At 71.8% G+C, this 57,671-nt stretch carries 50 protein-coding genes (2 of these 50 cut by a window edge); 34 read left to right on the plus strand and 16 right to left on the minus strand.

From position 1 onward, the window contains the following. From AB0B20_RS21810 to AB0B20_RS21845, 8 genes are all read left to right on the plus strand, one after another. Window positions 1-361, plus strand: partial view of a helix-turn-helix domain-containing protein gene (locus AB0B20_RS21810; protein ID WP_357472921.1) — the 3' portion only. Its footprint begins 629 nt before the window's first position; 361 of the gene's 990 nt are visible here — the last part of the coding sequence; its start codon lies beyond the left edge, outside the window; the stop codon is at window positions 359-361. Between the two features lie 144 nt (window positions 362-505). Continuing rightward, complete coding sequence (locus AB0B20_RS21815; protein WP_357384721.1) at window positions 506-970, plus strand: hypothetical protein; 465 nt, start codon at window positions 506-508, stop codon at window positions 968-970. Between the two features lie 253 nt (window positions 971-1,223). Beyond that, window positions 1,224-1,496, plus strand: a complete 273-nt coding sequence (locus AB0B20_RS21820; RefSeq protein ID WP_357472924.1) for a hypothetical protein — start codon at window positions 1,224-1,226, stop codon at window positions 1,494-1,496. A gap of 411 nt (window positions 1,497-1,907) precedes the next feature. Then, window positions 1,908-3,167: an ABC transporter substrate-binding protein gene (locus tag AB0B20_RS21825; RefSeq protein ID WP_357472927.1), complete on the plus strand. Its 1,260-nt coding sequence runs from the start codon at window positions 1,908-1,910 to the stop codon at window positions 3,165-3,167. 71 nt (window positions 3,168-3,238) lie between these two features. Further along, complete coding sequence (locus AB0B20_RS21830; protein WP_357473014.1) at window positions 3,239-4,192, plus strand: sugar ABC transporter permease; 954 nt, start codon at window positions 3,239-3,241, stop codon at window positions 4,190-4,192. Further along, window positions 4,189-5,058 (plus strand): carbohydrate ABC transporter permease, encoded by an 870-nt coding sequence (locus tag AB0B20_RS21835; protein ID WP_357472930.1) that lies wholly within the window; start codon window positions 4,189-4,191, stop codon window positions 5,056-5,058. The genes AB0B20_RS21830 and AB0B20_RS21835 overlap by 4 nt, the downstream gene beginning before the upstream one ends. 3 nt (window positions 5,059-5,061) lie before the next feature. Next, window positions 5,062-6,735, plus strand: a complete 1,674-nt coding sequence (locus AB0B20_RS21840) for a CocE/NonD family hydrolase (protein WP_357472933.1) — start codon at window positions 5,062-5,064, stop codon at window positions 6,733-6,735. Window positions 6,736-6,801: 66 nt separating this feature from the next. Next, window positions 6,802-8,766 (plus strand): right-handed parallel beta-helix repeat-containing protein, encoded by a 1,965-nt coding sequence (locus tag AB0B20_RS21845; RefSeq protein WP_357384731.1) that lies wholly within the window; start codon window positions 6,802-6,804, stop codon window positions 8,764-8,766. A gap of 75 nt (window positions 8,767-8,841) precedes the next feature. Here AB0B20_RS21845 and AB0B20_RS21850 read toward each other — a convergent pair whose 3' ends face one another. From AB0B20_RS21850 to AB0B20_RS21880, 7 genes are all read right to left on the minus strand, one after another. Then, on the minus strand, window positions 8,842-11,244 hold the full coding sequence (locus tag AB0B20_RS21850) for a phosphoketolase family protein (protein ID WP_357384733.1): 2,403 nt from the start codon (window positions 11,242-11,244) through the stop codon (window positions 8,842-8,844). 136 nt (window positions 11,245-11,380) lie between these two features. Beyond that, on the minus strand, window positions 11,381-11,950 hold the full coding sequence (locus AB0B20_RS21855) for an SRPBCC family protein (RefSeq protein WP_357472936.1): 570 nt from the start codon (window positions 11,948-11,950) through the stop codon (window positions 11,381-11,383). A 39-nt stretch (window positions 11,951-11,989) separates the two neighbouring features. Beyond that, the gene (gene adhE, locus AB0B20_RS21860) at window positions 11,990-14,554 is read right to left on the minus strand and encodes a bifunctional acetaldehyde-CoA/alcohol dehydrogenase (protein WP_357384737.1); all 2,565 of its coding nucleotides are present in this window, start codon (window positions 14,552-14,554) and stop codon (window positions 11,990-11,992) included. Between the two features lie 134 nt (window positions 14,555-14,688). Further along, window positions 14,689-15,501 (minus strand): ABC transporter ATP-binding protein, encoded by an 813-nt coding sequence (locus tag AB0B20_RS21865; RefSeq protein ID WP_357384740.1) that lies wholly within the window; start codon window positions 15,499-15,501, stop codon window positions 14,689-14,691. After that, window positions 15,494-16,309, minus strand: coding sequence for an ABC transporter permease (locus AB0B20_RS21870; RefSeq protein ID WP_357384742.1), 816 nt, complete (start codon window positions 16,307-16,309; stop codon window positions 15,494-15,496). The genes AB0B20_RS21865 and AB0B20_RS21870 overlap by 8 nt, the downstream gene beginning before the upstream one ends. Beyond that, on the minus strand, window positions 16,306-17,076 hold the full coding sequence (locus AB0B20_RS21875) for an ABC transporter permease (RefSeq protein WP_357384744.1): 771 nt from the start codon (window positions 17,074-17,076) through the stop codon (window positions 16,306-16,308). Before AB0B20_RS21875 ends, AB0B20_RS21870 begins: the two co-directional genes overlap by 4 nt. A gap of 7 nt (window positions 17,077-17,083) precedes the next feature. Beyond that, window positions 17,084-18,058: an ABC transporter substrate-binding protein gene (locus tag AB0B20_RS21880; protein ID WP_357472939.1), complete on the minus strand. Its 975-nt coding sequence runs from the start codon at window positions 18,056-18,058 to the stop codon at window positions 17,084-17,086. Between the two features lie 60 nt (window positions 18,059-18,118). Between AB0B20_RS21880 and AB0B20_RS21885 the strand changes: the two genes are divergently transcribed. From AB0B20_RS21885 to AB0B20_RS21915, 7 genes are all read left to right on the plus strand, one after another. Next, complete coding sequence (locus AB0B20_RS21885) at window positions 18,119-19,537, plus strand: flavin-dependent oxidoreductase (RefSeq protein ID WP_357472944.1); 1,419 nt, start codon at window positions 18,119-18,121, stop codon at window positions 19,535-19,537. Further along, window positions 19,534-20,001 carry a MarR family transcriptional regulator gene (locus AB0B20_RS21890; RefSeq protein ID WP_357472947.1) on the plus strand — a complete coding sequence of 156 codons (468 nt, stop codon included), beginning with the start codon at window positions 19,534-19,536 and terminating at the stop codon, window positions 19,999-20,001. The genes AB0B20_RS21885 and AB0B20_RS21890 overlap by 4 nt, the downstream gene beginning before the upstream one ends. Beyond that, entirely contained in the window at window positions 19,998-20,495 is a 498-nt protein-coding gene (locus AB0B20_RS21895; RefSeq protein WP_357472952.1) for a DUF3237 domain-containing protein, read from the plus strand. The genes AB0B20_RS21890 and AB0B20_RS21895 overlap by 4 nt, the downstream gene beginning before the upstream one ends. 121 nt (window positions 20,496-20,616) lie before the next feature. Further along, window positions 20,617-21,009: a DUF6153 family protein gene (locus AB0B20_RS21900; protein WP_357384754.1), complete on the plus strand. Its 393-nt coding sequence runs from the start codon at window positions 20,617-20,619 to the stop codon at window positions 21,007-21,009. 77 nt (window positions 21,010-21,086) lie between these two features. Beyond that, a complete protein-coding gene (locus tag AB0B20_RS21905; RefSeq protein WP_357384756.1) occupies window positions 21,087-21,734 on the plus strand; it encodes a DUF305 domain-containing protein in 648 nt (215 codons plus the stop codon). Window positions 21,735-21,827: 93 nt separating this feature from the next. Next, window positions 21,828-22,190, plus strand: coding sequence for a BlaI/MecI/CopY family transcriptional regulator (locus tag AB0B20_RS21910; protein ID WP_357384758.1), 363 nt, complete (start codon window positions 21,828-21,830; stop codon window positions 22,188-22,190). After that, on the plus strand, window positions 22,187-23,107 hold the full coding sequence (locus tag AB0B20_RS21915; protein WP_357384760.1) for a M56 family metallopeptidase: 921 nt from the start codon (window positions 22,187-22,189) through the stop codon (window positions 23,105-23,107). The genes AB0B20_RS21910 and AB0B20_RS21915 overlap by 4 nt, the downstream gene beginning before the upstream one ends. Before the next feature lie 24 nt (window positions 23,108-23,131). On the opposite strand, the gene AB0B20_RS21920 is transcribed toward AB0B20_RS21915, so the two are convergent. From AB0B20_RS21920 to AB0B20_RS21935, 4 genes are all read right to left on the minus strand, one after another. Continuing rightward, on the minus strand, window positions 23,132-24,691 hold the full coding sequence (locus AB0B20_RS21920; RefSeq protein ID WP_357472955.1) for a CopD family protein: 1,560 nt from the start codon (window positions 24,689-24,691) through the stop codon (window positions 23,132-23,134). A 206-nt stretch (window positions 24,692-24,897) separates the two neighbouring features. Next, complete coding sequence (locus AB0B20_RS21925) at window positions 24,898-25,314, minus strand: hypothetical protein (protein WP_357472958.1); 417 nt, start codon at window positions 25,312-25,314, stop codon at window positions 24,898-24,900. Between the two features lie 25 nt (window positions 25,315-25,339). Next, window positions 25,340-26,773 carry a fatty acid--CoA ligase family protein gene (locus tag AB0B20_RS21930; RefSeq protein ID WP_357472961.1) on the minus strand — a complete coding sequence of 478 codons (1,434 nt, stop codon included), beginning with the start codon at window positions 26,771-26,773 and terminating at the stop codon, window positions 25,340-25,342. Then, entirely contained in the window at window positions 26,763-28,307 is a 1,545-nt protein-coding gene (locus AB0B20_RS21935) for an NAD(P)-binding domain-containing protein (protein ID WP_357384768.1), read from the minus strand. The genes AB0B20_RS21930 and AB0B20_RS21935 overlap by 11 nt, the downstream gene beginning before the upstream one ends. 63 nt (window positions 28,308-28,370) lie before the next feature. On the opposite strand from AB0B20_RS21935, the gene AB0B20_RS21940 reads away from it, so the two are divergent. Genes AB0B20_RS21940 through AB0B20_RS21970 form a run of 7 tightly spaced genes read left to right on the plus strand, consistent with a single transcriptional unit; the run spans window position 28,371 to window position 37,129 of the window. Beyond that, window positions 28,371-29,858, plus strand: a complete 1,488-nt coding sequence (locus AB0B20_RS21940; RefSeq protein WP_357384770.1) for an aromatic amino acid ammonia-lyase — start codon at window positions 28,371-28,373, stop codon at window positions 29,856-29,858. A gap of 12 nt (window positions 29,859-29,870) precedes the next feature. After that, complete coding sequence (locus AB0B20_RS21945; RefSeq protein WP_357472965.1) at window positions 29,871-31,436, plus strand: NAD(P)-binding domain-containing protein; 1,566 nt, start codon at window positions 29,871-29,873, stop codon at window positions 31,434-31,436. Window position 31,437: 1 nt separating this feature from the next. Next, window positions 31,438-32,529, plus strand: coding sequence for an alpha-hydroxy acid oxidase (locus AB0B20_RS21950; RefSeq protein WP_357384774.1), 1,092 nt, complete (start codon window positions 31,438-31,440; stop codon window positions 32,527-32,529). Further along, on the plus strand, window positions 32,526-33,860 hold the full coding sequence (locus AB0B20_RS21955; protein WP_357384776.1) for a cytochrome P450: 1,335 nt from the start codon (window positions 32,526-32,528) through the stop codon (window positions 33,858-33,860). Before AB0B20_RS21950 ends, AB0B20_RS21955 begins: the two co-directional genes overlap by 4 nt. Further along, a complete protein-coding gene (locus AB0B20_RS21960) occupies window positions 33,857-35,125 on the plus strand; it encodes a cation:proton antiporter (protein WP_357384778.1) in 1,269 nt (422 codons plus the stop codon). Before AB0B20_RS21955 ends, AB0B20_RS21960 begins: the two co-directional genes overlap by 4 nt. A 52-nt stretch (window positions 35,126-35,177) precedes the next feature. Continuing rightward, the gene (locus tag AB0B20_RS21965; protein WP_357384780.1) at window positions 35,178-35,849 is read left to right on the plus strand and encodes a response regulator transcription factor; all 672 of its coding nucleotides are present in this window, start codon (window positions 35,178-35,180) and stop codon (window positions 35,847-35,849) included. After that, window positions 35,849-37,129, plus strand: a complete 1,281-nt coding sequence (locus AB0B20_RS21970) for a HAMP domain-containing sensor histidine kinase (protein ID WP_357472968.1) — start codon at window positions 35,849-35,851, stop codon at window positions 37,127-37,129. The genes AB0B20_RS21965 and AB0B20_RS21970 overlap by 1 nt, the downstream gene beginning before the upstream one ends. Here AB0B20_RS21970 and AB0B20_RS21975 read toward each other — a convergent pair. Beyond that, complete coding sequence (locus tag AB0B20_RS21975) at window positions 37,089-38,204, minus strand: carboxypeptidase-like regulatory domain-containing protein (protein WP_357384784.1); 1,116 nt, start codon at window positions 38,202-38,204, stop codon at window positions 37,089-37,091. The genes AB0B20_RS21970 and AB0B20_RS21975 overlap by 41 nt on opposite strands. Before the next feature lie 243 nt (window positions 38,205-38,447). On the opposite strand from AB0B20_RS21975, the gene AB0B20_RS21980 reads away from it, so the two are divergent. The 5 genes from AB0B20_RS21980 (at window position 38,448) to AB0B20_RS22000 (ending at window position 44,659) form a co-directional block, all read left to right on the plus strand. After that, a complete protein-coding gene (locus AB0B20_RS21980) occupies window positions 38,448-38,900 on the plus strand; it encodes an OsmC family protein (protein WP_357384786.1) in 453 nt (150 codons plus the stop codon). Window positions 38,901-39,075: 175 nt separating this feature from the next. Then, the gene (locus AB0B20_RS21985; protein ID WP_357384787.1) at window positions 39,076-40,530 is read left to right on the plus strand and encodes a family 43 glycosylhydrolase; all 1,455 of its coding nucleotides are present in this window, start codon (window positions 39,076-39,078) and stop codon (window positions 40,528-40,530) included. A gap of 25 nt (window positions 40,531-40,555) precedes the next feature. Beyond that, window positions 40,556-42,004, plus strand: coding sequence for a family 43 glycosylhydrolase (locus tag AB0B20_RS21990; protein ID WP_357472971.1), 1,449 nt, complete (start codon window positions 40,556-40,558; stop codon window positions 42,002-42,004). A 56-nt stretch (window positions 42,005-42,060) separates the two neighbouring features. Next, a complete protein-coding gene (locus AB0B20_RS21995; RefSeq protein WP_357472974.1) occupies window positions 42,061-43,713 on the plus strand; it encodes an RICIN domain-containing protein in 1,653 nt (550 codons plus the stop codon). 49 nt (window positions 43,714-43,762) lie between these two features. After that, window positions 43,763-44,659: a VTT domain-containing protein gene (locus AB0B20_RS22000; RefSeq protein WP_357472977.1), complete on the plus strand. Its 897-nt coding sequence runs from the start codon at window positions 43,763-43,765 to the stop codon at window positions 44,657-44,659. A 9-nt stretch (window positions 44,660-44,668) separates the two neighbouring features. On the opposite strand, the gene AB0B20_RS22005 is transcribed toward AB0B20_RS22000, so the two are convergent. Further along, complete coding sequence (locus AB0B20_RS22005; RefSeq protein ID WP_357384796.1) at window positions 44,669-45,250, minus strand: TetR/AcrR family transcriptional regulator; 582 nt, start codon at window positions 45,248-45,250, stop codon at window positions 44,669-44,671. A gap of 66 nt (window positions 45,251-45,316) precedes the next feature. Between AB0B20_RS22005 and AB0B20_RS22010 the strand changes: the two genes are divergently transcribed. The 5 genes from AB0B20_RS22010 to AB0B20_RS22030 all read left to right on the plus strand — a co-directional run bounded on the left by AB0B20_RS22010 (window position 45,317) and on the right by AB0B20_RS22030 (window position 51,185). Then, on the plus strand, window positions 45,317-46,360 hold the full coding sequence (locus AB0B20_RS22010; RefSeq protein ID WP_357472980.1) for a hypothetical protein: 1,044 nt from the start codon (window positions 45,317-45,319) through the stop codon (window positions 46,358-46,360). Between the two features lie 107 nt (window positions 46,361-46,467). Beyond that, a complete protein-coding gene (locus tag AB0B20_RS22015) occupies window positions 46,468-48,423 on the plus strand; it encodes a translation factor GTPase family protein (RefSeq protein WP_357472983.1) in 1,956 nt (651 codons plus the stop codon). A 123-nt stretch (window positions 48,424-48,546) separates the two neighbouring features. Further along, window positions 48,547-49,362, plus strand: coding sequence for an endonuclease/exonuclease/phosphatase family protein (locus AB0B20_RS22020; protein ID WP_357384803.1), 816 nt, complete (start codon window positions 48,547-48,549; stop codon window positions 49,360-49,362). Between the two features lie 97 nt (window positions 49,363-49,459). Further along, on the plus strand, window positions 49,460-49,993 hold the full coding sequence (locus AB0B20_RS22025) for a SigE family RNA polymerase sigma factor (RefSeq protein ID WP_357384805.1): 534 nt from the start codon (window positions 49,460-49,462) through the stop codon (window positions 49,991-49,993). Next, the gene (locus AB0B20_RS22030) at window positions 49,980-51,185 is read left to right on the plus strand and encodes a hypothetical protein (RefSeq protein ID WP_357384807.1); all 1,206 of its coding nucleotides are present in this window, start codon (window positions 49,980-49,982) and stop codon (window positions 51,183-51,185) included. The genes AB0B20_RS22025 and AB0B20_RS22030 overlap by 14 nt, the downstream gene beginning before the upstream one ends. A 68-nt stretch (window positions 51,186-51,253) precedes the next feature. Here AB0B20_RS22030 and AB0B20_RS22035 read toward each other — a convergent pair whose 3' ends face one another. The 3 genes from AB0B20_RS22035 to AB0B20_RS22045 all read right to left on the minus strand — a co-directional run bounded on the left by AB0B20_RS22035 (window position 51,254) and on the right by AB0B20_RS22045 (window position 55,837). Next, the gene (locus tag AB0B20_RS22035; protein ID WP_357472986.1) at window positions 51,254-54,007 is read right to left on the minus strand and encodes a beta-L-arabinofuranosidase domain-containing protein; all 2,754 of its coding nucleotides are present in this window, start codon (window positions 54,005-54,007) and stop codon (window positions 51,254-51,256) included. Between the two features lie 38 nt (window positions 54,008-54,045). After that, the gene (locus AB0B20_RS22040; RefSeq protein WP_357472988.1) at window positions 54,046-55,428 is read right to left on the minus strand and encodes a glycoside hydrolase family 43 protein; all 1,383 of its coding nucleotides are present in this window, start codon (window positions 55,426-55,428) and stop codon (window positions 54,046-54,048) included. Between the two features lie 196 nt (window positions 55,429-55,624). Further along, window positions 55,625-55,837 (minus strand): hypothetical protein, encoded by a 213-nt coding sequence (locus AB0B20_RS22045; protein WP_357472992.1) that lies wholly within the window; start codon window positions 55,835-55,837, stop codon window positions 55,625-55,627. Window positions 55,838-56,004: 167 nt separating this feature from the next. On the opposite strand from AB0B20_RS22045, the gene AB0B20_RS22050 reads away from it, so the two are divergent. Then, window positions 56,005-57,231 carry a sensor domain-containing protein gene (locus AB0B20_RS22050; protein ID WP_357472995.1) on the plus strand — a complete coding sequence of 409 codons (1,227 nt, stop codon included), beginning with the start codon at window positions 56,005-56,007 and terminating at the stop codon, window positions 57,229-57,231. Further along, window positions 57,219-57,671: the 5' portion of a response regulator transcription factor gene (locus AB0B20_RS22055; RefSeq protein WP_357472998.1), read on the plus strand. It continues 201 nt past the right edge of the window; 453 of the gene's 654 nt are visible here — the first part of the coding sequence; the start codon lies at window positions 57,219-57,221; the stop codon falls past the right edge of the window. The genes AB0B20_RS22050 and AB0B20_RS22055 overlap by 13 nt, the downstream gene beginning before the upstream one ends.

Here is a 57,671-nt window from a genome sequence, read left to right on the forward strand (position 1 = left end):
GAGCCCTCAGAACGCTCTCATGCTGCGCATTCACGCCTTCATCCAACAGCACCTCGGTGATCCGGAGCTGTCCCCGGTGACCATCGCCGCCGCGCACCAGATCTCGGTCCGCCACCTCCACCAACTCTTCCGGCAGCAGGACTTGACCGTCTCTGCCTGGATCCGTCGTGAACGACTGGCCCGTTGCCGCCGCGATCTCGCCGATCCCCGGCTGCGAGACCGTCCGATCCACGCGATCGCGCTGCGCTGGGGCTTTCCGCGACCGGCCGATTTCACCCGGACATTTCGGCTCTCCTACGACATGACGCCCAGCGAGTATCGGGGGATGGTTTCGCGCAGCCTGGTCGGCATCGAGAGCTAAGCGGCGTGCGCTCTGCGCTAACGCCATCCTGACTCGTGGCGTCCAGAATGGCTTGCAGGTCGACTCGCGCACCCACGTAGCGCGATACGGGGACTCAACCCCCGTCTTTCCGCGATCGCTGGAGCATGGAGGTTTCACGCGCTCATGAGATTCATCAAGAGGACGGCCCTGATGGCTTGCGCAACGGCGACGGCAGTCATGGCATTCGCCACTCCGGCCAGCGCCGCCACCACGTTGAACTTCTACGCCAACGGGCCAGCTGATTCGGGCCGCGGCTGTGATATGACGACCAAGGCGGGGGGCACCTACACCTACTACGCGAATGGCGGCGTCAAAGGTGGCTACCAGGCATTCGCAGGTGGCTTCGACGCATGGGAGCGTGATCTCTGCCCGGATGGTTACGGTGCGGCGCTGCACCTGACCTACTACAAGTGGAACGGCAGTTCATGGGTTTACTCGACTGCCAACCCGATCAAGGTGACCACCGGGGCTTACGACACTGTGTATCACAGCTGGACCTTCAAGGACGTTCGCGACGTGCAGATCTACAGCTGCAGGATCAACAGTGCGGGTGCGGTCTCGTCGTGCGCCAAGGCAACCCTCTTCTAGGGGGCCGGAACGGGCATCGGCCCGCTGGTCACCCACGACATCACGCGGCTGTGGATCGTCTCCGGCCCGCCTCCGTCGCCCTCTCGCCGAGCTTCCCGAGGGCTGCGGCATCCCGTCGGTGAGATTCGCCGCGGCAGTCGCTCAGCACGACCATCCACCTGCCGGGCTCCGGGCCATGAGGTCCGGAGCCCGGCCGGGTGGGGGAGCGGTCGGTAGCCGTCGCGTTCGGGTGCGGCGACGTGCCCTTCGTGGCATGTCGGCGTACACCGGGCGATCGATTATCCGGCCGGGAGGCGCAGACACCGGGGCCGGCCCAGAGCGAGTATCGACGGCGCGAGCAAGCAGTGCCGCGCAGCTGAGTACCGTCCCGTGGGCGCCCACACAGTTCTTCGAGTTCCTGCAGGGCATTGTCGACGCCGCCACGGACGGCGACACCGTGCACCTCGCGCCGGTGCTGATCCAGCCGATGGCGGCGGACGACGCCCGCCTCGACGACCGGCGAACGCGGGCGACCCGCAGTCGGTAGACCATCGCGCTGCGGCGGCTTTCCGGGGCAGTCCGGTGGCGCCGTTCGTCAGGATCCCGCCACGGGTGGGAGGACCGGCTCCGCGCGTCTTCCGCGGCGTCCGCACTTCCGTGCTCCCGTTCGCGGCGCCGCCGTCGGCGTGACGCCGCTGTCCGGGAGCGGAGGCGAGGGCCGCCGGTGTCCTTCGCGCGGAGTCACGCCCCTTGCTCCGAAACTTTCGGCGCTGTGCCGATCAGGATTCCACCCTGCCGTCCGGCGCTCTCGCTGGCAGCGCGCCTGTTGACGGACGGCGGGGCACTTAGTAGCCTCAGCGCACAAAATCATGGCATGTAAATATCTCGATAAGTTTCGGAGGCGGCGAGATCCCGCCACCCCACCATCGCCGCTCACGATCACCCCGTTGGAGGGCCGTTGAAACGCGTCCGGACCACCACCGTCGCCGTCGTCGCCGCCATCGCGCTCCTCCTCGCCGGCTGTGGGGGATCAGACGGCAAGTCCGACTCGAAGACCTTCGAGTTCTGGTCGTTTGCCAACATCAACCAGAAGGCCGACGTCGACGTCTACACCAAGGCGCACCCCGACGTGCGCGTCAAGCTCACCGAGGTGGGCACCACGACCGAGACCGCACAGGCGCTCACCGCCGCGCTGGCCGGTGGCAAGGTGCCCGACCTGGTGCTGATCCAGGCCGACGACCTGCCGAAGTTCATGCAGTCCCCGGACAACTTCGTCGACCTCACCACGCTGGGCGCGAACGACATCAAGGGCAACTACCTCGACTGGGTGATGGCGCAGTCGACGACCGAGGACAACAAGATCATCGGTGTGCCGACTGATGTCGGCGGCCTGGCGGTGGCCTACCGTACGGATCTGTTCAAGGCGGCCGGCCTGCCCACCGACCGGGAGGCGGTCGCCAAGCTCTGGCCGACGTGGGACGAGTTCATCAACGTCGGTAGGCAGTACGTGCAGAAGACCGGGAAGCCGTTCGTGGACAACACGCCGACCAGCGTCTTCTTCCAGGCGGTCAACCAGGGCAGCCAGCGCTACTACAGCGCCGACCGCAAGCTCGACTACGACAACGAGCAGGTCAAGGCGGCGTTCGACGTGACGCTGAAGGCCTTCAGCGCGGGCATCTCCGCCAAGCAGGGGTCGTTCTCCTCCGGCTGGACCGCGGCGATGAAGAAGGGCGACTACGCGGTGGTGTGCTCACCGTCCTGGATGCTCAGCCAGATGAAGACGAACGCCCCCGAGACGAACGGGAAGTGGGACATCGCCACCATTCCCGGTGGCTCGGGGAACTGGGGCGGCAGCTTCCTCGCCATCCCCAAGCGCGCCAAGAACGCGAAGGCGGCGTGGAACTACATCTCCGAGATGCAGTCGCCGAAGGGCCAGCTGGACCACTTCCTGATGCAGGGGTCGCTGCCCACCACGCCGTCGGTCTACACGGATCCGCAGCTGGTCGGGAAGACCGACCCGTTCTTCAGCAACGCGCCGATCGGCAAGATCTACACCCAGTCGGTGGTGGGGATCAAGCCCTTCTACTTCGGCCCGCAGGACGGCCCCGTCGGCACCGAGTTCCTCAACACGCTCACCAGCGTCGAGCAGGGCAAGGTGAATCCGGCGAACGCCTGGGACACCGCGCTGAAGAACGTCAAGAACGCCGTACGCGAATGACGGAGGGCTGATGCGCGGCGGCCGGGCACCGTCCGGCCGCCGCCCATCGGAAGGGTGACGCTTTGACCACCATGCTCGGCCCGGCCACCGCCCCACCGGACATCCGGGGCCCCGTTCGCAACCGGCGGATCCGGCAGGGCGTACGGGAGTTCCTGGCGCCGTATGCGTACATCTCGCCGTTCTTCGTGCTGTTCCTAATCTTCGGTCTCTTCCCGTTGCTGTTCACCTTCTACATCTCGCTGTTCGACTGGGATCCCATCGGCGAGCACCGTTTCGTGGGGCTGGACAACTTCTCCGAACTCGTGCACGACCCGCGTTTCTGGGGTGCGCTGCGGAACACGTTCAGCATCTGGGTGCTGTCGACGGTGCCGCAGTTGCTCCTGGCGCTCGGCCTGGCGCACCTGCTCAACCACGCGCGGCTGCGGCTGGCCGCCCTGTTCCGGATGTCGGTGCTCGTTCCCTACGTCACCTCGGTGGCGGCCACGACCATCGTGTTCGCCCAGATGTTCGACAGGGACTACGGCATGATCAACTGGTTCCTCGGGCTGCTGGGCTTCGACCACATCGACTTCACCGCCTCGCTGTGGGGCAGCCACGTCATGATCGCCACGATGATCGCCTGGCGCTGGACCGGATACAACACGCTGCTGTACCTCGCCGCGCTTCAGGCGGTTCCCCGGGAACTGTACGAGGCCGCCGCCGCCGACGGTGCGAACGGCTGGAAGCAGTTCCTGCACATCAGCATTCCCTCGCTGCGGCCGATCATCGCGTTCACCGTCGTGACGTCGACCATCGGCGGGTTGCAGGTCTTCACCGAGCCGTTGCTGGTCAACCCGGTGGGCGGCCTCACGTGCGGGGCGGCACGGCAGTGCCAGACCGTCACCCTCTACCTCTACGAGCAGTCCTTCGGACAGTTCCACTTCGGCTACGGCGCGGCGGTCGGCGTCGCCCTCTTCGTCATCGTGGTGGTGTTCTCCGGACTCAACTATCTGCTGACCACCCGCATCCGTTCGGAGCGCCCATGAAGCCCGCACCCCCGACCGCCGCGCCCACGCGGGCCCGGCGGCGCCAGGCCAACCGCGTCCCGATCCCGGTGTACGTGCTGCTCACGCTCATGGCGCTCGTCAGCGTCTTCCCGCTCTACTGGATGTTCGTGGTGGCGACGACGGACTCCGCCACCGCGACGACCCTCCCACCGACGCTCACTCCCGGCGGCAACTTCCTGCGCCTGGCGGAGCTCGTCTTCACCATCGTGCCGTTCGTGCAGTCCCTGCTCAACAGCGTCATCGTCGCCACCACGATCGCCGTCGGCCAGGCGGTGCTCTGCGCGCTGGCCGGCTTCGCCTTCGCCAAGCTGTCCTTCCCGGGCCGCAACACGCTGTTCCTCATCGTCGTGCTGACCATGACGGTGCCGGCGCAGCTCGCGGTGGTGCCGCAGTACCTGATCATGTCGGAGCTGAACTGGGTGGACAGCCTCCAGGCGGTGATCGTTCCCGGGCTGGTCAGCGCGTTCGGCATCTTCTGGATGCGCCAGCACATCGGCAGCACCATCGACGACGAGCTGATGCAGGCGGCGCGGGTGGACGGCGCGACCACCTGGCAGATCTTCTGGCGGATAGCCTTCCCACTGGTCCGCCCAGCGGCGTACGTGCTGGGTCTGTTCGCGTTCGTCTACGCCTGGAACGACTTCCTGTGGCCGTTCATCGTCCTGAAGTCGCCGGAGAACTACACCGTCCAGATCGCCATCAAGGCGCTGCAGCAGAACCGGGACATCGATCTGGGCCTGGCCATGTCCGGCTCCTTCCTGGCCACCATTCCGCTGCTGGTGTTGTTCGTCTTCGTCGGACGCCGGCTGGTGCAGGGAATCATGGAAGGCGCGTTCAAGGGGTGAGTGATGACGAGCCTGCGCCGCCGACTGGCCGGGTGGCGCCGGAAGGCCCGTCGCGACACGGCCACGCAGCCCTCGTACGCCTTCACGGTGCGGCGCGGGCTGCGCGTGCCGATGGACGACGGCGTCGAGCTGATCGCCGACCTCTACCTGCCGGCCGGCCCGGTGGAACGGCCGTTGCCCACGATCGTCGTCCGCTCGCCGTACGGCCGGCACGCCTCGCTCACACACGCGCCGGCGCTCGCCGGCGAGGGGTTCACGGTGCTGGTGCAGAGCTGCCGCGGTACCGGCGGCTCCGGTGGCACCTTCCGGCCCCAGCTCGACGAACAGCGCGACGGCATGACCACCCACCGGTGGGTACGCCGCCAGCGGTGGTTCACCGGCACGGTCGCGACGTTCGGCGAGAGCTACCTCGGTTACACCCAGTGGGCCGTGGCGGGCCGGATGTGCCGGGAGGATCCCGTCAACGCCCCTGATGCCCTGTGCCTGAACGTCACGATGGCCGACTTCGGCGCCGTCACCTGGAACAACGGCGCGTTCTCGCTGGGCGGCTCGCTCGGCTGGTCGCGCCGGATGGCCCTGCGGGGCGTGCACGGCACCCTGGTCCGGGCGTGGCTCGCGCGGCGGCCGGACCGGAGGCTGGCCGAAGCCTTCGACGTCCTGCCCCTGTCCGGCGGCGACACCGCGGTGGCGGGCCACCCGATCGGCTGGTACCAGGACTGGCTGGCCCACGAGAAGCTCACCGACGACTACTGGACCCGGCAGTCGCACACCGCGTCGGTGCCCGACGTCACCGCGCCCGTGTACATGGCCACCGGCTGGTACGACATCTTCCTTCCCTGGCAGCTGCGCAACTACGCCCGGCTCGCCGCAGCCGGTCGCCCGCCCCGGCTGACCATCGGCCCGTGGGGCCACACCAGCGAGCAGAGCCCGTTTCTCGCCGAGTCGATCGCGTTCCTCAAGGAACACTTCGCCGGTGCGCCCGCGGCCCGGCCGGCGCCGGTGCGTGCCTTCCTCACCGGCGCGCAGCAGTGGCGCGATCTGTCCGCGTGGCCACCGCCGGGCACCTCCGTGCGGCGGTGGCACCTGCACCGGTCCGGGCTGCTCGACCCGGCCATACCGGCCGGGGGCAGCACCCGCTACACCTACGACCCCGACCGGCCCACACCCGCACTCGGCGGCCCCGGGCTGGGGTCGGCCCCCGGGCCGGTCGACAACAGCGCCCACGAACGCCGTACGGACGTGGCGGTCTTCCGCAGCCGACCGCTGGAGCAGGCTGTCGTCCTCGCCGGGGAGCCGATCGCCCGCGTCCGGTTCCGCTCGACGGCAGCCAGCGCGGACGTCTTCGTCCGGATCTGCGACGTGCACCCCGACGGCCGCTCGATGAGCGTGTGCGACGGCATCCGCCGCGTCGGCGGCGTCGGCACCGCGGCCACCGACCCGCGGCCCGACGCAGACGGTTTCGTCGAGCTGGACGTGTCGCTGTGGCCGGCGTTCCACAGCTTCGCCCCCGGCCACCGCGTCGCCGTCCAGGTCAGCTCCGGAGCGCATCCGCGCTACGCCCGCAATCCCGGCAGCGGCGAACCCGCCGCCACCGCGACCACCACGGTACGGGCGCAGCAGGAGATCTCCCACGACGGCGCTCGCCCGTCCGCCATCGACCTGCCGGTGTGGACGTGAACGGGCGCGGATGTGCCGGCCGCCGCGCCGAAGGCATCTCCATCAATCGACGAGGAGGGCTCCCCGATGACATCCGTGTTCCATGTGGCGATCAGCGGCTCGGATTCCGCCGACGGCTGCGCCGAGCGGCCGTTCCGGACGATAAACCGGGCGGCGGGCGTCGCGCAGCCCGGTGACACGGTGGTGGTGCACGCGGGGGAGTACCGGGAGTGGGTGAAGCCACGCCACGGCGGTCTCAGCGACTCCCGCCGTATCACCTACGAGGCGGCGCCCGGCGAGCACGTGGTGATCAAGGGATCGGAACGCGTCACCGGCTGGGAGCCGCTCGGCGGGACGGTGTGGCAGGCGGTCGTCGACAACGTGTTGTTCGGCTCGTTCAACCCGTTCGCCGAGGAGGTGACCGGCGACTGGATCGTCTACCGCGATGGTGCGCCACGCCGGCATCTCGGCGACGTCTACCTGAACGGCGTGAGCTTCTTCGAGGTGGGGAGCCGGGCGGAGGTCGACGATCCGCCCCGGCGTACCGAGATCGTCGACGACTGGACCCGGGTGACGCATGCGATAGGCGATCCCGACCGGACCCGGCTCGTCTGGTTCGCCGAAGTCGGCGAGCGGACGACGATCTGGGCCAACTTCCAGGGCGCCGACCCGAACACGGAGCTGGTCGAGATCAACGTACGCCGCAGCGTCTTCTACCCGGAACAGCCGCACCTGGACTACATCACGGTCCGCGGCTTCGAGCTGGCGCACGCGGCCAGCCCGTGGGCGCCGCCGACCGCCGACCAGCCGGGCCTGATCGGACCCGGCTGGGCGAAGGGCTGGGTCATCGAGGACAACGTGATCCACGACGCCAAGTGCGCGGCGATCTCGATCGGGAAGGAGGGATCGACCGGGCAGAACTTCTCGGCCCTGCGCGGTGACAAGCCGGGCTACCAGTACCAGGTGGAGTCGGTCTTCGCAGCCCGCCGGATCGGGTGGGACCGGGAGCACGTCGGCTCGCACCTGATCCGCCGCAACACGATCTACGACTGCGGCCAGAACGCGATTGTGGGCCACCTCGGATGTGCGTTCTCCACGATCGAGGACAACCACATCCACCGCATCGGAGTGAAGCGCGAGTTCTACGGGTACGAGATCGCCGGCATCAAGCTGCACGCCGCCATCGACGTGGTGATCCGGCACAACCGCATCCACGGCTGCTCGCTCGGCACCTGGCTGGACTGGCAGGCGCAGGGCACCCGGCTGTCGCGCAACGTCTACCACGACAACTGCCGGGACCTCTTCGTCGAGGTCAGCCACGGCCCCTACCTGGTCGAGCACAACATCTTCGGCTCGCCCGCCTCGCTGGAGCTGTTCAGCCAGGGCGGCGCCTTCGTCTGCAACCTGATCTGCGGCACCGTGCGGCTGGAGCCGGTGCTGGACCGCGCCACGCCGTACCACCTGCCGCACAGCACGCAGGTCGCCGGGTACGCGGTGATCTACGGCGGCGACGACAGGTACGTGGGCAACCTCTTCCTGGGCGGCGACCCGGGCGCTGCCTACGGCGCGGGTGCGGAGGGTGAGGGGCCACCGACGGCCGGCACCGCCGGATACGACGGCCATCCCGCGTCGTTCGAGGAGTACCTGGCCCGCCTCGCCGACCAGCCGCCGAGCGACCAGCAGAAGTACGTCGAGGTGAGACAACCGGTGTACGCCCGCGCGAACGCCTACGCCGCGGGAGCCCGCCCGTTCGAGGGTGAGCCCGAGCCACGGGTGCTGGGCGTTGCGACGGCGACGGTCGTCGACGACGGTGACGGGGTCTGGCTCGTCACCGATCTCCCCGACGCGTTCGACGCGGCACGTGTCGGTGTGGTCACCGGCCGGGACCTGGAACGGGTCCGCTGCGCCGACGCGGAGTTCGAGGAGGCGGACGGCAGCCCCGCCGTCATGGACGTCGACCTGACGGGCGAGCCCCGGCAGCCGGGACGGGACGGCGCCGTCGGCCCGATCGCGGTTCTTGCGTCCGGCGCGCGCCGTACGCGCGTCTTCTGACGGCGGTCACTGTGCCGCCGCCGGCACCGTGAGGACGGTGGCGCCAGCCGTCCGGCGCCACCGTCCGCGCCGGACTCAGCCGCGTGCGGCCCAGTCGCCGAGGGACCAGTCGCGGACCTCGGGCATGTCCTCCAGGTGCTCCACCACGTACGCCTCGTGGCGGTCGAGCTGACTGCGGCACCACGCCTTGAGGTCCGCCGCGCCGCGCGGGAGACGCTTGGCGTTGTTGATGGCGTCCATCACGAGGTGGTAGCGCGACGCCTTGTTGCGCACCGTCATGTCGAACGGGGTGGTGGTCGTGCCCTGCTCGATGAAGCCGCGCACGCGGAACCGGTCCGCGTCCGGGCGGCCGTGGACGAGCTGGTGGATCGCGCCCGGGTAGCCGTGGAAGGAGAAGACTACGTCCACGTCATCGGTGAACAGCTCGGTGAACAGGGTCTCGCTCATGCCGTGCGGGTGGTCCTTGGGCCGGACCAGGGTCATCAGGTTGACCACGTTGACGACGCGCACCTTCAGACCGGGCAGCCGGTCGCGCAGGATCTGTGCCGCCGCGACCGTCTCCATGGTGACGACGTCACCGGCGCAGGCGAGGACGATGTCGGGGTCGCTGGTGCCGTCGTCGGTGCCGGCCCACTCCCAGATCCCCGCGCCGCGGGCGCAGTGTTCGATCGCCTCGTCCATGCTGAGGTACTGCAGCTGCGGCTGCTTGTCGATGACGATCAGGTTGATGTACGACCGCGACCGGAAGCAGTGGTCGGCCACCGACAGCAGGGTGTTGGCGTCCGGCGGCAGGTAGACCCGGGCCACGTCGCCGCGCTGGGTGAGCACCACCTGGATCAGGCCCGGCCCCTGGTGGGAGAAGCCGTTGTGGTCGTTGCGCCACGCCGTCGAGGTCAGCAGCACGTTGAGGCTGGGCACCTTCGCGCGCCACGGCAGATGCTTGGCCTCCTGCAACCACTTGCCGTGCTGCACCGTCTGCGAGGCGCTGACCATGGCGAACGCCTCGTAGGTGGCGAACATGCCGTGCCGGCCGGTCAGGTTGTAGCCCTCCAGCCAACCGTGGCAGTTGTGCTCGCTGAGCACCTCCATGACCCGGCCGTCGCGGCTGATCGCCACGTCCTCCGGGGTCACCCGCTCCATGAAGGCGCGGTCGGAGACGTCGAAGACGCCGCCGAGGCGGTTGCTGTTCGTCTCGTCCGGGCAGAACAACCGGAACCGGTCGGCGTTGCGCGTGTAGATGTCGCGCATCATCTCGCCCAGCTTGCGCGTCGACTCGGCCCGCTGCTGCGCCGGCTGGGGCACCTCGATCGCGTAGGAACGGAAGTCCGGCAGGTCCAGGTCCCGGGTGAGCAGGCCGCCGTTCGCGTGCGGGCTGGCGCTCATCCGCAGGTCACCGTCGGGGGCCTGGTCCCGGATCAGCGACACGGGCGTGCCGGTGGAGTCGAACAACTCCTCCGGACGGTACGACTTGAGCCATCGCTCCAGCAGCGCGAGGTGCTCCGGGTTGTCCTTGACGCCGGACAGCGGCACCTGGTGCGAGCGCCACGTCCCGGTGACGGTGACCCCGTCGACGGTGTCCGGGCCGGTCCAGCCCTTCGGCGACCGCAGGATGATCAGCGGCCAGGTCGGGCGGGTGCCGTCCCAGGAACCGTCCCGGGCGGCGGTCTGGATGTCGCGGATCCTCGTCCAGGCGGTGGCGAGGGCGGCGGCGAAGCGGTGGTGCATGCCGGGCAGGTCGGAGCCCTCGACCTCGATGACGTCGTAGCCGTGGCCCCGCAGCAGGTGGCGTACCTCCTCGGGGTCCTTGCGTCCCAGGACGGTGGGACCGGAGATCTTGGCGTCGTTGAGGTGCAGGATCGGCAGGACCGCGCCGTCGCGCTCCGGGTTGAGGAAGGACACCCCCTTCCAGGAGCCCTCCAGCGGCCCGGTCTCGGCCTCACCGTCGCCCACCACCGCGATGGCCAGCAGGTCCGGGTTGTCCATGACCGCGCCGAACGCGTGGACCAGGACGTAGCCCAGCTCACCGCCCTCGTGAATGGAGCCCGGGGTGGTCACCGACACGTGCGACGGGATACCACCGGGGCTGGAGAACTGCCGGAACAGGCGCAGCATCCCGGCCTCGTCCTGGCTGACGTCCGGGTAGATCTCGCTGTAGGTGCCCTCCAGATAGCCGGCGGCCACCAGCGCCGGCCCGCCGTGACCCGGACCGGCCAGGTAGATCGCCTGCTGGCCGGTGTGCCGGATCAGCCGGGAGACGTGCGCGTAGATCAGCGACAGGCCGGGGCTGGTTCCCCAGTGGCCGAGCAGGCGCGGCTTGATGTGCTCGGCCGCCAGGGGCTCGCGCAGCAACGGGTTGCCCTGCAGGTAGATCTGCCCGATGGTCAGGTAGTTGTTCGCCCGCCACCACGCGTCCAGACGGGCGAGTTCGGTGTCGTCGAGTTCGGCGAGCGTACGGATTTCGGATTCGACCGCGGTCACCGTGCTTCCTTTCACTGATCTCGTCATGTCCGGATCCAGGTTAGGCCCAGCCGGGCCCGGCCACCGGGGGCCGCAGGCCGCAAGCCGAAGGACCTTCGGCCCTCGATGGCGACCGCGACGCGCCGACCGGGCACGTTCATGACGTCCCTTCCGCGCGTTGCTTGATGCCCAGCAGCATCCGGCGCTCCATGACCAGGCTGCCCGGTTCCATCACCATCCGGTACGCGGCCCGGCCCGGTCCCGGACGCCCCGCCAGGGAGATCCGGTTGCGGCTGATCAGCCGGGTACCCGCGCCGTCCGGTCGCAGGTGGAAGCCCCACACCCAGGCCCCGTCGGCGGACCGGAACACCAGCGTCCGGCGCGGGTCGAGGATCTCCACGCGCATGGCCGGCCCGTTCTTGCCGAGCGGTAGTTCGTCGCCGCCGGCGAGCTGCTGGAACTGCGGCAGGATCGCGTCGGCGCTGTGCATGTCGAGCCCGAACAGGTTCTCGATCCAGTCGTAGGTGTAGGCGCCGCCGCGACCGCTGCCCATCTGCACGAGCCACGGCCAGACCGCCTCGGGTGGCGCGTCGATGGTGATCGCCCGGGTGGAGACGACGTCCGGATCGGCGAGGAACTCGTCACCGGGCAGCGCCGCGTCCACCTCGATCGCGGTGGCTCCCCAGGTGAGCCACCGTCCGGGCCGTTGGAGCACTGTTCCCTTCATGACCTCTCCCTCCTGAGCGAGGCGGCGGTCACCGGCGGGTCAGCCGGCGGCCGCCGGTCCGTAGTACGCGGCGCGCATCAGTTCCTGCATGTCGCCGAGCATCGGCATCCGCGGGTTGGCCGGCGCGCACTGGTCCTCGTAGGCGTTCAGCGCCTGTTGCGGTAGCGCCGCGAGGAAGGCCCGCTCGTCCACGCCGACCGCTGCGAACGACGGCTCGATGCCGACCTCGTCGCGCAGTCGCTCGATCGCCGTGGCCAGGGCTTCGACCGCCTCGGCGTCGGTCGTCACGGGAAGCCCGAGGGTACGGGCGATGTCGGCGAAGCGTTGCGGCGCGCGGTACGTCTCGTACTTGGGCCAGCCGGTGAGCTTGTTCGGCACGGTGCCGTTGTAGCGGATGACGTGCGGGAGCAGGATCGCGTTGGTGCGCCCGTGCGCGACGTGGAAGGTGGCGCCCAGGGTGTGCGACATGGCGTGCACGATGCCGAGGAAGGCGCTGCCGAACGCCATGCCGGCGATCGTGCCGGCGTTGTGCATCTTCTCGCGGGCCACCGGGTCGGCGGCGCCGTGGTGGACGGCCCGGGCGAGGTTGCCGAAGATGAGCCGGACGGCGTGCAGGGCCAGACCGTCGGTGAAGTCGTTGGCGTAGACGGACACGTACGACTCGATCGCGTGGGTGAGCGCGTCGAAGCCGCTGTCCGCGGTGACCACCGCCGGCAGGTCGGCGGCCAGGATCGGGTCGACGATCGCCACGCTCGGCGTGAGGGCGTAGTCGGCGAGCGGGTACTTCTTGCCGGACGCGGTGTCGGTGATGACCGCGAACGGGGTGACCTCGGCTCCGGTGCCGGAGGTGGTGGGGATGCAGACGAGCTGGGCCAGCGCGCCGAGGGTGGGGAACTTGAAGGCGCGCTTGCGGATGTCGAAGAACTTCTCCCGCAGATCGGCGAAGACCACCTCGGGGTGCTCGTAGCGCAGCCACATCACCTTGGCGGCGTCCATCGCCGAACCGCCGCCGAGCGCGATGATGGTGTCCGGCCGGAACGAGCGCATCGACTCGGCGCCCCGGTCGACGGTGCGCACGCTCGGCTCCGGCTCGACGTCGTCGATGATCTGCAGGGCCACCTGCTCGCGGCGGCGGTGCAGCACGGACAGCACGCGGTCCACGTACCCCAGTCTGGTCATGGTGTGGTCGGTCACCACGGTGACCCGGTGCACGTCGGGCATGTCGGCGAGGTAGCGGATCGCGTTCGGCTCGAAGTAGATCTTCGGCGGAACCTTGAACCACTGCAGGTTGTTCGTCCGCCGGGCGACCCGCTTGACGTTGATGAGGTCGACCGCCGTGACGTTGTGCGACACCGAGTTGTGGCCGTAGCTTCCGCAGCCCAGCGTCAGCGACGGCAGGAAGGCGTTGTACATGTCGCCGATGCCGCCCTGCGAGGCCGGCGCGTTCCAGATGATCCGGACGGCCTTGACCCGGCGGCCGTACGCCTCGGCCAGGTCGGCGTCCCGCGTGTGGATGACGGCGCTGTGGCCCAGGCCGTCGAACTCGACCATCTGCTCGGCGTACCCGAAGGCCTGGTCGTGACCGGTGGCGGGCAGCAGGGCGAGCACCGGGCAGAGCTTCTCCCGGGTCAGCGGCTCGGCCGGGCCGACCCGGTCGACCGGGACCAGGATGATCGAGGCGTCCGGGGCGACCGGGAAGCCGGCGTGTTCGGCGATCCAGGTCACCGGCTGCCCGACCACGTCCGGGTTGAGCTTCCCGGAGCCGAAGAGCAGCTTCTCCAGCAGCGACTTCTCCTCCGGCGTCGCGATGTGGGCGTGTAGGCGCCGGAACTCGGCGAGGGCGGCCGGCCGGATCGCGTCGTCGATGATGACCGCCTGCTCGGAGGCGCAGATCATGCCGTTGTCGAACGCCTTGGAAAGCACCACGTCGTTCACCGCGCGGGCGACGTCGGCCGACGCCTCGACGTACGCGGGGACGTTGCCGGCGCCGACACCGAGCGCCGGTTTGCCGGTGGAGTAGGCGGCCCGGACCATGGCGTTGCCACCTGTCGCCAGGACCACCGAGACGTCGGGATGGCGCATCAGCTCGTTCGTCGCGGCCACCGACGGTTCGTCGATCCACTGGATGCAGTGCTCCGGCGCGCCGGCGGCGACGGCGGCGTCGCGCACCGTGCGGGCCGCCTCCGCGCTACAGCGTTGCGCCGCCGGGTGGAAGGCGAAGATCACCGGGTTGCGGGTCTTGAGGGCCAGCAGCGCCTTGAAGATGGTGGTCGAGGTCGGGTTCGTCACCGGCGTCACCGCGGCCACCACCCCCACCGGCTCGGCGATCTGCGTGATGCCGGTGATGTCGTCCTGGGCGATCACCCCGACGGTGCGGACGTCGGCCATGTGGTTGGTGACGTGCTCGCAGGCGAAGATGTTCTTCACCGCCTTGTCCTCGAACACGCCGCGACCGGTCTCCTCGACCGCCAGCATCGCGAGTTCGGCGTGCCGGCCGAGCGCGGCCACCGACGCCTTCTTCACGATCCCGTCGATCTGCTCCTGGCCGAAGGAGTCGTAGCCGCTCAACGCCGTGAGGCCGTTCGCCACCAGGGTTTCGATCATGCTTCCGCCCTCCATCGGTCCGTCGCCTCGACCATAGATCCGCGACGATCGATGCGGGCACGGCCGATGGACCCGTGCGGACGGGACCACCGGCCCGCGTCCGTACGCCTGCTACGTGACCCGGCGAGGTGCGGTCACGGTGCCGGGTGCGGCGTCGCGGCCGGCCCGCGCTTGGCCCGCTGGATCTGCTCGTAGACGTGGGTCCGCAGTTCGGTGAATCGGGGCAGGGCCCGGGTGGTGAGCTGGTCGCGTTCCCGTGGGAGGTCGATCACGAGGTCCTCCCGCACCCGGGTCGGTGAGTTCGACAGGACGAGCACGCGCTGGCCCAGATAGACCGCCTCGTCGATGTCGTGCGTCACGAAGACGGTGGAGATCCCGCGCGTCAGGTGCAGGTCACGGACGAGATCCTCCAGGTCCGCGCGGGTCTGCGCGTCGACCGCGGCGAACGGCTCGTCCATGATCAGCACTTCCGGCTGGTACGCGACGGCGCGCGCGATGGCCACCCGCTGCTGCATCCCGCCGGAGAGCTGCCACGGGTGGCTCCGCGCCGAGCTTGGCAGTCCGACCGCGTCGAGGGCGTCGGCGACCAACCGGCCGCGTGCGGCGCGGGAGAGCTTCTTGTGGCGAAGCGGAAGCTCCACGTTGCCCCGGACCGTCAGCCACGGGTAGAGGCTGCGGCCGTACTCCTGGAAGACCACAGCCATCGCCGGGCTCGGGCCCGTCACCGGTGATCCCTCCATCTCGACCAGGCCGCTGGTGGGCCGGAGGAGCCCGGCCAGGCATTTCAGGAGAGTGGTCTTCCCGCAGCCCGAGGGACCGACGACGCACAGCAGCTCACCGGGACTCATGGTGAAGCTGATGTCCCCGATCGCCTCGACCTCGCCCCGGCCGGAGGCGTAGACCTTCCGCAGGTGCTCGACCCGCAGCAGAGGGCTCCCGTCAGGCACGGGTGACCTCCTTCATTCCGTGGTACCAACGCAGGACGCGGCGTTCGGCGACACCGAAGAGCACGGCGAGGACGACGCCGATGAGGCCGAGCAGGAGGATGCCGCTCCACATCTCAGCGATCAGGTAGTTCCGCTGGAAGTAGGCGATCCGGTATCCGAGGCCGGCGGACGACGCGAACATCTCCGAGATGACCATGAGGATCAGGGCCACCGAGAGCGCCTGGCGTACGCCGGTCATGACGCGCGGGCTCGCCGCCGGGAGGATCAGCAGCCACAGCCGGTCCCACCGGGAGATCCGGAACGAGTACGCGGTCTCCAGCATCACGCTGTCGGTCGCCCGGACACCCTCGATCGTGTTCAGCAGGATCGGCCAGATCGCGCCGGACACGATGACGACGACCTTCATGGTGTCGGTGATGCCGAGCAGGAGCATCGCGACCGGGATCAGCACGGGTGGCGGAATCGCGCGGAAGAACTCCAGTAGCGGTTCGAGGATCTCGCGTAGCGGGCGGAACCGGCCGATGAGGACGCCGGCGGCGACGCCGAGGAGGACCGACGCGAACAGGCCGATCAGCAGCCGGTACACGCTCGGCAGCACGTCGTCGACGAACGCCGGACCGATCCAGGTCTGCCGGAACGCGTCGAGGAGCGTACGGGGGCCGACGAGGAACCGGTTCGCCGACCGGGTGGACCAGACGGCCCAGAGCACCACGGCCACGACGGGAAGCCCGACCGCGAACAGGACGTTCTCGGCGACCCGGATGCCGAGGCCGCGACGGCCGGCCCGGCCCGCGCCGAGGGCGGTCACCGGGTTGCCCCGTCCGCGAGCACCGACTGGTGCCAGGCCAGCGAGCGGCGTTCGGCGAAGCGGAAGACGACGTTCACCAGCAGGCCGAGGAGCCCGGTGACCACGACGAGTCCGTACAGGCCGACGGCGTCCCCGGTGGAGCGGGACAGCTCGATCATGCGCCCGAGACCGGGGTTGCCGATCACCATCTCCGCGGTGACGGCCAGGATGAGCGCGACGGCGGCGCCGAGACGCAGACCGGTCATCAGGTACGGCAGCGCGGTCGGAAGGACGAGATACCGCAGGCGCTCGAGGCGGGTCAGGCCGAAACTGCGAGCGGTGTCCCGGGCGACGGTGTCGACGTCCGCGACCCCGTAGATGACCTGCACGAACACCTGCCAGAACGCCGCGTAGACGATGATGACGAGCGCGGCGCGCATCTGCAGGCCGAACATCAGCACGGCGAGGGGGATCAGCGCGACCGACGGCACCGGCCGCAGGAACTCGACTGTCGTGTGCGTCGCGCGACGCAGGAACGGCACCAGCCCGACCACAGTCCCCAACGTCACCGCGGCGAGCGTCGCCACTGTCAGTCCGATCGCCCACGACGTCATGGTGAGCCGGATCCGCCGCCAGAACGCCAGGTCGCGGACCTCCTCGGCCAGCCGCCCGAACACGTCGGTGGCGTACGGCAGGTAGTGCGGGTCGACGAGTCCCAGCGTCGGGAGCAGTTGCCAGACGGCGAGGAACCCCAGCAGGCCGGCGGCACCCAGCAGGACCTTGCGCATCGGCCGGCTACTGCTGCTGGACGAGGCGGTCGAAGTCGGGCCGCCGGTCGAGGACGCGGTACTTCTGGGCGAGGGTCGCCAGTTGCTCCAGGCCGGGCCGGTCGAGCTCCCAGCCGAACGCCGGGAGCCGCACGGAGTCCGCCACCGCGTCCGGTAGTTCGAGGTTGTCCTTGATGGCCTGCCGCAGGGCCGTCTCGTTCGCCGGATCCTTGGCCCAGGTGAGCGTCTTCTTCATCGCCGCCGAGAAGTCGGCTACCAGCGCGGCGTCGGAGTCCGTCAGCTTGCTCGACGTGATCGTGGTCAGGGTGGTGAGACCTGGCACCGTGGCCTGATAGGGGGCGACCACGAGGACGTCACCGCGCTTGCGCATCTGGGTGATGAACGGTTCGGTCACCCAGGCGGCGTCGATGTTGCCGGCGGCGAGCTGGGCCGGGGCGTCCGGGAAGGCCACCTCGACGAACTTGACCTTGGTGGGGTCGCCGCCGTCCTTCTCGACCGCCGCCATGATCGTGACGTCGCCGGCGGCGCCCAGGCTGTTCACCGAGACCTTGCGCCCCGCGAGCTGGGCCGGCCGGGTGATGCCGGACTTCGCCGACGCCAGTACGGCGTTGATGTCGTCGCCGTCGGCGTATGACGACGCGTAGTTGCCGATGATCACCACACCGAGGTTCTGCAGATCGGCGCGGAACGGGCCGAACGGCTGACCGATGGCGAAGTCGATGTCGCCGTTGATCAGGGCCGGGATGGCCTGCGCGCCGCCCTGTGCGGGCACGACCTCCACATCGAGCCCCTGCTCCCGGAAGATGCCCGCCTTGATGCCGCCCCACAGCGCGGCGGTCTCGCTGATCGGCAGCGCCGCCACGCGGACCTTCCGCAGGTCGCCGCTGGCCCCGGGGGACGGATCGGTGGCATCGGAGTCCGTGCACCCGGTCAGGGCGATCACGACGCCGGCGAGAACAGCGAGGGCGGTGGCCTTCTTCATGGACGAGCCCTTCCGTGCGCAGCCTTTGTGCAACCTCGGGAGTGGGGCCGGCCCAGCGGGGTGAAGCATCCGACCGCGTCGATCAGCGTCATGCAGAAACGATTGATTGTCAAGAATTCCGATAAGGCGGATCGCGGTGCGATCAGAGTGGTCCGGCATCGATGTGAATGCGTCTTGACGAGCGACGATTTTGTGACCAAACTGTGCGGTTGGTGGTGCGGTGGCGGAGGGGGCGACGACTTGGCGATCGTGATCGTGGGCGCTGGTATCGGTGGCCTCACCACCGCGCTCAGCCTGCACCGGGCCGGCTTCCGTGAGATCACCGTCTACGAGCGCGCCGCCGCGCTGCATCCGCTCGGCGTGGGCATCAATCTGCTCCCGCACGCCGTTCGTGAATTGACCGAATTGGGCCTCGGCGAACGCGTGGAAAGGCTGGGCGCCGCACCCGGCACACTGGCCTACTACAACCGGTACGGTCAGCAGATCTGGAGCGAGCCGCGCGGGCTGGACGCCGGATATCGCTGGCCGCAGCTTTCCGTGCACCGTGGCCGGTTCCAGATGGAACTGCTCGCCGTGGTGCGGGAACGGCTGGGGGCCGACGCGGTCCGTACCGGACACCGGCTCGTCGGCGTCCGCGACGGCGTCGCGCGCTTCGAGACGGCGGCGGGGGAGGTCAGCGTCGCGGGTGACCTGATCGTCGGAGCGGACGGCATCCATTCCGCGCTGCGCCGCCAGCATCAGCCCGCCGAGGGAGCGCCGCTCTGGAACGGGCTGACGCTGTGGCGGGGGACGGCACGGGCGCCCGGATTCCTGGACGGGCGGACCATGATCATGGCAGGGGACGCCGAACAGAAGTTCGTCGCGTACCCGATCGGCGCCGGCCTGATCAACGTCGTCGCCGAGCGGCGCGGGCCCGGTTTCGCCGGGCCGAACGCGGACTGGAACCGGGCGGTCGACCCCGCGCCGGTCGTCTCGCTCTTCGCGGACTGGCGCTTCCCCTGGCTCGACGTGCCGGAGCTGCTGGCCGCCGCCGACGAGATCCTCGAATACCCCATGGTGGACCGTGACCCGATCGACGCGTGGACCCACGGGAACGCGACGCTGCTCGGCGACGCGGCGCACCCGATGTATCCGAACGGTTCCAACGGGGCGTCGCAGGCGATCCTTGACGCGCGTACCCTCGCCTTTCACCTCGCCACCGCGCGGACGGTGCGGGCGGCGCTCGACGCCTACGAGGCGGACCGGCGGCCGGCGACCACCGCGCTCGTGCTGAGCAACCGGCGGCAGGGCCCGGAACAGGTGATGGTGCTCGCCCGCGAGCGCGCGCCGGACGGGTTCGCGCACATCCACGACGTCATCCCGCCGCAGGAGCTGATCGAGATCGCCACCGGGTACAAGAAGGCGGCCGGCTTCCTGCCCGCCGACCTCAACGAACGGGCCTCCCTGACGCCGACGGTCTTCTCGGGCGTCCTGCCGTGACCGGCCCGGAGCCGACCGGGCTGGACGCGGCGCGACTGGCGTCGGTGATCTCACCGCTACGCCGCACGCTGCTCGCCGCCGCCCGCGCCGCCGAGCACCTGCCGGAGATCCCGGACGCGCAGATCGAGATCGTGCGGGCGCTGCCACGGGGCACCGTGGCCGGCCCCGGTGAGCTGGCCGAACGGCTCCGCCTGAGCCGATCCACTGTGAGCAACCTGCTCACCACGATGGAGGGCAACGGTCTCGTCGAGCGCCGCCCCCGTCCCGGCAACCACCGCCACGTCGACGTCCTGGCCACCCCGAAGGCCCTCGACCTGTTCGCACGCTTCGACCTCGCGAGCGGAGACCTGGTCGCCCGCGCCGCGGCCACCCTGCCGGCGGCGGACCGGGCGGCCCTCGCCGCCGCGGTGCCCGCGTTGGAACGCCTGCGCGACGCCCTCGCGCAGACCAAGGACACCCCATGAGTACGCGCCGACCCGCCGGCCCGGGCCCGGCGAGCGACCCGCCGGTTCCCGGCCTGGAGGCCGCGTTCGAGGTGGAGGCGCGGCTCGGCGCCCTGGAGGATCACGGGGTGACCCGCGCGGGCCACCGGCGCGTGGTGCCCGTCGTCGGCGGCCGGGTCACCGGCCTCTTCGAGGCCGACATCCTGCCCGGCGGCGCGGACTGGCAGGTGGTCCGCCCCGACGGCGCGATCGAGATCGACACGCGCTACTCGGCGCGCACCGCCGACGGCGGCCACGTCTACCTCCGTACCTTCGGCGTCCGCAGCGGCCGCCCGGAGGTCCTCGAGGCGTTGTTGCGCGGCGACGCGGTGGACCCCGCCGAGTACTACTTCCGCCTGGGCGTACGACTGGAGACGTCGGTGCCCGCGCTGGCCGTGCTGGAGCAGTGCGTCTTCGTCGCGTCGGCGATCCGGGAGGCCGACCGGGTGCGCTACACCGCCTACCGCGTCACGTAGGCGTTCCCTGGCAGCGCGTTTGGACGCGTTCGCCCGCCCCGTGCCCGTCCGCTGTGATATCCCATCTACTATGCGCCTGTAGTAGATGCTGGTGCCGGGCCGGACGTGCGGAGGGAATGGGATGGGACGCGCTCACCCGCTGCTGCGGCTGGCGCTGTTCGTCGCCGTGACGTTCGGGGTGTTCGGCATGCACACCTTCGGCCACCCGGCCGGGCTCGACGCCGCCCACGCGAGCGCCGTACACGGGAGCACCGGCCACGCCGCCACCGCTCCCGATGCCGCGCACGGAGACGACGGCTCGCCCGGGCACCGCGAGGGGACGCACGTGTTCACCGTGTGCCTGGCGGTGCTGGGCGGCGCCCTCGTCCTCGGCGCCATGTCCCTGCTGTGGCGGCCCCGCCGCGGGGCCGGCGCGCCGACCGGCCCCCGATCACACCTGCCCGGCCGGGACCGGGGTCCACCCCGCCGGCCCATCGGGTTGCGACTGCGAGCCGTGACGGTCCTGCGTACGTGAGGAGAGCACGGTCCGGCGCCTCGCCCGGATCCGACGACTCCGTTCCGGCACACCTCACGACAAGGACCACGTACCTGATGAGACCGACCATCCTGCGCCGCGCCGCCCTCGCGGGCGTCGCCCTGTCCGCCCTGCTCGCGACCGCCGCCTGCGGCGGCGGGGACGACACCGGCGGCATGACGCACGGCACCGGCAGCGGTTCCACGGCGGGCGCCTCCGCCTCGGCCGACGCCACATTCAACGACGCGGACGTGATGTTCGCCCAGATGATGATCCCGCACCACCAGCAGGCGGTGACGATGGCCGACCTGGCCCCGACGCGCGCGAGCGACCCCGAACTGAAGGACCTGGCCGCAAGGATCAAGGCGGCGCAGGATCCGGAGATCGCCACCATGAAGGGGTGGCTCACGGCCTGGGGGAAGCCCACGGACCTGCCCGGCGACCACAGCATGCCCGGCATGAGCGCCACGCCCGGGCACGGCATGCCGGGGATGCCCGGCATGATGTCCGAGCAGCAGATGGCGGGCCTCACTGCCGCGAACGGCACCGCGTTCGACAAGATGTTCGCCGAGATGATGATCGCCCACCACAAGGGTGCCATCGACATGGCCAGGACCGAACAGGCCGACGGCCGCAACCCCGAGGCCAAGGCGCTCGCCGCCAGGATCGCCTCGGATCAGGCCGCCGAGGTGCAGACCCTGCAGAAGATCCTCGACCGCCTGTAGCGTGCCGGGTGCGGCCGGCCCCGGCCACGGCGCCGGGACCGGCCGCACCGCCACGACACCTGACGTACCCTGTCCGGCACGAAGGGAGAGCGCGTGGCGGAACTGGGCAGACTCGAGTCGGCGGTGATGGACGTCCTGTGGCGTGCCCCCGAGCCCGTGCTCGTGCGCGACGTCCTCGACGCGGTGACCACCGGCCGGGCACTGGCGTACACGACTGTCCTCACCGTGCTGGACAACCTGCACCGCAAGGGCTGGGCCGTACGGCAGAAGGACGGCAAGGCCTACCGCTACCGTGCCGCCGGCACCCGTGAGGAGATCATCGCGCGCACGCTGCGCCGGGTCGTCGAGACGAGCAGCCATCCCGACCTGGTGCTGCTGCACTTCGCCCGGTCCGCCTCCGACCACGAACTGCACATCCTGCGGCAGGTCCTCGACGAGCGGGAGTCCGAGGCGTGAGCCTCGCGCTCGCCCTCGTCACCGGCGCGACGGTCGTCGCCTGGTGTGGCCCCGCCGCGCTGCGGCTGTGCTTCCGGCACGTCGCGGACCCCGTCGCGATGCTGCTCGGCTGGCTCGGCCTGATCGTCGCGGTGATCGCCACCTTCGTCCTCGCCACCGTGATGCTCCTCGCCCCGGCCAGCACCCGGCAGTGGGCGCTGCACGACCTCGCCCGCATCTGCTGGCACTGGGCGCAACCCAGCCGGCCACCCGCCGTCGACGAGATCGCAGGGGCGACGGGAGCACTGCTCGTGCTGGCCGTGCTCGCCCGGTTCACGGTGACGTGCACCCGCCGGGCGGTGCGCGCCCACCGCGCTCGCCGCGCCCACGCCGACCTGCTCACCCTCGCCGGTGGCCGGTCGGAGGAGGGCGGGGCGGCGGTGCTCTGGATCCCCCACCCGACGCCGATGGCCTACAGCCTCCCCGGATCCGGCGGGCTGACGGTCCTGGCCAGCGCCGCCGGTGACCTGCCGCCGGACCAGCTCGCCGCGGTGCTCAGCCATGAGCGGGCACACCTGCGGGAGCGTCACCATCTCCTGGTGGCGGCGGTGGAAGGGCTCGCGGCGGCCGTACCGTGGCTGCCCCTGACCCGGCAGGCCCCCGCGGCCGTGCGCCTGCTCGTCGAGCTGCGCGCCGACGCCGCGGCGGTCCGCGAATGCGGCCCGGCCGCCGTACGCGACGCGTTGCTGGCTTTCGCCGGTGCGCCGCACCCGTCGTCCGCGCTCTCGATGGCCGGTGCCGACGTGGCCGTCCGGCTCCAGCGCCTCCAGGGCCGCCCGCACCGCCGCGAGGTTCTCGCCCGCGCCGTGCTCGCCTCGACCGCCCTGGCCGCGCCCCTGGGCGTCGGCGTGGTGACCGGCCTCCTGTTCTGCCTGTAGGCCCCGACCCCCGGTGAGCGCCGCCTACGTGCCGGCGTTGACCAGGAGCGCGGTGGTCATCAGGACGGCCACCATCAGCGTCGCCTCCGCCAGCACCGTGTGGCGCAGGCGACGCATCCCGTCCGGCGTGGGATCGTCCAGCCGGGGCACCACCCGCCTGCTGTTGTAGAGCCCGACGACGGCGACGACCGCCACCAGCGCGACCTTGACCAGGAGCATCCGGCCCCAGCCGGTGCTCACCAGGTGACCCGGCCGGTCCAGGATCGCCACTGTCAACGCGACACCGGCGACACCCGTGAGCGCCACCGCCGCCGTGGCCGGAACGGAGAACCGCACCGCCATCTCCGCGGCGCCGGTCGGCACACCGAGACGCGCACGACCCAGCAGCAGGGCCGCCAGGAGCAGAACCCCGCCGACCCACACCGCCGCGGCGACGGTGTGCGCCACATCCGCCGCCACGACGATCGCCCGCGGTCGCGCGGTGACGGTGTGCCCGTCGAACAGGAACGACCCCACGAGCAGCGCCACCGTGACACCGAGGAGCACCGGCCGCGCCGCTCGCGCGCGAACCCGTTGCGCCTCGTCGCCGTTCGCGCCACCGGCGGGCGGCACCACCAGCGGGCGAGGGGCGGTCGGGATCGCGGCGACAGTCGCCACGGCGTGCCGCCCGACCGCGTGCCGGCCCCGGATCAGCGCCGCCTCCAGCGAACCGGCCGCGAGCAGCCCGGCCGCACCGACGAACCGCAGGCCCAGCCCGGCCGCCACCGGCGTACGGCTGAGCGCGGTCACCGCGTCCACACCGAACGCCGAGACGAGAGTGCCCTCGACGCTGAACGCCGCCGCCAGCGCGACGAGTTCGAGCAGCGTGCCGGCCACCACCGTCAGGCCGGCGGCCCGGACCCAGACCTGGACCAGCCGGATGTCGCCGCGCGTTCCCACCAACGTGGTCAACGCGAAGACCAGTCCGCCCACCCCGAGCAGGATCGCCCCGTAGGACAGCCACCGTCCCGTCGCGCCGACGAAGCGCACCGAACCCCGGTCGGCGTCGGCGGTGTACCCCACCGTGTGCCCGCCGGAGTGGACCGGCGGCGACGCCGAGGGAGGCGCCGGCGCACCGTGACCGGCATGCCCGGGTGGACCGTTGCTGTGCCGGGGGGTGGCTGTCGCGCTTGCCGGGGCCACGGTGAAGGTGACGTCGCCGGTCAGGGGGTGGGCGTCCGGGGCGGCCACGCTCCAGCGCAACGTGAACTGCCCGCCGGTCAGCGCGGTGGCCGGGTGCACCAGCCACGTACGGCCGTCGTCGGGGGTGTGACTGGTCACCGGAACGGCAGCACCCTCGCGGGAGAGCCGGAAGCCGGCCCCGGTGGGGGTGCCCGGGGCGCTGAACGTCAACCGGATCTGCGTGACCGCGCCGTCCACGCGCGCGCCGTCCGCCGGTACGACCTTGAGCAGCTTGAAGTGCGCGGCGGCGGGCGAGGCGAACCCGAGCACCAGGAACACCGCGGGACAGCACGCCAGCCACACGAGCAGCAGCCACCGCGCCGCGCCGCGCGCCGGCAGCCGGTGACGCCCTGGGAAAGGCACCGCTGATCCCTTCGTCAGGGAGACATGGACCCGGCGCCCATCGCTCCGACCAGATGCGGTCGCCATCCTAGGGGAACTACTAGCAGTCGGTAGTAGAGCGTCGGCCTGATCAAGCTCGTGGCCGAGCGGCGGTTCCGGTTTCGCCGGGCCGGATGCGGACCGAACCCGTCACGTCCTTGTTCCCGGAGACGGACGGAACCCGGTCTTCAGAACCGCACTCCCGCGTAGATCCGCGGCACGATCAGCGCGTACGCGAGGACGAGCGCGGCGACGGTGACCAACGGTGTGCCGACGAGCACCGCCGCCGACGCCACGCGGACCCGGGTGCGCAGCCCTGTGTGCATGTCGGGGGTCCGCGCCAGCACCACCAGCGCTGTGATCCACGTGGCGAGGCCGACAGTGGCGACGATGCCGAGCCACGACAGCAGCACCATGACGTTGGTCCCGAACCGGTCACCCGCGTCGCTGCCGTACTCCAGCAGGTACGGCCGGTTCCGCAGCCCGACCCAGAGGTTGACGCCCACGAACGCGGTTAGGGCGACGCACCACAGGGCGGCGAATCCGACGGCGGTGCCCCGCAGGCGGGTGCGGGTACGCTGCGCTGCCTCGTCGAGTACGGCCACGCACGGATGCTAGGCCATGGCTGGTTCACCTGATCGCCGCACGTTCCAGGGCGCGCTTGTCCGGCTTGCCACTCGGCCCCACCGGCACCCGGTCGATCGACTGGATGGTCCGGGGGACCGACGCTTGCCCCAGCGCCTCCGCCACCAGCGCACGCAGCCGTCCGGCATCGGGCACGTGATCGGCGGCGGGCACCACGTACGCGTGCACCGCCTCCCCGGTGACGTCGTCGGGACGGCCGACCACGTACGCCTCGGCGACAGCGGGGTCGGCGGCGAGCACCCGTTCGACCGGACCGGCGTACACCAGGTTGGCCTGCACGATGATGACGTCCCGGATCCGGCCGAGCAGGTGCAGGTAGCCGTCGGCGTCCAGCCGGGCCAGGTCGCGGGTGCGGACCCAGCCGTCGACGAAGACCTCGGCGGTCTCGGCCGGATCGTTCCAGTAGGCGGCGGCCTGCGCCGGGGTCCGGACGAACAGTTCCCCCTCGGTGGCGGGGCGGCCGTCGGCGTCCCGGATGGACAGCCCGGTCACCGGGGGAGGCCGGCCCACCGAGGCGAGGGCGGCCGGGTGTGCCAGCATCTCGGCCGGCGTCACCATGGTGATCATGCCGGTCTCGGTCTGGCCGTAGCCGTGGAAGACGACGGGCCCGAGCACGTCGAGGGCCTCGGCGAGTCGGCCCGGCGCGAGCGGGGAGCCGGAGACCAGCAGGGCCCGCAGGCTGCTCAGGTCGGCCGGGTCGGCGCGCTGGTCGCGCACGAGCTGGTTCAGCTTGCCCACGGTGATCACGCTCGCCGTCGCCCGGTGCCGGGCGATCATGCCGGGGAAACCAGGAGGGCGGGCCGCGACCACTGTGCCGCCCGCCGCCAGGGTGAGGATGCCGTACTCCAGCATCACCTGGCTGCTCAGCGAACCGAAGACGAGGTACCGCTGGAGCCGGGTGGCGAGGTCGGCGATCGCCGGGGGCCAGCGATCGGGGTACGGGGCCCAGGCCGCGCTCATCGCCGCGTACGTCTGCGCGCAGCCCTTCGGGCTGCCGGTGCTGCCGCTGGTCCAGATGATCCGGGCGACGTCGTCCGGGCGCCCGGCGGCGATCAGCCGCTTCCCGTCGTCGGGGCTGCGCGCCAGTTCGGCGACCCGGGCGTCGTCGAGCAGCAGCGTGTTCTCACCGAGCTGCCAGGCGCGGTGGGCCGGGCTCAGGTCGGGGCGGATCCCGGAGACCCGGGCGCCGACCGCGAACGCCGCGATGATCGTCGCGAACGCCTCCGCTGTGACGCCGAGCCGCAGGGCCACCCCGACGCCGGGGCCGGCCCCGGCGGCGCGGAGCCCGGCGGCGACGCGGCGGACCAGCCGGTACATCTGGGCGGTGGTGACGGTCCTCGCGCCCTCCTCGAAGACCGGACGGTCGTCGCCGGTGGCGAGCAGATCCAGTACGGGCTGTGGCCAGACCTCAGCCGGCATCGGAGAGCACGCCCTTGAGGAAGAGCACGAGTGGCTGGTGGTGCACGTCCGGCAGATTCCAGTGGTTCTCCAGGTTCTCCGCGAGGTGGTGCGCCGCGACGACCCGGCCGCCGCTGTGGACCCGGACGACGGGGTGCAGGTAGCTGGCGTCGTGGGCGTGCGCGGCGTCGTTCTCGGCGATCCGGGGCACCGTGATGTCGAACGGGTCGACCTGGTCGTGGTCCGGCCCGTACTCGAGCGTGACCACGAACGCGAACGGTTCCGGTCCCAGGCCGCCGTCGTTCAGGTACGCGACAGGCACCTCCTCGTGGTAGCGCGCGGTGTCGCCGGAGACCACGACGACGTCGCCGAGGACGGCGAACTGCTGCCACAGCGCCGAGGTGCGGTTGATCCGGGCGATGATCGCGTCGGCGATCGCCTCCGGGGTGACCTCCAGCGGCGTGCCGGGCCACGGCGTGCCGTGGTGGCGGGCGCCGAGGATCCGGTGCAGGGCCCGTACGCCGTACCGGAAGCCGTGGATGAACCCGTTCGTCGAGCGTTTGAAGTCGCGCTGCTGGGTGAGCGTGCCGGCGAAGTACAGGCCTGGTACGTTCACCGACTCGTACGCGGAGGTCTGCTCGGGAAAGCGGTCGTTGATGACGAGCCGTGGCCGGGCGGACGGGTCGAAGATGCTCGCGTCGAACCGGAATCCGGTGCAGAGGATGATCCGGTCGTAGTCGATCGGCCGGATCGCCTCGACGGTGCGGGCGTACCGGAAGTCGATCCGGTAGCCGCCGTCCTCGCGCCGGACGATCCGCTCGACGGTGCCGTCGAGTACCGCGTTCTGCGACTTGAGCTGGTACGTGTCGAGGAAGTTGTTGTTCACCGCGCGCAGGTGCCCGACGTAGTGCGACTGCCATGCCAGCTTGATCGAGTGCGGGCCGGCGACATGGATGACCGCCGCCGTCTCGACGAGCGCGTCGGCGGTCTCGAAGGCCGAGTTGCCCTTGCCGATGATGAGCACGCGCTGGTCGGTGAAGTCGTCCGGGTCGACGCTGACCGTGTCGTACCGTTCGGCCAGCTCGGCGCCCTCTATCGGCGGGACGTACAGCTGGGACACGCCGGTGGCGACCACCACCCGGCGGGCGGTGACCGTCTCGTCGCCGGCGCGCACGGTGAACAGGTCGCCGTCGCGCGCGACGCCGGTGACCCGGGTGTCGTATCTGACCCGCAGCCCGCGGGCGACGTCGGCCAGGTAGCGCACCAGGTCCTCGGCGTCGGGGAAGTAGCGCCGGCTGTAGTTCTTGAACAGCAGCGCCGGATCGTCGGTGAGCAGTGAGTTCCAGTCCGCGCGCAGGTTGAACTCCGGATCGTCGGAGCCGGTCCAGACCTTGTTGATCGAGATGAGTTGCCGGTGCCGGGGATAGGTGGTGAAGAACGTGCCCGGCGCCGGGCCGGCCTCCACGACCAGATAGTCGCGGCCGTCGCGCTCGAGCAGGTGAGCGAGCTGCAACCCGGCCGGTCCGGCTCCGATGATCAGATAGTCGAGCGTCATGCGACGCAACGTATCGACCCGATCTCAGAGCGCTCTGAGAATCCGTCTCTAGGGTCCGGTCGCATGACGACAGAGGTCGACCTCGGGGTTCCACTGCGGATCGCCGACCTGCGCGCCGCCCGCGACCCGATCAAGATCGTGGTCGGTCCGCGGGTCCGCGATCGGGTCACCGCCGCCCGTACCTTCCTGGCGACGGTGCTCGGCGACGACCGCGCGGTGTACGGCGCCACCACCGGCTTCGGCGCGCTCGTCGGGTACGCGGGCCGCGCCGACCTGCGCGACCAGGCCGACAACACGCTCGCCCACCTCGGCGCGGGCCAGGGCCCGGACCTCGATCCGGAGGTGGTCCGCGCGACGGTGCTGCTGCGGGCCGCGTCGCTGGCCCGGGGCGCGTCGGGGGTCTCCCCGCACGTGATCGACGCCCTCGCGGCGATGCTCGCGACCACGTTCGTCCCCGCGATGCCCCGGCTGGGTTCGGTCGGTGCCAGCGGCGACCTGATCCCGCTGGGCGCGGCCGCACAGGCGCTGCGCGGCCGTGGCCACGCCTACCTGGACGGGGTACGGCTACCGGCCGCCGAGGCGCTGGAGCGGGCCGGCCTGGAACCGCTGCCGCTGGACGGCCGGGACGCTCTCGCCCTGGTGAACGGCACCTCGCTGACCACCGCGGCGACGGCGCTGGCGCTGGACGCGGTCCGCGCCGCGCACCTGGCGGTCCAGGTGCTCACCTGCCTGCTCGCCGACCTGCTCGGCAGCGGCACGCAGTTCATCGACGCCCGGCTGCTACGCGCGTACGGCCATCCGGGCGCCATCGACGTGGGCGCGCGGATGCGCCGGGTCAGCGCCGGGCTCGTCGCGTCCGGCACACGCCCGCTCCAGGAGCCGTACAGCATCCGGTGCACGCCGCAACTGCTCGGCGCCGCCGAGGACGCCCTGCGTTACGTCGACGCCGTCGTCGCCGCCGACCTCGCGAGCGTCACCGACAACCCGTTGTTCTTTCCCGGCGACGACCTCGTCGTGCACGGCGGGAACTTCTTCGGGCAGCCGGCCGCGTTCGCCGCCGACGTGCTGTCGATGGTCGTGGCGCAGGTCGGCAACCTCGCCGAACGGCAACTCGACCTGCTCGTCGACCCGAACCGCAACGGCGGCCTGCCGCCGATGCTGGCCGCCGGGCCGGGACAGCAGCACGGGCTCCAGGGGGTGCAACTGGCGGCGACCGCGCTGATCACCGAGATCCGCCGGGACACCATGCCGGCGAGCATCCAGAGCGTGCCGACGAACCTGCACAACCAGGACGTCATCCCGCTCGGCACCCAGGCCGCGCTGCGGGTGCTGGACCAGGCCCGGCTGCTGCGCCTCGTCGTCGGGTCGCTCGCGCTGGGGCTGCGCCAGGCCGCCTACGTCGGTGCGCGTACGCCGACCGCGCCCGGCTGTGCCGAGGCGCTGGCCGCGCTGGCCGCGGCCGTACCCCCGGTCGACCCGGACCGGCCGCTCGACGGTGACGTGCGGCGCGCGGCCGACGTGATCGCTGATCTCTCCGTTTCTCTTTCCTGAGGGTGGACGCACATGACGCTCGACTACCTGATCGTCGGAGCCGGTCCGGCCGGCCTGCAACTCGCCGCGCTGCTGGAGGCCGACGGCAAGCGTGACTATCTGGTCCTGGAACAGGCGGACATCCCGGGTGCGTTCTTCGCCACCCATCCCCGCCACCGGCAACTGATCTCCATAAACAAGCCGCACACCGGCTCGGACGACCCGGAGCTGAACCTGCGGCTGGACTGGAACTCGCTGCTCAGCGACGACCCGGCGCTGCGGTTCACCGGCTACACCGAACGGTACTTCCCGGACGCCGACGTGATGGTCCGCTACCTGGCGGACTTCGCCGCGAAGACCGGGGCGCGCGTGCGGTACGGCACCCGGGTGACGTCGGTCGGCAGGGTCGACGGGCTGTTCGAGGTCCGGGCGGGGGAGGAGGTCTTCCGGGCGCGACGGCTGATCGTCGCCACCGGCGTCTCCCGGCCGTACCTGCCGGCGATCCCGGGACTGGAACTGGCCGAGCAGTACGCGGACATGTCCGTCGACCCGCGCGACTACCTCGACCAGAAGGTGCTGATCATCGGCAAGGGGAACTCCGCGTTCGAGACGGCGGACAACCTGATGGAGACCACCACGCTGATCCACGTCGCCGGGCCGAGTTCGGTGCGGATGGCCTGGCGCACCCACTACGTCGGGCACCTGCGCGCGGTGAACAACAACTTCCTGGACACGTACCAGCTGAAGTCGGCGAACGCGATCCTCGACGGCGAGGTCAAGCGCATCGAACGCGACGGCACCGGCTTCACCGTGACGTTCTCGTTCTCCCGGGCGAACGAGGTGGTCAAGGAGCTGTGGTACGACCGCGTTCTCGTCTGCACCGGGTTCGCCTTCGACGCGTCCATCTTCGACGACACGTGCCGGCCGGCGCTCGCGATCAGGGACCGCTTCCCGGCGCAGACCCCGGAGTGGGAGTCGGTGAACGTCCCCGGCCTGTTCTTCGCCGGCACCATCACCCAGGAACGGGACTTCAAGCGCTCGACGAGCGGCTTCATCCACGGCTTCCGGTACGGCGTGCGGGCGCTGCACCGGATCCTGGAGCGACGGTACGGGGACACGCCGTGGCCGGCGGAGAAGCTCGACGCCACCCCGGAGTCGATCGCCGACGCCGTCATCGCGCGGGTCAACCGCACCTCCGCCCTGTGGCAGCAGTTCGGCTTCCTCGGTGACGTGGTCACGGTGGCCGGGTCCGAGGCGCGCTACCACGACGAGGTGCCGGTCGAGTACTTCACCGGCACCGGCCTGCGCACCGCCGACCACGACTACGCGCACGCCTTCGTCGTCACCCTCGAGTACGGCCCCGAGCACGACCGGGTGGACCCGTTCGACGTCACGGTCAACCGGATCGCCCAGGACGTGCCCGGCCAGGCTCACGACGCCGCGTACCTGCACCCGGTGGTCCGTCACCACCACGCGGGCCGGGTCGTCGCCACCCATCACCTGGCGGAGAACCTGGAGAACCGGTGGGACCGGCCGCAGACGCACGTCGCGCCGCTCGTCGCGTTCCTCGGCCGCTGCCTGAGCAGTGCCGAGCGTTGAGATGCGTCCGTTCGAGGGCGCGGCGCCGCCCGGTTCCGCGCTGGACGGTCCGGCGCTGAACCTGGCCGACCTGGCCGCCGACGCCCGGGCCCGCCTGGACCCGGTGCACTGGGACTTCTTCTCCGGTGGGGCCGGCGAGGAGCGTACGGTCCGCGCCAACGAGGCGGCGTTCGCCCGGCGCTACGTGGTGCCCCGCGTCCTGCGCGGCGCGAGCCGGCGCGACCTGCGGATCTCGCTGCTCGGCAGCCGGATCTCGATGCCGGTGCTGATCGCGCCGACCGCGTTCCACCGGCTGGCCCACCCCGAGGGCGAGGTGGCCACGGCACGCGCCGCCGCCGAGGCGGGCACGGTCATGGTGGTCAGCATGGCGGCCACCCGGCCGGTCGAGGAGATCGCCGCGGCCGGGGGGCCGCTCTGGTTCCAGCTCTATCCGCAGACGGACCTCGACTTCACCGCGTCAGTGGTACGGCGGGCGGAGAAGGCCGGCTGCACCGCTCTGGTCGTCACGGTCGACTCGCCCGTGTTCGGCCGGCGGGAACGCGACCTGCGGCACGGCTTCGTCGACCTGCCGGCCGGGCTGGTCTGCGAGAACATGCGCGACGCGACCGGCCGGGTGCGCGACATCGGCATGGACGCCGGGCTGGACTGGGCGCGGATCGCCTGGCTGCGCGAGGTCACCACGATGCCGATCCTGCTCAAGGGGGTGCTGCATCCGGCGGACGCGGCGCTGGCCGTCTCGTACGGCGTCGACGGTCTGCTCGTCTCCAACCACGGCGGCCGGCAGCTCGACGGCGCACTCGCCACCCTCGACGCGTTGCCCGCCGTCGTCGAGGCCGTCGCGGGGCGGCTGCCGGTGCTGCTCGACGGCGGGGTCCGCCGGGGGTCCGACGTGCTGGTGGCGCTGGCGCTGGGCGCGAGCGCGGTGCTCGTCGGCCGTCCGGTGGTCTGGGGGCTCGCGGCCGGCGGCGCCGCCGGGGTACGTCACGTGCTCGACCTGCTGCACGCCGACCTCGACCGGGCGCTGGCGCTGGCCGGCGCGACCGGGCCGGCGGACCTGCGCGTTGACCTGGTCGCCACGGTGGCAGCCGGATGAGCGCCCTGATCGTCCTGATGGTCCTGGCGGGGATCGCGTGGACCGTGCCGTACTGGCTGCCCCGGACGGTGGTCCGTCTGCGCGAGTGGGTGTTCGTCACCGTCAACGGCGCCGAGGGCGTCCCGGTGCCGGGTCCGACAGTCGGCATGGAGCACTTCGAGCGCGTGTACGCCGATCCGGCGGCGGACGGCCGCAGCCGGGGTGCCGGACTGTCCGACCTGTTCTGGTACTGGCTGGCGCCCGGGCCGCACATGCACCAGGAGCATCTGGAGCCGGGCGACCGCTACCGGACGGTGGCCGCCACCACCCGGCGCGTGCTCGCCGTACGCCGTCAGCGCTGCGACGACCTCGCGACCGCCGCCACCCGGCGTGCGCTCGACCGGCTGCCGGCCGGCCGGACCAGCCACGTCCGGCTGCGCGACCTGATGATGCCGGTCTGGGCCGAGGTCTACTACGAACTCGTCTTCGGCGAGGCGTGCCCGCCGGACGCGCGGGCGTTGATCGTCACCAACGCCGAGGACGTGGTCAACGGGCTCAAGTGCACCGGCCTGCGGCACATGCGGCGGCGCGACCGGCTGACCCGGTATCTGCGCGACCGGATCGAGGCGGGGACCTGCCCGGTGACGCTGCCGCCGCCGTTCACCACGCAGGAGACGGCCTGGTACCTCCAGGGCGCCTTCTTCAACACCGCAGTGGTGCAGATGTCCGAGGCGACGGCGCACGTGCTGCTGGCTCTCGCCACGCATCCCGGCGTCCAGCGGGGACTCGACGACGACGAGGCGCTGGACCGGGTGATCGACGAGACGCTGCGGGTGCACCCGCTCTTCGGCGTCGCGCACCGGATCACGTCCGCGCCGATCACGCTGCCCGACGGGGTGTCCCTGCCCGCCGGAACGGTGCTGCTCTTCAACTACCTGGCGTTCCACCGGGGCGGGTCGGCCGGCGACGACCGGTTCGACCCGGACCGGTGGCTCACGCTCAAACGTGCCGACGCGCACTTCATCCCGTACGGGGTCACCGCGAACCGGGCCTGCCCGGCGCGCGGGGTCGCGCCGGTGATGATGCGCGCCGCGATCCGCGAGGTGCTGCGCCGGTACGTGCTCACCTCCTCGGCCTCGCACACCCGGTCGATGCCCAGCCGGGGTCCGGCCTACCTGACGCCGGCCGGGCGCACCGGCCCGGGGCGGCTGCGGCTGGCCGCGATGCGGTCGCGGGACCGGTGGGCCGACGTGGGCCGCAGTGTCCGGCAACTGGTGTTCGGCACCTGGATGGTGGTCGACGCCCGCCGGCAGCGGTTGTGCACCGACTATTTCGAGAGGGCTGTCCGATGACACCAACTGAGCTCGCGCCACGGTTCTTCATCGCGGTCACGGTGATCCTGATCTTCTGCAAAGGAGTCGCCTGGCTGCTCGGCAAGGCGGGTCAGCCGGCAGTGGTCAGCGAGATGCTCGCCGGCGTACTCCTCGGGCCGTCGCTGCTGGGGCTCCTCCTGCCGGACGTGCAGGACGCCCTGTTCCCGGCCCCCCTGCTCCCGGTCCTCTACGTCGTGGGTCAGGTCGGCCTGGTGCTGTTCATGTTCCAGGCCGGGTACGCGTTCAGCGCCCACCGGGTCACCGGGCTCGCCGGCACCGCCGGCGTGATCTCCCTGGCCGGGGTCACCGCGCCGCTCCTTCTGGGGGTGCTGCTGGTCCCGGTGGCCGCCGGTGCCGTGCCGATCCAGGCCGAGGGGACGTCCCTCGGCGTCTCGGCCGCGTTCGTCGGCGTCGCCCTGGCCATCACCGCGTTCCCGATGCTGGCCCGGATCATCACCGAGCACGGGCACGCCGGCACCCGGCACGGCACCCTCTCCCTGGCCAGTGGCGCGATCGACGACGTGGTCGCCTGGATCATGCTGGCCGCCGTACTGGCCTTCGCCTCCGGCCGGGCCGGTCCCGCGATCGTCACCGCGGGCGGGGCGATCCTGTTCGCGCTGGTGCTCTGGTTCGGCGGGCGGCCGGTCGCCTCCACGCTGATGGGCCACCGTGCCCTCAACGACCGGGCCCGCCTGCTCGGCACCGTCGCCCTGCTCTTCCTGGTCGCCTGGTACACCGACGAGATCGGCCTGTACGCGGTCTTCGGCGCGTTCGCGGTCGGCGTGGTGATGCCCCGCACCGCCAACACCGACCGGGTGGTGGACACGCTCACCCCGGTCGCGGCGACGCTCTTCCTGCCGTTGTTCTTCACGTACTCGGGCCTGCGGACGGAGTTCGGCCTGCTCGCCTCCCCGCCGGTGCTGTTGTTCGCGCTGGCCTGCGTGACGGCGGCGATCGTCGGCAAGTTCGGCGCCTGCTGGGCGGCGGCCCGGCTCCGCGGCGAACCGCAGGGTGTCGCGCTGCGGGTCGGCGCGCTGATGAACGCCCGCGGTCTGATGCAGCTCATCGCGCTGAACGTGGGACTGGAGGCGGGCATCGTGAACCCGTCGCTGTTCACCGTGCTGGTGCTTGTCGCGTTGGTCACCACGCTGATGACCACGCCGGCGCTGAGCTGGATCGAGCGCCGCGAGGCCCGCCGGCCCGATCCGGTGCGCGCACCAGCGCTCGCGGTTTCAGATAGTTGAAGAGGCAAATACCAGTGCGTGCATCGGTCGCTATCTATGAGATCGTTAACATATGCGGGGCGGAAGATCGAACCGGCTGCTGCTGGTCGAGGACGACACGGACCTGACCGAGATGCTCACCGAGACGCTCGGCCACGAGGGCTATCTCGTCGACCGGGCCTTCGACGGCCAGCGCGGGCTGCACCTCGGACTCACCCGGTCGTACGACGTGATGGTCATCGACCGGATGCTGCCGGCGCTCGACGGCCTCGACTTGGTCACCCGGCTGCGCGCCCGGGCGGTTCCGGCCCGGACCCTGATGCTCACCGCGCTCGGCACCGTCGACGACCGGATCGCCGGGCTGGACGCGGGCGCCGACGACTACCTGGTCAAGCCCTTCGACCTCGACGAGCTGAGCGCCCGGGTCCGGGCGCTGTGCCGGCGCACGTCCGAACCGACGGACGTGCTGCCGATCGGCGCCGGGCAGCTCGACCTGGGGCAGCGGGACGCGGTGCTGCCCGACGGCACCCGGGTGGCGCTGTCCACCCGCGAGTTCGAACTGCTGCGGGTGCTGGCGGCCCGGCCGAGCACCGTGCATCCCCGGGCCGCGCTGCGACGTAGGGTCTTCGAGGAGGCGGCGGGGGCCTCGGTGGTGGACACCTACGTCTACTACCTCCGCCGCAAACTCGGCCGGCCGGTGGTACGCACCGTGCACGGGTTCGGCTACCGCCTCGGGACGCTCTGATGGAGACGGCCGAGCAGGCGGTCGTCCGCCGGACGCGGCTGCGCATCGGCCTGCTCGTCGGCCTGACCATCGGCGCCCTGCTGCTGCTGGGCGGCGGCATCTCGTACGCGGTCCTGGTCCGCAGCCAGGAGGCGCAGATCCAGCGCGAGCTGGAGTGGGGCACGGAACACGGCGCGATCGCCGGCCCGCCCGCGTGCAGCTGGATCTTCCGGTACGACGGCGTCACGGTGCGCACCGGCACGAACCCGCCGCCCCCGGGCTTCCCGTTACGCGGGGCGCTGGACACCGTGGCGGCCACCCGGCACACCGAGACCACCACCGTTTCGCGTAACGGCACCACCTATCACGTGCGTACCGAGGCTCGCGGCGACGACGTGGTCCAGGCCGTGTTCGACGCCCGGTTCCAGCTGTCCGACCGGCGGCATCTGCTGCTCGCGTTCAGCCTCGCGGCGGCAGCCGGGCTGCTCGCCGCCATGCTCACCGGTGTGCTCGTCGGTCGCCGGGCCGTCGCACCGCTCGCGGAGGCGCTGACCCGGCAGCGCCGCTTCGTCGCGGACGCCAGCCACGAACTGCGAACCCCGATCGCGCATGTGCACACCCGGGCCCAGCTGATGGCGCGGCGGGCGCGCGACGACGGCACCGCCACGAACCTGGACGACCTGGAACGGCTGGTCGGCACCACCCGCCGGCTCGGCGAGATCGTCGACGACCTGCTGCTCTCGGCCCGGCTCGCCGCCGCGCCCGCGGACCGGGAACCGGATCCGCAGGTCGATCTCACCTCGCTGGTCGGGACGACCGTCGCCGCCGAGAGCGACCGCGCCGCCGAACGCCGGGTCACCCTCACCCTGGACACTCCCGGCGACCCACTGCCGGTGCCGGGTGTCGAGTCGGCCCTGCGCCGGGTCGTCGGGGAACTGCTCGCGAACGCGCTGGCCCACACTCCCGCGGGAGGCCGGATCGACGTGACGCTCCGGGCCGTCGGCGACGCCGCCGAGTTCGTGATCGCCGACACCGGGAAGGGCTTCGACCAGGCGGACGCCCGGCGGATCTTCGACCGGTTCCACAGGGGCGCGGGTGCCGGGGACCGCCGCTTCGGCCTGGGGCTGGCCCTGCTCCAGGAGGTCGTCACGAGCCACCACGGCACCATCGAGGCCGAGGGACGCCCAGGGCGGGGAGCCCGATTCACCGTACGCCTTCCCGTGACGGGCCCGCCGAGCCCCACCGGGAGGGTGTCGCGGATCAGGAACCGTCGGATGTGGCAGGTGGGAGCCGGTACGTGAGCGCCGGATCGTGCGGCGGGTTCTCCGGCCTGCCCGACCGGCCGGGCACGACGTGCAGGATCGCGGTCGGAGCGTCGGCCAAGCCGCCGGCCGGCTGCCAGGTCGCCGGGGGAGCGGCCTCCGCCACCGCGCTCGGTGCGTTCCTCCGCCGCACCAGCACCAGTGCGAGCGCGCCCAGGCCCGCGGCGACCAGCAGGCCGCCCAGGAGGAACATCGACGTACTGCCGCCCTCGTCGCTGACGGCCTTGAGCGTGGGCGGCGCGGCCGCGGGGGTGCCGTCGTCGTCCCCTGCCGCGAGAGGGCTCGCCTCCGCGGTGGGCGACGGCGGCGTCGTGGCCGGCGTTGCCACGGCGGAAAGGGTCAGCCGTACGGTGGCGACGTCACCGGCGCTGCCGCGTACGGTCGTGCGGGCGGAGCGGTAGCCGTCCATGCTTGCTCGGACCGTGATGGGTCCCTCGGCGATCGTCTTGCCGGCGCCGGACGTGATCGAGAACTGGCCGCTGCGGTTGCTGGTCGTCCGGTACTCGTGGCCCGCGCTGTCCCGGATGGTCAGGTCCGCGCCGTCGATCGCCTTTCCGTCGGCGTCGCGGACCCGGCCGGAGACGCCGCTGACTCCGGCCGTCGCCTCGGCCGCACCGGACGGCGACGCACCCGGGCCGTGCACGTAGACCAGCTTGTAGGCGTAGCTGTTCTGCCCGGCCAGCCGCACCCCGACCGAGATGTTGAGCCCGGTGGTCTCGCCCGCGCGGGCATCCGGGGCGACGAGCGTCGCGTCGAAGGTCCGGCTCTCGCCGGGCCCGAGGTTCGGCTCCGCCCGGCATCCGGCGGTGCACCGCAGGCCGCCGCCGACCACCACCACGGCCTTCTCGGCCCGGCGTCCGTTGTTCGTCACGCGGAACCGCACGCGTACCGCCTCGCGGGGTTTCACGTTCTCCGCCGACACGCTCAGGATGCTCACCGTCTCCGGTGCGGCCGGCGCGGCCGTCGAGGGTGCCGCCGGCAGCGCGAGCGTCCCGGCGGTCAGCGTGACAACTGCCGCCGCCCGGGTCCATCGGACACGTGAGCGCGTCGTCACTTCCCACCACCTTCGCCGATATTGGCAACACCGGTCGATGGAGCCGCGGCCACTATGCCCTGTGCGAGACGTGTTGCGCGACCCGGTCCCGAGTGCGGTGGGTCTTCTCCCGCTGCGGGCAGCGCCTGACGTCGACCGGCGGCCGTGCCGACCGGTGGGTGAGGCGGTCCGCCGCGGTCCCCGCCGCTCGTCACGAGGACGGTCCGGTGGGTCGGCCGTCGGCCCGGTCGGTAGGTTCGTGGCATGAGTGAGGACACCTTCCGGTCGGTGGAGATCGAGCGCACCAGCGTGGGCAGATACGTCGCGCGCAACGCCCGTGGCGGCGAGCTGTCCATGGGTACGGGGGAGGACGCGACCTTCACGCCCGTGGAGCTGCTGCTCGCGGCGCTCGGTGGCTGCACCGCCGTCGACGTCGACCACGTGACCAGCCGTCGTGCCGAACCGACCCGGTTCGCGGTCACGGTGACCGGCGACAAGATCCGTGACCCGGAGGCCGGGAACCGGATGGAGAACCTCACCGTCACCTTCGCGGTGACGTTCCCGGCCGGCGCGGACGGTGACCGGGCCCGCGAGGCGCTGCCCCGCTCGCTGCGGCAGTCCCACGACCGTCTCTGCACCGTGTCGCGGACCGTGGAGCTGGGCACGCCCGTATCGATCGTGGACGGCAACGACCCGGGCGCGACCGGGTCCCGATAACCACGGAAGCCGCGCCGGAGGCAGCGCGACCGAGCCGTCCCGGCCGGCGCTTACCTTGACAGACGTCGATGTTATCGCAAACATGGCTGGTAACCCGGACGTAACACCGCCGCCATGATCCTTGTGCCTGATCGTGACCTCGGGAGCCGGAGGCGACCACGCGCAGGAGGTTTCCGTGACAGGGACCGCTCGGAGGACGCGTACGGCGGCGGCCCTGGCCTCGGCGGCGCTGCTCCTCGCCGCGGGGGTGGTGGCCGGGATGCCACCGGCGTCGGCGGCGACAGTGGACACGTCCGCGTCGTACGTGGTCGTGAACCGGCACAGCGGCAAGGCGATGGACCTGTACGACTGGTCGACGGCGGAGAACGCGCCGGTGAACCAGTGGACGCGCAACGACCTCGCGGTGCAGCAGTGGCAGTTCGTGGACGTCGGCGGCGGGTTCTACAAGGTGCGGTCCCGGCACAGCGGGAAGGTGCTGGAGTTGCCGGACGGTGGCGACGGCACCCAGCTCGTGCAGAGCACCGACCGGTCGTCGGCCACGCAGCAGTTCCGGTTGCGGGACTCCGCGGGCGGGTTCGTGCGGTTCGTGAACCGGCAGTGGGGCAAGGTCGTCGACGTCTGGGAGTGGTCGACCGCGGACGGTGGGCGGCTGGCCGGTTACGCCGATCTGGACGGCGCAAACCAGCAGTGGCAACTGATCCGGCTGGGCGGTGGCACGCCGACCACGCCCGCGCCGACCACCCCGGCACCGGCCTACCCGCAGCCCGGCCGGGTGACCGGGGACATCGGCGTCCACGACCCCACTGTGGTCAAGCGGCCCGACGGCACCTACGTCGTCGCGCACACCGGTGACGGCATCACGCTGAAGACGTCCACCGACCGGATCGCCTTCCGCAACGCCGGCGCCGCCTTCCCCGGTGGCGCGCCGTGGACCACCACGTACACCGGGGGAGCGCGCAACCTGTGGGCGCCGGACCTGTCGTACCGCAACGGGCGCTACTACCTGTACTACTCGGCGTCGACGTTCGGCTCCAACCGCTCGGCGATCTTCCTCGCCACCAGCACCACCGGGAACGCCGGGAGCTGGACCCACGAAGGGCTGGTCGTCGAGTCGCGGACCACTGACGACGTCAACGCCATCGACCCGAACCTCACCGTCGACGACCAGGGCCGCTGGTGGCTCACCTTCGGCTCGTTCTGGTCCGGCATCAAGATGATCCCGATCGACCCGGCCAGCGGACGCCGGCTCGGCACCGCCGTCTACGCGCTCGCGAACTACGGCCCCGGCATCGAAGCGCCCGTCCTGGTCAAGCGCGGTGCCTGGTACTACCTGTACGTCTCGTTCGACCGCTGCTGCCAGGGCGCCGCCAGCACGTACCGGATCATGGTCGGTCGTTCGGCGAGCCCCACCGGGCCGTTCGTGGACCGCGCGGGCCGGGACATGCTGGCCGGGGGCGGCACGCAGATCCTGGCGTCGCACGGCAGCGTGCACGGCCCCGGCCACCAGGCGGTCCTCGCCGACACCGACGGCGACGTCCTCTTCTACCACTACTACGCCGACAACGGCGCGTCACTGCTCGGCGTCAACCGCATCGGCTACGACGCCGCTGCCTGGCCCTACGTGTACTGATCTCCGGCTACCTGGGAGGGCGCGCATGTCGCCTCGGCACCTACTCCGCCCGATCCTGGCCGCGGCGCTCGCGCTGCTCACCACCTCAGCCGGCCTCGCCGTGCCCGGCCCCGCGTCGGCCGCGCCCGCGGTGAGCTACACCAACCCGCTGGTGAACCAGCGGGCCGACCCGCACATCGTCCGGCACACCGACGGCTACTACTACATGACCGCGACGGTGCCGCAGTACGACCGGATCGTGCTCCGGCGGGCCACCACCCTCCAAGGGCTCGCCACCGCCACCGAGACGACGATCTGGCGCCGGCACACCAGCGGCGAGATGGGCGCCCACATCTGGGCCCCGGAGATCCACTTCATCAACGGCAGATGGTACGTCTACTTCGCCGCCGGGCGGACCGACGACGTGTGGCGGATCCGGATGTACGTGCTGGAGAACGCGAGCGCGAACCCGCTGACCGGCTCGTGGACCGAACGCGGCCGGATCACCACGCCGTGGGACACGTTCAGCCTCGACGCCTCGACCTTCGTGGTGAACGGGGTGCGCTACCTGACCTGGGCCCAGCAGGAACCGGGCATCACCACCAACTCCAACGTCTACCTGGCCCGGATGGGCCCCGAACCGTGGCAGATCACCGGTCCGGTCGCCCGGCTGGTCGTGCCGGCGTACGACTGGGAGACCCGCGGCTACCGCGTCGCCGAGGGACCGACGGTGATCCAGCGCAACGGCCGGGTCTTCCTCACGTACTCGGCCAGCGCCACCGACGCGAACTACTGCCTCGGCATGCTCACCGCGTCGGCCCGCGCGAACCTGCTCGACCCCGCCGCCTGGAGCAAGAGCCCGGTCCCCGTGTTCGCCAGCAACGCCGCCACCGGCCAGTACGGCCCCGGCCACAACTCCTTCACCGTCTCCGAGGACGGGCAGAGCGACATCCTGGTCTACCACGACCGCGACTACCGGGACATCAGCGGTGACCCGCTCAACGACCCGAACCGGCGGACCCGGATCCAGAAGCTGTACTGGAACGCCGACGGCACCCCGAACTTCGGCGTCCCCGTACCGGACGGGGCCACCCCGGTCCGGCTGCGCTCGCACGACCTGACCACGAGCTACGTCCGGCACTACGACTACCGGGCCCGGGTCGAGCCGAACGTCAGCAACCTCGCCGACTCGCAGTTCCGTGTCGTCCCCGGCCTCGCCGGCGCCGGATCGGTGTCGCTGGAGTCGACGAACTTCCCCGGCTACTACCTGCGGCACCGGGCCTTCGCCCTCTACGTCGAACGCGACGACGGCTCGGCCCTGTTCGACGGCGACGCGAGCTTCCAGCGCCGCACCGGCCTTGCCTCGGCCGACGGGCTGTCGCTGGAATCGCAGAACTATCCCGGCCGGTACGTCCGCCACCGGGACGGACTGCTCCAGCTCGAGACGGTGGGTACGAGCGCCGACCGGGCGGCGGCCACTTTCCACCTGGAGTAGGCGCCCCGGAACCGCTGACGCCGCCCTCGGCGTACCCCTTTCCCGGAGGTCGAACGATGCTCAACCCCGCAGTGACGGCACCGCACCGCGGCCGGCCCGCCGGCCTGGTGCTGGCCCTGGTGGCCGCACTGGCCGCAGTGATCGGCGTCGCCGTGGTGGCCGCGCCGCCGGCGCAGGCGGCCACCGTCGACACCAGCGCCTGGTACGTGCTGGTGAACCGCAACAGCGGCAAGGTGCTCGACGTCCGGGACACCTCGACCAGCGACGGCGCGGCCATCCAGCAGTGGTCCCGCAACGACGGCGAGTGGCAGCAGTTCCAGTTCGTCTCCTCCGGCAGCGGCTACTACCGCCTGCGGGCCCGCCACAGCGGCAAGGTGGTGGACCTGTGGGAGTGGAACGTCGCCGACGGCGCGGAGTACCGGCAGTGGCCCGACCTCAACGGCACGAACCAGCAGTTCCAGGTCCTCGACTCGGACGGCAGCTACGTCCGTCTGATCAACAGGCACTCCGGCAAGGCCCTGGAGGTCTGGGAGAGGTCGACAGCCGACGGTGCCCGGGTCAGTCAGTACACCGATCTCAACGGCACCAACCAGCAGTGGCAGATGGTCCGGGTGGGCACCGGCGGCACGCCGACCACGCCGCCGCCGTCCACCGGGTGTGGCAGCGGTGCCTACCAGGCCGAGGCCGTGCTGAGCGGCGGCACCTGGACGGCCCGCAACGGATCGTCGACCGTGTACTCGGGCTCGGACATGCTGGCGGCGGCGCAGGCCGCGGTGAACTCCCTCTCCGCCGGGCGGACCGCGAAGCAGCGGGTGGTGGTGCGCGGATCCGGATCGATGAGCGCGGGGTCGCGGCTGTCGCTGCCGTCGTACACGACGCTCGCGGTCTGCGGCACGATAAACGTGACCGGCTCGGGGTCGGGCGACTACGCGCCCGTCTACTCGCGCGGGACCACCGACGTCGAGGTGCAGAACCTGACCCTCACCGGGGCGCCGCTGTACGGGATCTTCATGCGCAACGTGAACAACCTGACGCTCGGACAGATCGACATGCGGCTGTCCGGCGGCCTGGGGATCCGGATCGACAACCACGGCGGCGACCGGGCGGTCAAGGTGCGCAACGTGCGCATCGACACCGTGTACGTGTCCGGAACGGGCGCGCACGGCGTGGAGACGTACGGTGTGGACGGCCTGACCATCGGCACCGTCACCGCGCGCAACACCGGCTACTCCGGTCTGCTGCTCAACGACACGATCAACGCCACTGTGGGCACCGTCGACGCGCAGGGCGCGGGCACCGGGACCGGCTACGCGGCGTTCCGGATGGCCAACCGCAACGGCCGGATCGGCAGCTCGTACCCGACGAACATCCGGGTCGGCACGGTGATCGCGTCCGGCGGTGGCCGGGGGATCTTCTGCGTGTCGGAGTCCGGCGGCGCGGTCATCGACCGGGTGACCATCTCCAACACCGGCAACAACTCGATCCTCGTGGAGAACTGCTACAACGTCACGATCGCCGGGGTGTCCGGCACGGTGACCGGCGGCGGCGAGGTGCGGATCGCGTCGCGGACCGAGTTCCCGATCTCCTCCGGTATCCGCTTCCAGAACCTGACGGTCACCAACACGAACATCACCCAGAACCCGTGCGGCGGCGCGAACAACACGATCAGCAACGTCACGCGAGTCAACTCGACGCTGACCTGGTGCTGACGGGCTCCCGCTCACCTGGCTCACCCCGCTGATCACCCAGACCCCGGCGATGGGCGCGCTGCCGACCCTGCGCGCCGCCACCGACCCCGCCGTGCTCGGCGGCCAGTACTACGGCCCCGGCGGACGCTACGAGGTGAAGGGCCACCCGCGGCTCTGGGTCATGTCCGAGGACCTCACCGGGGTGCGGTTCCCGGTCCGGCCCGTGCAGCCTCCCGTCCCGGTCGGTACGAGGTGGCCAGCCCCGGCCCTCGGTCCGGCTCGTCGACGACATCCGGCCCGGCGCCGCCGGCTGTTCGCCACCGGTGAACCCGTGGGGGGCGACAATCAGCTGGTGGTGGACAAGGTTCTGCAGACGCTCGTCGGGCTGCCGCCGGTCCTCGTCCTGACGCTGGTGTTCGTCCTGCCGGCGCTGGAGTCCTCGACGCTGCTCGGGCTCGTCGTGCCGGGTGAGACGGCGATCCTGATCGGCGGGCTGGTGGCCCACGGTGGCGCGCTGCCGCTGTGGGCGGTGGTGGCCGCCGGGACGGCCGGGGCCTGCCTCGGTGACCAGGCCGGGTACGCCCTCGGCCGCCGCTACGGCCCGGGTGTGCTCGCCCGCGCTCCACGGGTGCTGCGACGGCGCCTCGACATCGCGCGGGCCCGCCGCCTGGTCGCCCGGCGCGGGGCGTGGGCGGTGCTCGTCGGACGCTGGGTGGCGGTGCTGCGCGCCGTGGTCCCCCTGGTGGCCGGCACCGGTGGGATGCGGTGGCCGGTGTTCCTCCGGGCGAACCTGGCCGGCGGGCTGGTGTGGGCGACGGCCGTGGCGTTGCTGGGCTACCTGGGCGCCGCCTCCTACCGCTATCTGGAGCGGGAACTGGGCATCGGGGAGTGGGCCCTGCTGGCCGTGATCGGTGTCGTCGTGGCGCTGCGGGTCTGGCGGATCCGGCGCCGGGCGGCCCACCGCTGAACGGTGGCGTCAGCCGCGACCACGTACCAGGGGCAGGAACACCTCGTCCACGATCTCGACCAGCACCTCGTCGGGGACGGACGGGACGCCGCGCATCGCGTACTCGGCGCGCAGCAGCATCATCGGTACCGTCGCCACCCGGTGACGGACTGCCGCCGCCGGCGCCTCGCCCCGGGCGGCGGCCCGTTCCAGCATCCCGATCCACGCGCGGTCCATGGTGTCGGCGCCGGATCGTTCTCGCATGAGCGTGAGCAGCTCCGGATCCTCGGCCGCGGCGGCGAGCAGGCCGCGCAGGACGGCCCCGTGCGGCGACGACCACGTCTCGTTTGCGAGCCGGAGCATCTCCAGCGCGTCGCCTCGCAGCGTGCCCGTGTCCGGGTTCGGCATGGCGTCGTCGGACAGGTGGCGGTACGCCGCGATGCCCAGCGCCGCCCGGTGCGGCCATCGGCGGTAGATGGCGTTCTTGTTGGTCCCGGCTCGCGCGGCGACCCCGTCCATCGTCATCCCCGCGTAGCCGGACTCGCGTAGTTCCTCCGCCGCGGCCCGCAGGATCGCCTGTTCCAGCTCCTCGCCCCGTCGCCTCCTGCTCATGCTTGCAGGGTACGCGTCGTACCTTATAGGGTACGACGCGTACCTTATGCAGGCGGGGAGTGAGCGATGCGCGTCTTCGGCATGAACTACGACACCGGCTTCGTGAGCGCCGGGTCCACCACCCACGAGCCGTTCGACCCCGGCATCGTGCGGAGCGACCTGCGTGTCATCCGCGACGAGCTGCGGTGCGACGCGATCCGCGTCACCGGCGGCGTGCAGGACCGGCTGGAGCTGACCGCGCGGCTGGCGGCCGAGGCAGGGCTCGAGGTGTGGTACTGCCCGTTCACCAACGGCCTGGACCGCGACGGCCTCATGGCGTTCCTGCTCGACGGCGCCGAGCGGGCCGAGCGGCTGCGAAGTGACGGCGCACCGGTCGTCTATCTCACCGGTTCCGAGATCTCCATGTTCACCGACGGTTTCCTGCCCGGCCGTGACCTGACCGAGCGCATGGCGCTTTTCACCGACCCGATGCGCATGCGGGAGGCGGTCCCGGCCGCCCGGGCCGCGGTGCGCGACTTCCTCGCCGAAGCGGTACCCGCGGTGCGGGAGCGCTTCGGCGGCCCCGTCGGATACGCCTCGATTCCGCTGGAGGACGTCGACTGGGCGGCGTTCGACATCATCGCCAGCGACGCCGGCTACCGCGACGCGACCAACTCCGCGGCGTTCCCGCAGTCCCTGGCGGCTGCCGTGGGACAGGGCAAGCCGTACGCGGCGACCGAGTTCGGCTGCTGCACGTTCCGCGGCGCGGCCGACGTCGCGGGCGCGACCGAGCCGGTGGTCTACGACGAGCGCGGCCGTGCGGCGAAGCTCACCGCGAAGCTGGAGCGCGACGAGGAGGGCCAGGCGCGCTACATCGTCGACCTGCTGCGCGACTACGAGGCCGGCGGGGTGGAGGCGGCGTTCGTGTACACGTTCGCGAACCGGCACCTGCCGACCACCCGCGACCCCGAGCACGACTACGACCTGGCGTCACGGGGGATCGTGCGCGTGCTGCCGGACGGCTCGTGGACGCCCAAGGCCGCCTTCCACGCCCTGGCCGAGTACGGCCGCGTCCGTGCGCTGAGCCGGACCGAATTCGGTGGTGACGATCGCGACGGGCGGGCAAGGTAGGACTGCACACCGGCGGCGAGCGCCGCCACCACGACAAGGACCAGGAGAGACAATGCGAGCAGCTTCCACGCTTCGGACCCCTGACCGTCCTACCGTGGAGCTCCGCCTTGGCCCTGTTGAACCTCGGGATCGTCGCCCATGTTGACGCCGGAAAGACCAGCCTGACCGAACGCCTGCTCTACGAGGCGGGCGCCGTGGCCGAGCCGGGCAGCGTCGACGCCGGCACGACGCGGACCGACTCGATGGAGCTGGAACGCCGCCGTGGCATCACCATCCGGGCGGCTGTCACGTCGATCGCCGTCGGTGATCTGCGCGTCAACCTGCTGGACACGCCCGGCCACCCCGACTTCATCGCGGAGGTCGAGCGGTCGCTGACCGTACTCGACGCCGCCGTGCTCGTGGTGTCGAGCGTGGAGGGCGTCCAGCCGCAGACCGTCGCGATCTGGCGGGCGCTGCGCCGTATCGGCGTACCGACCGTGTTCTTCTTCAACAAGGTCGACCGCGGCGGCGCCGACGTGGACCGGGCGACGGCCCAGGTGCGGCAGCGGCTCGGCGCGCGGCCGGTCCCGCTCACCACCGTCACCGGCCAGGGCACACGCGAGGCCCGGGTACGGGCGGTCGGCCTCGACGCCGAACCGGTGGTGGCGGAGGTGGCGGAGGTCGACGACGCGGTGGCGGCGCGCTGGCTGACCGACCGGCCGGTCCGCGTCCGCGACGTCAGGCGGGCGATCCGGCGCGCGGTGCGCCGCGCCGACCTGGTCCCGGCGGTGTGCGGCTCGGCGATCACCGGCGCCGGGGTACGCGCGTTGTGCGACGTCCTGGCCGGCCTGCTGCCGTACGGCGAGGCACGGGACGGTCCGCCTGCGGGCACCGTCTTCGCCGTCGACCGGGACGGGCACGGCCGGCGCGTCTGGTTGCGACTGTGGTCCGGGCATCTGCGTGTGCGGGACCGGGTGCGGCTCGACGGCGGTCGTCCGCAGCCGGTGACCGAGATCGCCGTCATCGAACCCGCGGGCGTGCTGGTGCGCCGGACGGTCTCCGCCGGGCAGATCGCGGCGGTACGCGGGGTGTCGGCCCGGATCGGCCAGCACATCGGCGACCCGCCCCGGCGGCACGGCTACCGGTTCCCGCCGCCGACCCGCCAGGCGGTCGTCGAACCGGTCGACCCGGGGCAGCGCCTCGCGATGTTCGCCGGCCTGGCCGAGTTGGCCGACGAGGACCCGCTGGTGGACCTGCGCCTCGACGAGCAGCAGGCGGAGGCGGTGATCCGTCTGCACGGCGAGGTCCAGAAGGAGGTTCTCGCGGCCCTGATGGAGGAGCGGTACGGCGTCCGGGTGCGGTTCTCCGGCACGCTCACCGCCTGCGTCGAACGGGTCGCCGGCACCGGCACCGCCGAGGAGCGGGTACGGGAACGCGGCAACCCGTACCTGGCCGGGCTGGGGTTGCGCATCGAGGCCGCACCGGCCGGGCACGGCATCGGGTTCCGGCCCGGGATCGAACCGGGCCGGCTGCCCCCGGCGTTCGTCGCCGCCACCGAGGAGGGCGTACGGGCGGCGCTACGGCAGGGCCGGCACGGCTGGCCGGTCACCGACTGCACCGTCACCATGACGGCGTCGCGGTACTGGCCCCGGCAGAGCCGCCCGCACCAGAAGTTCGACAAGTCCATCTCGACGGTGGCGGCGGACTTCCGCAACCTCGCCCCGGTCGTGGTCGCCGCCGCGCTGCGGCAGGCCGGGACGCGGGTGTGCCAGCCGATCGAACGGTTCGACGTCAACCTGCCCCGGCACGCGGTGGAGACGGTGCTGGCGCTGCTCGGCCGGCTCGGCGCGGTCGTCCACGACACCGCCGTCGCGGGCGGCTACCTGGAGGTGAGCGGCACCCTGCCGTCCGCCCGGGTGCCGCGGGTGGTCGCCGCCCTGCCCGATCTCACCGGCGGCGAGGCGGTCCTGACCACCACCTTCGACCACTACGCGCCGGTCACCGGTGAAGAGCCGCCGACGCTGCACCGGCGCGGGCCCGACCCGGACGACCGGGAGGCGTGGTTCCGGGCCGTGCCGAGGTAGGCCGGCCGGGCGGCGACTGGCACGTCACGGCGATAGGATCACCGGCGCCCGCCGCCGCCCGTACCCGTTGGAGCCCCGCTGTCAGCGCAGCCGGCCACCCGTCCGACCCGGCGTGTCCGCCGGGTGCTGGCCGTGGTGTGCCTGCTCGTCGTGGCCGGGCTGCCCGCCGGGTCGTCGAGCGCCGGCACCACCGGTCCGGGAACGCTGCGGGTGCTCCAGATGAACCTGTGCAACAGCGGGCGGGCCGGCTGCTACACCGGCCGGGCCGTCCGTCAGGCCGCCGACGTGATCGCCGCCGAGGCGCCCGACGTGGTCACGCTCAACGAGATCTGCCGCGACGACGTGGTGACGCTGGGGCGTACGCTGCGGGCCGCCCGTACCGGCGGCACCGTGGTGTCCGCGTTCCAGGCCGCCGGTGACCGCCCCTCCCGGGGGCCCACCCGGTGCGACAACGGCGAGCCGTACGGGATCGGTCTGCTGACCCGCCTCGACGGCCGGGACGCGCGGTCGTCGGTGCACCGGGGAACCTATCCGGCGCAGGACCTCGCCGACCCGGAGGAGCGGGTCTGGCTCTGTGTCCGGGCCGACGGGCTGCACGCCTGCACCACGCACCTGGCGAACACCAGCGGCCAGGTGGCGCTGGCCCAGTGCGGTCAGTTGCTCGGCGCGGTGGTGCCGCAGACCCGGGGCGACGGGAACGCGCCGACCGTCCTCGGCGGCGACCTCAACCTGCGCGCCGGTGGCGTGCCGGACGTGCGCTCGTGCGTGCCGGTCGGATACCGACGCATCGACGACGGTGCCCGGCAGCAGATCCTGGCGTCCACCGGCGTGACGATCTGCTGCCGGCGCGCGGTGGACATGCGCGGGACGACAGACCATCCGGCGCTGCTGGCGACCATGATCCGCTCGTGGTCAGCGCCGCCGCCGGGACGGTACTGACCGGGACCGGCGCGGGCGCGGCGCAATCGGGTGGGCCGCGCGTGCAACGTCTCGGGTGGGTCTGTGCGTTCTACCTCCGTCATGAGGAGGCAGTCAGTTGAGAGCCGAAGACGAGCAGGCGTTCCGCGAGTTCGTGACGTCGCAGATGGCGTCGCTGCGCAAGCTGGCGTACATGACCTGCGGCGACTGGCACGCCGCGGAGGACGCCGTGGCCAACGCGCTGGTCAAGCTCTATCCGCGCTGGCCGAAGCTGGAGCGGCCCGATCTCTACGTCAAGACCATGGTCTACCGGGCCGCGGTCGACGAGACGCGCCGGCCCTGGCGGCGCGAGCGGTCGGCCGGCGACGCCGTGCCGGACGTCACGGTGCGGGACACGGCGGCGACGACCGACGAGCGGATGCGCCTGCAGGTCGCGCTCGAAGCCGTGCCGGCGCGGCAGCGGGCCGCCGTGGTGCTGCGGCACTACCTGGATCTGAGCCTGGAGGACACCGCCGCCGTGCTCGACTGCACTGTCGGCACGGCCAAGAGCCAGGTCTCCCGAGGGCTGGCGAAGCTGCGCGAGTCACTGGGCGGCGAACACCTCGATCTCACCGGCAAGCCGATAGGGGAGTGGACGAATGCAGTTGCGTGAGCTGGTGGACACCGTGACCGCCGACGAGCCGCCGATGGGCCGTACCGTCGACGACATCGTCGCGGCCGGACGGCACGCCGAACGGCGCCGCCGGACCCGGTTCGCGACAGCCGGCGCGGCGGCCCTCGTCGCGGTGGCGGTCGCCGGCGCGATCACCGTGCCGATCCTGGGGGCGAGGCGCGACGCCGGGGAGACCTCGGCGGTGTCCGGGGCGCCGCGTCCGGGCGCCAGCCCCTGGCCTGACGCCTCGCCGTTCACCTTCACCTTCACCGGGTACGACGCGGGCACGCTGCACGTGCAGGATCCGATAGTCGTGTCGACCGCGTACCAGATCGCCCCCGTCTACTCCGACCGGCACACCTCGAACGACAAGCCCGTCAGCGCGGAAGAGGCGGAGTCGTGGGAGCAGCACGAGAGGGCGGCCGCCGGGGCGAAGCCGTCGCTCTGGGCCTACCTGACCGTCTATCGGCCCGGCGCCTTCGATCCGGCGGCGATCAAGCACGGGCGGAACATCACGGTGGCCGGGCGCAAGGCGGTGCGGGCGACGCTGCCGTACGCCCTCGACCCGAGTCAGCCGCTGGAGCCGGGCAACAAGCTGTTCGCCTGGCAGTACGCCCACAACGCCTGGGCGGCCGTGACGTCGATCTCCGACGACCCGGCGACGCCGAGCTTCGGGGACCTGACCGGCCTGGTCGCGGGCCTGAAGCCGGCCGGGCCGACGCCGGCTCCGCTGCCGTTCACAGTGGGCTACGTGCCGAAGGGCTACGTGCCGTTGCAGGTCGGCACGCACGCCATGCCCGGCCTGAGTGGCATCGCCACCGCCCGTGGCGGTGACTACGGCGGCGCGACGTACACCAGGCCGGCCCTGCCCACCACCGGCCTGACCGCACCGTTCGACTCGGGCGAAGGCACGATCAGGGACGGGTTCCACATCTTCGTCACGCCGAGCCGCAACTCCAACCAGTCACCGGAGCCCGGTGCGGCGAGGTGCTATCCGGGGCCGGCCCGCAGAGGCGGGTTCTGCAACATCTGGAGCGCTGACGGCACAGTCGTCGTCCAGGTCAGCTCCCAGACCCTCGGCAGCCGGCTGCCCCAGGCCGAGCTGCTGAAGATCGCCCAGGGGATCACCGTCGCCGACGACGTGCGGGACGAGGCGACCTGGACGCCCGCCGTGGACGCCCTGATCCCCTGACCCCCTGAGCCCCGAACGACCCGGTGACGGTGGAAGCGGCCAGCCCGCTCCCACCGTCACCACGGGATCTACAGGAACCGCCAGCGCTGGTGCGCGGCCCCGGTGTCGTCGGCGAGGACCGCCTGCGCGCCCTGGGCGCCGGAGCCGCCGCTCAGGCCGAGCACCCGGCCCCCGTTCGCGCACTGGATCCGGAACCAGCCTCCTCCGACGTACCGCAGCCGCCACCTGTGGTCGGCGGTGCCGTTGTCGGCCCACTGGACGATCCGGGCGCCGGCCGCGCTCGAACCGCCCTCGACGCCCAGCACCTTGCCGCTGTTGCCGTTGCGCAGTCGCAGGTAGCCGCCGGTGTCCACCAGGGCGGTCCAGAGGTGGTCGGCGGTGCCGGTGTCGCCCCACTGGATGACCGGCCCGCCGTCGGCGGTCGACATGTCCTGCACGCCGAGCACCAGCCCGCTGCCGAGGTTCTGGATGCGCCGCGCCCCGTTGGGCAGGAACCGCCACTGGTTGTCCGGGCTGCCGTTGTCCGGGTCCTGCACGGCGAAGGCGCCCTGCGCGGTCGAGCCGCCGGAGATGCCGAGCAGCTTGCCGGTGTGTACGTTGCGCAGCTTGTGGCTGCCGTCGCCGACGTCGACCACCGTCCACAGATGGTCGGCGGTGCCGTTGTCCGCCCACTGGAGGATCCGGGCGCCGTCGGCCGTGGACATGTTCTCCACGCCCAGCACCTTGCCGCTGTTGACGTTGCGCAGCCGCAGCGCCGACCCGTCGACCACGAGCTGCCAGTCGTGGTCGGCGGTGCCGGTGTCACCCCACTGCAGGGCGAGCCCGCCGTCGGCGGTGGACATGTTCTGGATGCCGAGCACCAGCCCGCTCGCCGCGTTCGCCAGCCGGAAGCTCGCCTCACCGCCGCCACCGCCCGCGCCGACCCGCCAGTAGACCGTGTAGTTGTGCCCGTGGGCGTCGTAGAACGGGCCGAGGTTGACGGTGGCGCCGTCGGCCCGGGCGGTGAACGCGAGACTGCCCGTGCCGGTGCGGGTGACCGAGGCGGGGTCCAGCGTCGGCAGGGCACTCAACGCGGTGTTGCCGTAGTTGCCGGAGAGCACCACCGGCCCGTACGTGACGGCCTGGACCGCCGCGTCGTCGTTGGCGGCGACGGTGGCCACCCGCATGGGCAGCCGGACCGTGACCGTGTCGCCGGAGGTCCAGGCGCGGGTCAGGACGGCGTAGGTGCCGGGCGTGGTGGCGATGCCCGCCGCGACGCCGTTGACGCTGACGCTCGCGCCGCTGGTCCACGCCGGGATCCGGATCCGCATCGTCCACGAACCGGCCACCGAGCCGGTGACGGTGAGCGTCGTGGTGTCGCCGACCGGGTACGAGGTGGCCTGCGTGACGGTGATGCCGCGCTGGCTCCAGGTGAGCACCGACGGGACGAACAGGTTGACGGTCAGCGTGGTGCCGTTGTGGAAGTAGATCGCGTCCGCCAGCGTCGTGTTGGTCTCCAGCCCGGTGCCCTGGCAGCACCAGAAGGAGTTGTAGTCGGTGCTCCACGTTCCACCGCCCCACGCCGGGCCGACGCCGCGCCGCCCGCCCGGGTTGAGCGGGGTGAAGTAGGTGACGTGGCCGTGCGCGTCGGCCGGGTTCTGCTGGCCGATCATGTGGTTGAGCAGCGCGCGCTCGTAGAAGTCGGCGTACGCGACCCGCTCCGGGTCGAGCTGCCACAGCTCCCGGGTCAGCTTGAGCATGTTGTACGTGTTGCACGCCTCGCAGGTGTCGTTGCGCAGGTAGCCGGCGATCGCGTTCGGTGCGCGGAAGTGCTCGGCCTGGCTGTTGCCGCCGATGGCGTACGTGTGGGCGCCGACCGTGATGGCCCACGCGTTCGCGGCGATGTCCCGGTAGCGGGTGACGCCGGTGGCCTTGTACTCCCGGGCCGCGCCGATCCACTTGGGCACCTGCGTGTTCGCGTGCAAGCCGTTGAGCTGGTCGGAGTTGGCGGCGAGTGGATTGAACACGGCGGCGTGGTCGAACCGCTGCGCGACGGTGAGCCACCGCCCGTCGCCGGTCTGCTGGTAGAGGTCGGTGAGCACCGCGTTCATGCCGCCGAACTCGGTGCCGAGCATGGCCTGCGTCTGCGCCGAGGTGAGCCGGCCGGTGCGCTGGTCGACCCACCCGGCCAGCGCCAGCAGCACGTCCCGGGCCTGGGTGCTGCCGATCAGCCGCCACACGTCGAGCAGCCCGGCCAGCGTCTTGTGGATGCAGTAGTAGGGGACGTTGCCGTTGCTGAGCGTCCGGGCCTCCAGCGCGGTGAAGTCGGACTCCGGGAAGCCGGACAGGTAGCCGGCGCCGAAGCCGGCCGCGCCGTTGTTTGCCTGGCAGCGGGCCAGCTCGGCGACCATGGTGAGCGCCTTGTCCCGGCAGGTGGTGTCGCCGAGCACCGCCCACGCCTGCGCCCAGGCGGTCAGGAAGTGCCCCTGCATGTGGGTGCGGAACGGGAAGTTCGGCGCGTCCCACCCGCCGTTGGCGGCGGCGCCGCCGGTGGAGAGACGGTGGTTGGCCCGGAAGTTGTAGAGCAGCCGGTTCACGTCGACGAAGCGCAGGTAGGCGACAGTACGGTTCTGGTTGTCCTGCCAGCGGCCGGCGGTCAGCCTTACCTGGCCGGGGTCGAACGCGTACGCGGACACGCCGATGTCGGGGCGGGCCGGCGGCAGCGCGGCGCGCGCCGTACCCCCGGAGAGGACGGACCCGGCGGCGGCGCCGGCGGTGGCCGCGACGGCGGTGGCGCCGGTGGCGCGGAGCAGGAAGCGGCGGTTCACCAGGGGAGCGGGCATGGACTGCCTCCGTGGCGGGGACGGTGGTGGTGGGACGGTTACGCGGTGACCCGGAAGGTGGCGTCCTGCCGGTCGATCGCGGGGGAGCCGGCGCCGAGCGGGTCGATGCGCAGCCGGTAGTCGTAGTGCCGCAGGTAGCGGGTGGGGAAGTTGTGCGAGCGGAACGACGACCAGGCGGCGTCGGCCAGCCCGGCGGTGCGGTGGAAGGTGGCGTCGGCGCGGAACGTGGCGGTGCCGTCGTTCGGGTCCAGCCGGACCGCGTAGTCGTAGTGCCGCAGGTAGTTGCCGGGATAGTTGACCGACTCGAACGAGACGCCGGCGGAGTCGGCCAGGCCGGGGACCATGCGCCACATCTGGTCCTGGTACGGGTCGAACGGGTACGCGTCGACGCGGGCGACCCGGTCGGCGTGCCGGACGTAGCGGTCGGGCAGGTTCGACGACTTGAGCCGCACCCAGTTGGGCATGCCCCAGCGGTTGACCAGCCCGGCGTACTCGGCATCGGTGATGCCGATCATCGAGCCGTGCTTGGAGTTCAGCGGCGGGGTGTAGTCGCGCTGGTTCAGCGGCGTCCACGAGTTGCCGGAGATGGTCGTCGTGGACCAGGCGTAGTAGTCGTTGTTGACCGGGCTGAACGAGTCGCCCCACAGCCGCCAGCCACCCTCGTTCGTACGCAGCAGCAGCGGCGCCTCGATCGCGTTGCCCTGTCGCAGCCCGCTGGTGTACGTGGTGAAGCTGTTCGGCGCGGCGGTGGTGGAGCGGGCGCCGTAGAGGTATCCGTCGTTGAGGTTCTTGTAGTAGAGGTACGTGGTGGCGCCGTCGACCACCACGTCGCCGTCGAGCACCCCGAAATTCGGGCTGAAGTAGACCTGCGGGGCGCTGACGGTGCGGAAGTCGCTCGTGTAGTTGACGAACAGCACGTCCCGGCCGTTGTTCGCGGAGTAGACGATGGCGTACTGGCCCCGGGCGGCGTCCCAGAACGCGGTCGGCGCCCACGTGTGGGTGTCGAGCGTGTGCATCCGGATGCGCCGGTAGCCGGTGAACGCGGTCAGGTCGGCCGAGTCCCACACGTGCAGGTACTGGCTGGTCAGCCCCCAGTTGGTGCCCTTGAGGTCGGTGGCCAGCACCACGAACGTGCCGTCGGTGCGGCGCAGCACGAACGGGTCGCGCAGACCGAGCTGACCGGCGGTCGGGGTGACCACCGGGTTGTTCTGGTTCAGCGGCGTCCAGTTCAGCCCGTCCCGGCTGACGGCCAGGTGCAGGCCGTAGTCGGCGCCGAGGCCGTTCGGCGTCTCGGTGAAGTAGGCCATCGCGTAGGCGGTGTTCGCGGCCGCGAGCGCGCCGCGCGGCAGGCTGAGCGCGCCGGTGGCGGTGGCGGCGGCGGACAGGGCGCCGACCGTGAACGCACGTCGGGTCAGGGGCACGACGGTGGCCTTTCTCTGTGGTGGAGATGACGGCCGCGTTAACGCTAACAACGTCCCTTAGCCTGGCGTTCACATAGCTTGATGTCAATGAATTCGTTAGCGCTCGCCGATCGGCGCCGGTAACGCCGCAGGGCGGGCCGCGACGCGGCCCGCCCTGCGCTGTCACCCTCCTACCGGCGTCGCGGCCGGGTGAGGATCAGCGGTTGCGGTAGTGGTTCATGGCCAGGGTCACGCCGGACGCCAGCGCCAGCGCGCCGAAGGCCGAGCCGGCCCACGGGTTGTCCAGCAGGCTCGACAGCGTCACGTTCGCCGCCACGCTGACGATGAGCACCAGCCACAGCAGCGGGCGCATCCGGGTGACGGGCGTCGTCGCGGCGGTGTTCTCGGCGGTACGGTCCAGCTCGTTCACGGCTGCCTCCTCGGGCGATCTCGTCTGCCACCAACGCTAGGCGCGCGGCCCGCCCGGAACGATCCCGCCAGCACGACGACCGAGGTACAGCAGGCTGTACCTTCCGTGCCCGGCCCTGCCGCGCGGGGACCGCGGTGACCTATCGTGTCGGCCGGGGGTGGGCCGGGATGGAATACGTGCGCGGGCGGTTCCGCGCCTCGGTGGACGCGCTGGAACACCTGGTCGGCGGGCTGGGCACGGCCGTGCTGGCACTTGGCGCGCTGTTCGGGGTGATCGTCGTGGCGGCCGCCTGCGCCGGCGGGGTCGGGCTGCTGCTCGTACCCGGGATGCTGCGGGCGGTGCGGTCGGTGGCCGACCGGGAGCGCGCCCGGCTGTCCCGGTGGGGGTCGCCGATCCCGGCGCCCGGCCCGGTGCCGGACGGGCTGCGGCCGGCGCTGCGCGACCCGGTCGTCCGGCGGGAGCTGCGCTGGGTCGGCGCCCACGCCACGCTCGGCTTCGTCGCCGGGCTGATCGCGCTCGCGCTGCCGATCTACGCCGTGCAGGACATGACCTTCCCGCTGTGGTACCGGCTGGTGCCGCCGGAGGCCGGCGCGCCCGGGATCGGCTGGTGGCGCGTCGACGGGCTCGGCGACGCGCTGGTGGTCGGCGTGCTCGGCATCGGCTGGCTGGTGCTCGCGGTCGCGACCGGGCCGGCGCTGGCCCGGATCCAGGCCCGGCCGGGCCGCCGGCTGCTGCCCCCGCCGCCCGGGTTCGACCTGTCGCTGCGGGTCGCCGAGCTCACCGCCACCCGGGCCGCCGCGCTCGACGCCCACGCGGTGGAGCTGCGGCGGATCGAACGCTCGCTGCACGACGGCACCCAGAACCGGCTCGTCGCGGTGAACGTGCTGCTCGGCGCCGCCCGGCGGGCGGTACGCCGTGACCCGGACCGCGCCGACGAGATCCTGGAACGCGCGCAGAACGCGGCCGAGCAGGCGCTCGGCGAGCTGCGTACGGTGGTGCGGGGCATCCTGCCGCCGGTGCTCGGCGACCGGGGGCTGGCCGGGGCGCTCGCCGGGCTCGCCGCGGAGTGCGCGGTGCCGTGCCGCCTGTCGGTGGACGTCGACGCGCGCTGCGCGGCGTCGGTCGAGGCCACCGCGTACTTCGTGGTGGCCGAGGCGCTGACGAACGTGGTCCGGCACAGTGGCGCGGGCGCCGTGGAGGTCGCCGTGCGCCGGGAGGGGGACCGGCTGCTCGTGACGGTCACCGACGACGGGCGCGGCGACGCCGACGAGGCGCGCGGCTCCGGGCTGACCGGCATCCGCCGCCGGGTCGAGGCGTACGACGGGCGGATGACGCTGACGAGTCCTGCGGGAGGACCGACGAGGATGCACGTGGAGCTGCCATGCGGATCGTGATCGCCGAGGACGACGCGCTGCTGCGCGAGGGGCTGGCGCTGCTGCTGCGCGCCGAGGACCTGGACGTGGTCGCCACCGCCGGCACACCGGACGAGTTCCTGACCGCCGTGGACGAGCACCGCCCGGACGTGGCGATCGTCGACGTGCGGATGCCGCCCACCCACACCGACGAGGGGATCGTCGCCGCGGTCGAGGCCCGCCGCCGCCTGCCGGGCCTCCCGGTGCTGGTCCTGTCCGCGTACGTCGAGCAGGCCTTCGCCACCGAGCTGTTCTCGGTCGGCGCCTCCGGGCTCGGCTACCTGCTCAAGGAGCGGGTGGGCCGGGTCGAGGAGTTCCTCGCCGCGCTGCACCGCGTCGCGAGCGGCGGCAGCGTGATCGACCCCGAGGTGGTCGGGCAGCTGCTCGCCCGCAACCGGCGGCCGGACACCGCGCTGGCCGAG

This window comes from Micromonospora sp. NPDC049151, from assembly GCF_040648395.1.
GTDB lineage: Bacteria > Actinomycetota > Actinomycetes > Mycobacteriales > Micromonosporaceae > Micromonospora.

What these genes read in the sequence shown, in the direction of transcription:
- AB0B20_RS21815 (WP_357384721.1), top strand. Translation starts at nt 506, where the DNA reads ATGAGATTCATCAAGAGGACGGCCCTGATGGCTTGCGCAACGGCGACG.
- AB0B20_RS21820 (WP_357472924.1), top strand. Translation starts at nt 1,224, where the DNA reads ATGTCGGCGTACACCGGGCGATCGATTATCCGGCCGGGAGGCGCAGAC.
- AB0B20_RS21830 (WP_357473014.1), top strand. Translation starts at nt 3,239, where the DNA reads ATGCTCGGCCCGGCCACCGCCCCACCGGACATCCGGGGCCCCGTTCGC.
- AB0B20_RS21835 (WP_357472930.1), top strand. Translation starts at nt 4,189, where the DNA reads ATGAAGCCCGCACCCCCGACCGCCGCGCCCACGCGGGCCCGGCGGCGC.
- AB0B20_RS21840 (WP_357472933.1), top strand. Translation starts at nt 5,062, where the DNA reads ATGACGAGCCTGCGCCGCCGACTGGCCGGGTGGCGCCGGAAGGCCCGT.
- AB0B20_RS21845 (WP_357384731.1), top strand. Translation starts at nt 6,802, where the DNA reads ATGACATCCGTGTTCCATGTGGCGATCAGCGGCTCGGATTCCGCCGAC.
- AB0B20_RS21855 (WP_357472936.1), bottom strand. Translation starts at nt 11,950, where the DNA reads ATGAAGGGAACAGTGCTCCAACGGCCCGGACGGTGGCTCACCTGGGGA.
- adhE (WP_357384737.1), bottom strand. Translation starts at nt 14,554, where the DNA reads ATGATCGAAACCCTGGTGGCGAACGGCCTCACGGCGTTGAGCGGCTAC.
- AB0B20_RS21875 (WP_357384744.1), bottom strand. Translation starts at nt 17,076, where the DNA reads ATGCGCAAGGTCCTGCTGGGTGCCGCCGGCCTGCTGGGGTTCCTCGCC.
- AB0B20_RS21880 (WP_357472939.1), bottom strand. Translation starts at nt 18,058, where the DNA reads ATGAAGAAGGCCACCGCCCTCGCTGTTCTCGCCGGCGTCGTGATCGCC.
- AB0B20_RS21895 (WP_357472952.1), top strand. Translation starts at nt 19,998, where the DNA reads ATGAGTACGCGCCGACCCGCCGGCCCGGGCCCGGCGAGCGACCCGCCG.
- AB0B20_RS21900 (WP_357384754.1), top strand. Translation starts at nt 20,617, where the DNA reads ATGGGACGCGCTCACCCGCTGCTGCGGCTGGCGCTGTTCGTCGCCGTG.
- AB0B20_RS21905 (WP_357384756.1), top strand. Translation starts at nt 21,087, where the DNA reads ATGAGACCGACCATCCTGCGCCGCGCCGCCCTCGCGGGCGTCGCCCTG.
- AB0B20_RS21930 (WP_357472961.1), bottom strand. Translation starts at nt 26,773, where the DNA reads ATGCCGGCTGAGGTCTGGCCACAGCCCGTACTGGATCTGCTCGCCACC.
- AB0B20_RS21935 (WP_357384768.1), bottom strand. Translation starts at nt 28,307, where the DNA reads ATGACGCTCGACTATCTGATCATCGGAGCCGGACCGGCCGGGTTGCAG.
- AB0B20_RS21940 (WP_357384770.1), top strand. Translation starts at nt 28,371, where the DNA reads ATGACGACAGAGGTCGACCTCGGGGTTCCACTGCGGATCGCCGACCTG.
- AB0B20_RS21945 (WP_357472965.1), top strand. Translation starts at nt 29,871, where the DNA reads ATGACGCTCGACTACCTGATCGTCGGAGCCGGTCCGGCCGGCCTGCAA.
- AB0B20_RS21950 (WP_357384774.1), top strand. Translation starts at nt 31,438, where the DNA reads ATGCGTCCGTTCGAGGGCGCGGCGCCGCCCGGTTCCGCGCTGGACGGT.
- AB0B20_RS21955 (WP_357384776.1), top strand. Translation starts at nt 32,526, where the DNA reads ATGAGCGCCCTGATCGTCCTGATGGTCCTGGCGGGGATCGCGTGGACC.
- AB0B20_RS21960 (WP_357384778.1), top strand. Translation starts at nt 33,857, where the DNA reads ATGACACCAACTGAGCTCGCGCCACGGTTCTTCATCGCGGTCACGGTG.
- AB0B20_RS21965 (WP_357384780.1), top strand. Translation starts at nt 35,178, where the DNA reads ATGCGGGGCGGAAGATCGAACCGGCTGCTGCTGGTCGAGGACGACACG.
- AB0B20_RS21970 (WP_357472968.1), top strand. Translation starts at nt 35,849, where the DNA reads ATGGAGACGGCCGAGCAGGCGGTCGTCCGCCGGACGCGGCTGCGCATC.
- AB0B20_RS21980 (WP_357384786.1), top strand. Translation starts at nt 38,448, where the DNA reads ATGAGTGAGGACACCTTCCGGTCGGTGGAGATCGAGCGCACCAGCGTG.
- AB0B20_RS21990 (WP_357472971.1), top strand. Translation starts at nt 40,556, where the DNA reads ATGTCGCCTCGGCACCTACTCCGCCCGATCCTGGCCGCGGCGCTCGCG.
- AB0B20_RS21995 (WP_357472974.1), top strand. Translation starts at nt 42,061, where the DNA reads ATGCTCAACCCCGCAGTGACGGCACCGCACCGCGGCCGGCCCGCCGGC.
- AB0B20_RS22000 (WP_357472977.1), top strand. Translation starts at nt 43,763, where the DNA reads ATGGGCGCGCTGCCGACCCTGCGCGCCGCCACCGACCCCGCCGTGCTC.
- AB0B20_RS22005 (WP_357384796.1), bottom strand. Translation starts at nt 45,250, where the DNA reads ATGAGCAGGAGGCGACGGGGCGAGGAGCTGGAACAGGCGATCCTGCGG.
- AB0B20_RS22010 (WP_357472980.1), top strand. Translation starts at nt 45,317, where the DNA reads ATGCGCGTCTTCGGCATGAACTACGACACCGGCTTCGTGAGCGCCGGG.
- AB0B20_RS22030 (WP_357384807.1), top strand. Translation starts at nt 49,980, where the DNA reads ATGCAGTTGCGTGAGCTGGTGGACACCGTGACCGCCGACGAGCCGCCG.
- AB0B20_RS22035 (WP_357472986.1), bottom strand. Translation starts at nt 54,007, where the DNA reads ATGCCCGCTCCCCTGGTGAACCGCCGCTTCCTGCTCCGCGCCACCGGC.
- AB0B20_RS22050 (WP_357472995.1), top strand. Translation starts at nt 56,005, where the DNA reads ATGGAATACGTGCGCGGGCGGTTCCGCGCCTCGGTGGACGCGCTGGAA.